Origin of the sequence: Pseudomonas sp. A-RE-22 (assembly GCF_019956035.1) — a bacterium.
In the GTDB taxonomy this organism is placed as follows: Bacteria; Pseudomonadota; Gammaproteobacteria; order Pseudomonadales; family Pseudomonadaceae; genus Aquipseudomonas; species Aquipseudomonas brassicacearum.
Map to the genome: position 1 here is coordinate 56,702 of NZ_JAHBCZ010000008.1, position 57,671 is coordinate 114,372.

47 protein-coding genes (1 of these 47 cut by a window edge) are annotated in these 57,671 nt (G+C 62.3%); 33 read left to right on the top strand and 14 right to left on the bottom strand.

Annotation, left to right across the window (positions count from 1 at the left end; all coding sequences use genetic code 11):
• Window positions 1-99: 99 nt before the first annotated feature.
• The 7 genes from prmA (at window position 100) to KGA89_RS05015 (ending at window position 9,794) form a co-directional block, all read left to right on the top strand.
• On the top strand, window positions 100-978 hold the full coding sequence (gene prmA, locus KGA89_RS04985; protein WP_223470798.1) for a 50S ribosomal protein L11 methyltransferase: 879 nt from the start codon (window positions 100-102) through the stop codon (window positions 976-978).
• A 30-nt stretch (window positions 979-1,008) separates the two neighbouring features.
• Complete coding sequence (locus tag KGA89_RS04990) at window positions 1,009-2,235, top strand: DUF3426 domain-containing protein (protein WP_223470799.1); 1,227 nt, start codon at window positions 1,009-1,011, stop codon at window positions 2,233-2,235.
• 185 nt (window positions 2,236-2,420) lie between these two features.
• On the top strand, window positions 2,421-3,428 hold the full coding sequence (gene dusB, locus KGA89_RS04995) for a tRNA dihydrouridine synthase DusB (RefSeq protein WP_223470800.1): 1,008 nt from the start codon (window positions 2,421-2,423) through the stop codon (window positions 3,426-3,428).
• A complete protein-coding gene (gene fis / locus KGA89_RS05000) occupies window positions 3,425-3,745 on the top strand; it encodes a DNA-binding transcriptional regulator Fis (protein WP_003186237.1) in 321 nt (106 codons plus the stop codon). The genes dusB and fis overlap by 4 nt, the downstream gene beginning before the upstream one ends.
• Before the next feature lie 83 nt (window positions 3,746-3,828).
• Window positions 3,829-5,436, top strand: a complete 1,608-nt coding sequence (gene purH / locus KGA89_RS05005; protein ID WP_013692160.1) for a bifunctional phosphoribosylaminoimidazolecarboxamide formyltransferase/IMP cyclohydrolase — start codon at window positions 3,829-3,831, stop codon at window positions 5,434-5,436.
• A 188-nt stretch (window positions 5,437-5,624) separates the two neighbouring features.
• Complete coding sequence (gene purD, locus KGA89_RS05010; protein WP_003197406.1) at window positions 5,625-6,920, top strand: phosphoribosylamine--glycine ligase; 1,296 nt, start codon at window positions 5,625-5,627, stop codon at window positions 6,918-6,920.
• 99 nt (window positions 6,921-7,019) lie between these two features.
• A complete protein-coding gene (locus tag KGA89_RS05015; RefSeq protein WP_223470801.1) occupies window positions 7,020-9,794 on the top strand; it encodes a hybrid sensor histidine kinase/response regulator in 2,775 nt (924 codons plus the stop codon).
• 29 nt (window positions 9,795-9,823) lie between these two features.
• On the opposite strand, the gene KGA89_RS05020 is transcribed toward KGA89_RS05015, so the two are convergent.
• Genes KGA89_RS05020 through KGA89_RS05030 form a run of 3 tightly spaced genes read right to left on the bottom strand, consistent with a single transcriptional unit; the run spans window position 9,824 to window position 12,018 of the window.
• Window positions 9,824-10,459, bottom strand: coding sequence for a hypothetical protein (locus KGA89_RS05020; RefSeq protein ID WP_013692159.1), 636 nt, complete (start codon window positions 10,457-10,459; stop codon window positions 9,824-9,826).
• Window positions 10,456-11,184 carry a hypothetical protein gene (locus tag KGA89_RS05025; RefSeq protein ID WP_038855989.1) on the bottom strand — a complete coding sequence of 243 codons (729 nt, stop codon included), beginning with the start codon at window positions 11,182-11,184 and terminating at the stop codon, window positions 10,456-10,458. Before KGA89_RS05025 ends, KGA89_RS05020 begins: the two co-directional genes overlap by 4 nt.
• A 57-nt stretch (window positions 11,185-11,241) precedes the next feature.
• Window positions 11,242-12,018 carry a hypothetical protein gene (locus KGA89_RS05030; protein ID WP_223470802.1) on the bottom strand — a complete coding sequence of 259 codons (777 nt, stop codon included), beginning with the start codon at window positions 12,016-12,018 and terminating at the stop codon, window positions 11,242-11,244.
• Between the two features lie 247 nt (window positions 12,019-12,265).
• On the opposite strand from KGA89_RS05030, the gene KGA89_RS05035 reads away from it, so the two are divergent.
• Entirely contained in the window at window positions 12,266-12,862 is a 597-nt protein-coding gene (locus KGA89_RS05035) for a MarC family protein (protein WP_003186248.1), read from the top strand.
• On the opposite strand, the gene KGA89_RS05040 is transcribed toward KGA89_RS05035, so the two are convergent.
• The 5 genes from KGA89_RS05040 to cobG all read right to left on the bottom strand — a co-directional run bounded on the left by KGA89_RS05040 (window position 12,847) and on the right by cobG (window position 24,666).
• Window positions 12,847-19,929, bottom strand: coding sequence for a TcdA/TcdB catalytic glycosyltransferase domain-containing protein (locus KGA89_RS05040; RefSeq protein WP_223470803.1), 7,083 nt, complete (start codon window positions 19,927-19,929; stop codon window positions 12,847-12,849). The genes KGA89_RS05035 and KGA89_RS05040 overlap by 16 nt on opposite strands.
• Window positions 19,930-20,296: 367 nt before the next feature.
• Complete coding sequence (gene cobJ / locus KGA89_RS05045) at window positions 20,297-21,997, bottom strand: precorrin-3B C(17)-methyltransferase (protein ID WP_223470804.1); 1,701 nt, start codon at window positions 21,995-21,997, stop codon at window positions 20,297-20,299.
• Window positions 21,997-22,728: a precorrin-2 C(20)-methyltransferase gene (locus KGA89_RS05050; protein ID WP_041475699.1), complete on the bottom strand. Its 732-nt coding sequence runs from the start codon at window positions 22,726-22,728 to the stop codon at window positions 21,997-21,999. Before KGA89_RS05050 ends, cobJ begins: the two co-directional genes overlap by 1 nt.
• Entirely contained in the window at window positions 22,728-23,354 is a 627-nt protein-coding gene (locus KGA89_RS05055; protein WP_223470805.1) for a precorrin-8X methylmutase, read from the bottom strand. Before KGA89_RS05055 ends, KGA89_RS05050 begins: the two co-directional genes overlap by 1 nt.
• Entirely contained in the window at window positions 23,347-24,666 is a 1,320-nt protein-coding gene (gene cobG / locus KGA89_RS05060; protein WP_411740635.1) for a precorrin-3B synthase, read from the bottom strand. The genes KGA89_RS05055 and cobG overlap by 8 nt, the downstream gene beginning before the upstream one ends.
• Window positions 24,667-24,948: 282 nt before the next feature.
• Here cobG and KGA89_RS05065 point away from each other — a divergent pair, with 282 nt between their 5' ends.
• From KGA89_RS05065 to ureC, 24 genes are all read left to right on the top strand, one after another.
• Complete coding sequence (locus KGA89_RS05065; RefSeq protein ID WP_069971195.1) at window positions 24,949-26,160, top strand: bifunctional cobalt-precorrin-7 (C(5))-methyltransferase/cobalt-precorrin-6B (C(15))-methyltransferase; 1,212 nt, start codon at window positions 24,949-24,951, stop codon at window positions 26,158-26,160.
• Window positions 26,153-27,250: a cobalt-precorrin-5B (C(1))-methyltransferase gene (locus KGA89_RS05070; RefSeq protein WP_013692152.1), complete on the top strand. Its 1,098-nt coding sequence runs from the start codon at window positions 26,153-26,155 to the stop codon at window positions 27,248-27,250. The genes KGA89_RS05065 and KGA89_RS05070 overlap by 8 nt, the downstream gene beginning before the upstream one ends.
• A gap of 11 nt (window positions 27,251-27,261) precedes the next feature.
• Complete coding sequence (locus KGA89_RS05075) at window positions 27,262-27,990, top strand: cobalt-precorrin-6A reductase (protein ID WP_223470818.1); 729 nt, start codon at window positions 27,262-27,264, stop codon at window positions 27,988-27,990.
• A 192-nt stretch (window positions 27,991-28,182) separates the two neighbouring features.
• Window positions 28,183-28,485, top strand: a complete 303-nt coding sequence (locus KGA89_RS05080; protein WP_024617343.1) for a type II toxin-antitoxin system RelE/ParE family toxin — start codon at window positions 28,183-28,185, stop codon at window positions 28,483-28,485.
• Window positions 28,486-28,488: 3 nt separating this feature from the next.
• On the top strand, window positions 28,489-28,779 hold the full coding sequence (locus tag KGA89_RS05085; RefSeq protein ID WP_024617344.1) for an addiction module antidote protein: 291 nt from the start codon (window positions 28,489-28,491) through the stop codon (window positions 28,777-28,779).
• Between the two features lie 220 nt (window positions 28,780-28,999).
• Complete coding sequence (locus KGA89_RS05090) at window positions 29,000-29,410, top strand: DUF2946 domain-containing protein (RefSeq protein WP_223470807.1); 411 nt, start codon at window positions 29,000-29,002, stop codon at window positions 29,408-29,410.
• Between the two features lie 46 nt (window positions 29,411-29,456).
• Complete coding sequence (locus KGA89_RS05095; protein ID WP_223470808.1) at window positions 29,457-29,936, top strand: copper chaperone PCu(A)C; 480 nt, start codon at window positions 29,457-29,459, stop codon at window positions 29,934-29,936.
• A gap of 57 nt (window positions 29,937-29,993) precedes the next feature.
• Window positions 29,994-30,389: a DUF2946 domain-containing protein gene (locus tag KGA89_RS05100; protein ID WP_223470820.1), complete on the top strand. Its 396-nt coding sequence runs from the start codon at window positions 29,994-29,996 to the stop codon at window positions 30,387-30,389.
• Between the two features lie 84 nt (window positions 30,390-30,473).
• Window positions 30,474-32,600 carry a TonB-dependent copper receptor gene (locus tag KGA89_RS05105; protein ID WP_223470809.1) on the top strand — a complete coding sequence of 709 codons (2,127 nt, stop codon included), beginning with the start codon at window positions 30,474-30,476 and terminating at the stop codon, window positions 32,598-32,600.
• Between the two features lie 96 nt (window positions 32,601-32,696).
• A complete protein-coding gene (locus tag KGA89_RS05110; protein ID WP_223470811.1) occupies window positions 32,697-34,076 on the top strand; it encodes a PepSY-associated TM helix domain-containing protein in 1,380 nt (459 codons plus the stop codon).
• Between the two features lie 201 nt (window positions 34,077-34,277).
• Window positions 34,278-35,066: an ABC transporter ATP-binding protein gene (locus KGA89_RS05115; RefSeq protein WP_223470812.1), complete on the top strand. Its 789-nt coding sequence runs from the start codon at window positions 34,278-34,280 to the stop codon at window positions 35,064-35,066.
• Window positions 35,063-36,010: an ABC transporter substrate-binding protein gene (locus tag KGA89_RS05120; RefSeq protein ID WP_053161800.1), complete on the top strand. Its 948-nt coding sequence runs from the start codon at window positions 35,063-35,065 to the stop codon at window positions 36,008-36,010. The genes KGA89_RS05115 and KGA89_RS05120 overlap by 4 nt, the downstream gene beginning before the upstream one ends.
• Window positions 36,007-37,017: a FecCD family ABC transporter permease gene (locus tag KGA89_RS05125; protein ID WP_053161797.1), complete on the top strand. Its 1,011-nt coding sequence runs from the start codon at window positions 36,007-36,009 to the stop codon at window positions 37,015-37,017. The genes KGA89_RS05120 and KGA89_RS05125 overlap by 4 nt, the downstream gene beginning before the upstream one ends.
• Before the next feature lie 329 nt (window positions 37,018-37,346).
• Entirely contained in the window at window positions 37,347-38,612 is a 1,266-nt protein-coding gene (gene urtA, locus KGA89_RS05130; RefSeq protein WP_003197362.1) for an urea ABC transporter substrate-binding protein, read from the top strand.
• A 126-nt stretch (window positions 38,613-38,738) separates the two neighbouring features.
• Window positions 38,739-40,235, top strand: a complete 1,497-nt coding sequence (urtB, locus tag KGA89_RS05135) for an urea ABC transporter permease subunit UrtB (protein ID WP_003197360.1) — start codon at window positions 38,739-38,741, stop codon at window positions 40,233-40,235.
• Complete coding sequence (gene urtC, locus KGA89_RS05140) at window positions 40,235-41,314, top strand: urea ABC transporter permease subunit UrtC (protein WP_003197358.1); 1,080 nt, start codon at window positions 40,235-40,237, stop codon at window positions 41,312-41,314. Before urtB ends, urtC begins: the two co-directional genes overlap by 1 nt.
• The gene (gene urtD / locus KGA89_RS05145) at window positions 41,311-42,180 is read left to right on the top strand and encodes an urea ABC transporter ATP-binding protein UrtD (RefSeq protein WP_079301678.1); all 870 of its coding nucleotides are present in this window, start codon (window positions 41,311-41,313) and stop codon (window positions 42,178-42,180) included. Before urtC ends, urtD begins: the two co-directional genes overlap by 4 nt.
• A 68-nt stretch (window positions 42,181-42,248) precedes the next feature.
• Entirely contained in the window at window positions 42,249-42,947 is a 699-nt protein-coding gene (urtE, locus tag KGA89_RS05150; RefSeq protein WP_003197354.1) for an urea ABC transporter ATP-binding subunit UrtE, read from the top strand.
• 30 nt (window positions 42,948-42,977) lie between these two features.
• Window positions 42,978-43,829, top strand: a complete 852-nt coding sequence (locus KGA89_RS05155; protein WP_053161793.1) for an urease accessory protein UreD — start codon at window positions 42,978-42,980, stop codon at window positions 43,827-43,829.
• A gap of 212 nt (window positions 43,830-44,041) precedes the next feature.
• Complete coding sequence (gene ureA / locus KGA89_RS05160) at window positions 44,042-44,344, top strand: urease subunit gamma (RefSeq protein ID WP_003197350.1); 303 nt, start codon at window positions 44,042-44,044, stop codon at window positions 44,342-44,344.
• A gap of 9 nt (window positions 44,345-44,353) precedes the next feature.
• Complete coding sequence (locus KGA89_RS05165; protein ID WP_003197348.1) at window positions 44,354-44,887, top strand: GNAT family N-acetyltransferase; 534 nt, start codon at window positions 44,354-44,356, stop codon at window positions 44,885-44,887.
• Between the two features lie 5 nt (window positions 44,888-44,892).
• Entirely contained in the window at window positions 44,893-45,426 is a 534-nt protein-coding gene (locus KGA89_RS05170) for a GNAT family N-acetyltransferase (RefSeq protein WP_003197345.1), read from the top strand.
• A complete protein-coding gene (locus KGA89_RS05175; protein WP_003197343.1) occupies window positions 45,423-45,728 on the top strand; it encodes an urease subunit beta in 306 nt (101 codons plus the stop codon). The genes KGA89_RS05170 and KGA89_RS05175 overlap by 4 nt, the downstream gene beginning before the upstream one ends.
• Before the next feature lie 138 nt (window positions 45,729-45,866).
• Entirely contained in the window at window positions 45,867-47,567 is a 1,701-nt protein-coding gene (ureC, locus tag KGA89_RS05180; RefSeq protein WP_053161789.1) for an urease subunit alpha, read from the top strand.
• 109 nt (window positions 47,568-47,676) lie between these two features.
• Here the strand turns inward: ureC and KGA89_RS05185 are convergent, their stop codons facing one another.
• From KGA89_RS05185 to KGA89_RS05195, 3 genes are all read right to left on the bottom strand, one after another.
• On the bottom strand, window positions 47,677-52,707 hold the full coding sequence (locus tag KGA89_RS05185) for an NEL-type E3 ubiquitin ligase domain-containing protein (RefSeq protein ID WP_223470813.1): 5,031 nt from the start codon (window positions 52,705-52,707) through the stop codon (window positions 47,677-47,679).
• A gap of 118 nt (window positions 52,708-52,825) precedes the next feature.
• Window positions 52,826-53,125, bottom strand: coding sequence for a chaperone modulator CbpM (locus KGA89_RS05190; protein WP_003197337.1), 300 nt, complete (start codon window positions 53,123-53,125; stop codon window positions 52,826-52,828).
• 161 nt (window positions 53,126-53,286) lie between these two features.
• Window positions 53,287-54,225: a DnaJ C-terminal domain-containing protein gene (locus KGA89_RS05195; protein WP_003197335.1), complete on the bottom strand. Its 939-nt coding sequence runs from the start codon at window positions 54,223-54,225 to the stop codon at window positions 53,287-53,289.
• A gap of 295 nt (window positions 54,226-54,520) precedes the next feature.
• On the opposite strand from KGA89_RS05195, the gene KGA89_RS05200 reads away from it, so the two are divergent.
• Complete coding sequence (locus tag KGA89_RS05200) at window positions 54,521-55,795, top strand: Hsp70 family protein (RefSeq protein WP_003197332.1); 1,275 nt, start codon at window positions 54,521-54,523, stop codon at window positions 55,793-55,795.
• Window positions 55,796-55,863: 68 nt separating this feature from the next.
• Here the strand turns inward: KGA89_RS05200 and KGA89_RS05205 are convergent, their stop codons facing one another.
• The 3 genes from KGA89_RS05205 to KGA89_RS05215 all read right to left on the bottom strand — a co-directional run.
• Window positions 55,864-56,877 carry an AI-2E family transporter gene (locus tag KGA89_RS05205; protein WP_003197331.1) on the bottom strand — a complete coding sequence of 338 codons (1,014 nt, stop codon included), beginning with the start codon at window positions 56,875-56,877 and terminating at the stop codon, window positions 55,864-55,866.
• 159 nt (window positions 56,878-57,036) lie between these two features.
• Window positions 57,037-57,324 (bottom strand): PsiF family protein, encoded by a 288-nt coding sequence (locus KGA89_RS05210; protein ID WP_003197329.1) that lies wholly within the window; start codon window positions 57,322-57,324, stop codon window positions 57,037-57,039.
• Between the two features lie 196 nt (window positions 57,325-57,520).
• Window positions 57,521-57,671, bottom strand: partial view of an esterase/lipase family protein gene (locus KGA89_RS05215; protein ID WP_223470814.1) — the 3' portion only. Its footprint extends 740 nt past the window's final position; 151 of the gene's 891 nt are visible here — the last part of the coding sequence; its start codon lies off the right edge, out of view — the gene reads right to left on this strand; it ends in the stop codon at window positions 57,521-57,523.

Below are 57,671 nucleotides of genomic sequence, written 5' to 3' on the forward strand. Positions count from 1 at the left end.
CGAGACTCGCTTATCCACTTTGCCCGCGACCTGGCGTACACTGCGCGCCTTTGCAGCCCTGCGCTGCCCCCTGTAGATTTTTTTCCAAAGGTGCCCGCCATGCCTTGGCTGCAAGTACGTCTGGCCATCAGCCCGGAACAAGCCGAAACCTACGAAGACGCGTTTCTTGAAGTAGGCGCCGTATCGGTAACCTTCATGGACGCCGAAGACCAGCCGATCTTCGAGCCGGAGCTCAACACCACCCCGCTGTGGTCCCATACCCACCTGCTGGCCCTGTTCGAAGGCGGCACCGAGGCGGCCAGCGTACTGGCCCATCTCGAGCTGCTGACCGGCAGCCCGCTGCCCGAGCATCACAGCGAAGTGATCGAGGACCAGGACTGGGAACGCAGCTGGATGGACAATTTCCAGCCGATGCGTTTCGGCCAGCGCCTGTGGATTGTCCCGAGCTGGCACGCCGCGCCAGAGCCGGACGCGGTCAACCTGCTGCTGGACCCGGGCCTGGCGTTCGGCACCGGCACCCACCCGACCACCGCACTGTGCCTGGAATGGCTCGACGGCCAGGACCTGAAGGGCTACAACGTACTCGACTTCGGCTGCGGCTCGGGGATCCTGGCGATTGCCGCGCTCCTGCTGGGTGCCCGGGAAGCCGTCGGCACCGACATCGACGTCCAGGCCCTGGAAGCTTCCCGCGACAACGCCGGGCGCAACAACATTGCCGAAGCCCTGTTCCCACTGTACTTGCCGCAGGACTTGCCACAGGTCCAGGCCGACGTGCTGGTGGCCAACATCCTCGCCGGCCCGCTGGTGTCCCTGGCGCCGCAACTGTCGAGCCTGGTCAAGCCGGGCGGACGCCTGGCGCTGTCGGGCATCTTGGCTGAACAGGGTGAGGAAGTCGCCGCCGCTTATGCCGCAGACTTTGACCTGGACCCGATCGCCAATCGCGATGGCTGGGTGCGCATCACCGGACGTCGGCGCTAGAATGAGCGCCTGTATCCACCGGATTGCCGCATGACTGACAGCTTCGTCACCCAGTGCCCGCATTGCCATACCCGTTTTCGCGTCAGCCATGCTCAATTGAGCGTGGCCCGCGGGGTGGTTCGTTGCGGCTCGTGCCTGCAAGTGTTCAATGCCGCACGACAGTTGCTGGAACAACGCACTGCCAAGCAACCGGCGCCTGCCGTCGCGCCGACTGCCAAACCTGCGGTCGAAGCCCCACCCCGGGCGATCAGCCAGAAACAATGGAGCGCCGCCGAGCTGGATCTGGATGACCTGGACAAGGAGCTGGCGCGCCTGGAGCGGCGCGACAATCGCGCGCCAGGCAATACCGGCCGGCGCCGGGAAGACAACCTCAGCGCGCAACGCGACTCGCTCTCCAGCGAACAGCAAGCCTGGCCCGACAGCCTGTACAGCGAATCTTCCAGCGAGCGCGCCGAAGCCGTCCTCCAGGACCCCATCGAACCGTTCGAACCCCATGAACCGGCCCGGCCACCGCGCACCGAGCCGTCCCTGTCCCTGGCCCTTGAACCACTGGAATCGGACGACGAACCGGTCGCACCGCTCCACCTGGCGCCGGACGACGAGCCCGACGAACACCTCGAGCGCCTGTCTGCCACCGACGACCACGACGACGAACCCGAGCAACTGGCGCCATTGCGCAAGTCACGGGAGCGCCAGGAGCCGGGGATACGCGCCGAAGCCCTCCACGACCTGGACGACGACCCGCTGCAACTGGACTGGCGCAAACGCCGCTCGCCCTGGGGCCGACGCTTGTTGTGGGGCCTGTTGATACTGCTCGCCAGCGCGGCCCTGGGCGGCCAGTACATCGCCTACCATTTCGAAGAACTGGCCCGCCAGGACCAGTACCGGCCGTGGTTCCTGCAAATCTGTCCGACCATCGGCTGCGAAGTACCGTCCAAGGTCGACATCGCCAAGATCAAGAGCAGCAACCTGGTGGTTCGCAGCCATCCGGAGTTCAGCGGAGCCCTGGTGGTGGACGCGATCATCTACAACCGTGCGCCCTTCTCCCAACCTTTTCCGTTGCTGGAGCTGCGTTTTGCCGACCTCAACGGACACCTGATCGCCAGCCGTCGCTTCAAGCCCGGCGAGTACCTGGGTGGCGACCTCGAGGACCGCGGCGAAATGCCGCCCCAGACGCCCATTCACATCGCGCTGGATATCCTGGACCCTGGCCCCAAAGCGGTGAACTACAGTCTGAGCTTCCATTCCCCTGAATGAAGCCGACCAGGGTCGGCCAATTGACGGCAGCTTTCTGACTGACCCCACCCAGACCAAACCGCTGGCGATAACAAAATAGCTGTTCAGATTTTATCCAATTCGATCTTTATCCAGTCATCGAGAGCGGGTATCATGCCAACCCTTTTTCGAAGTCTCATGATCCGGCCCCACTTCAGGGAAGTCCTATGTCGGCGGTACGCATCGGCCCATATACATTGCAGAACGGCCTGATTCTCGCCCCTATGGCGGGGGTCACCGACCAGCCCTTTCGTCAGCTGTGCAAACGACTGGGCGCTGGTCTGGTGGTTTCGGAAATGGTCACCAGCGACATGAGTTTGTGGAACACCCGCAAATCGCGTCTGCGCATGATCCACGAAGGTGATCCCGAGCCCCGCTCGGTACAGATCGCCGGTGGCGATGCACAGATGCTGGCGGAGGCGGCCCGGGCGAACGTCGAGCTGGGGGCGCAGATCATCGACATCAACATGGGCTGCCCGGCGAAGAAGGTCTGCAACAAGGCCGCAGGCTCGGCACTGTTGAAAGATGAAGCGCTGGTCACCGAGATCCTGCACGCGGTCGTCGCCGCAGTGGATGTGCCGGTGACCCTGAAGATACGCACCGGCTGGGACCGGGAGAACAAGAATGGCCTGGTGGTGGCGAAGATCGCCGAACAGGCGGGCATCACGGCGCTGGCGGTCCATGGACGCACCCGTGCCGACCTGTACACCGGCGAAGCCGAGTACGACACCATCGCCGCGATCAAGCAGGCGGTGTCGATTCCGGTGTTTGCCAATGGCGACGTCGATTCGCCCGAGAAGGCCCGGTACGTGCTGGACGCGACCGGTGCCGATGGCCTGTTGATCGGCCGGGCCGCCCAGGGGCGGCCATGGATTTTTCGTGAGATCGAACACTTCCTGCGCACGGGCGAAAAGCTCGCGGCGCCGCAGTTGTCCGAGGTGGAACGTATTCTGCTAGAGCATCTGGCCGCGCTACATGCCTTCTACGGAGAAGTCATGGGTGTACGCATTGCTCGCAAGCATGTGGGCTGGTATCTCGCAACCCTGCCGGGCGCCAGGGAGTTTCGCGCCCGTTTCAATCGTTTGGATGGTACGCAAGCACAATGCGCCGACGTTCAGGCGTTCTTCGCTGAGCGTTACAAGAGCCTGACAGGGGACGAAGGGGTGGCCGCATGACGATGATGACCGAGACTTTAGTGAGTGGAACAACACCCGTGAGCGACAACGTGAATTTGAAACAGCACCTCAATACGCCCAGCGAAGAAGGCCAGACCCTTCGCGGGAGTGTCGAGAAGGCGCTGCACAATTATTTCGCCCACCTTGAGGGCGCTGCCGTCACGGATGTGTACAACCTGGTGCTTTCCGAAGTCGAGGCGCCTCTGCTCGAAAGCGTGATGAACTACGTCAAGGGCAACCAGACCAAAGCCAGTGAGCTGCTGGGCCTGAACCGCGGCACCCTGCGCAAGAAACTCAAGCAGTACGATCTGCTGTAAGCATTCAATCAAACCAGAAAGGCGCCCGCGTAAAAAACGGTCGCCTTTTTTGCTGACTTCCCTTGCTTTTGATGGAAATTGAAATGACCGACCAGACCACCCGCCTGCCGATCCGCCGCGCCTTGATCAGCGTCTCCGACAAGACCGGGATCCTCGAATTCGCCCGCGAGCTGCAACAGCTGGGCGTCGAGATTCTCTCCACCGGCGGGACCTTCAAGCTGCTGCAGGACAACGGCGTCGCCGCAGTGGAAGTCGCGGACTACACCGGTTTTGCAGAAATGATGGACGGTCGGGTCAAGACCCTGCACCCGAAAATCCACGGCGGGATCCTGGGCCGTCGCGGCATCGACGACGCCATCATGAACGAACACGGCATCAAGCCGATCGACCTGGTAGCGGTCAACCTCTACCCGTTCGAAGCCACCATCAACAAGCCCGGCTGCGACCTGCCGACCGCCATCGAGAACATCGACATCGGCGGCCCGACCATGGTCCGCTCGGCGGCCAAGAATCACAAGGACGTGGCCATCGTGGTCAACGCCAGCGACTACGCCAGCGTATTGGAAAACCTCAAGGCCGGTGGCCTGACCTACGCCCAGCGTTTCGACCTGATGCTCAAGGCCTTCGAACACACCGCCGCCTACGACGGCATGATCGCCAACTACATGGGCACCGTGAACCAGGCCGCTGAAACCCTGTCGACCGAAGGCCGCAGCGAATTCCCGCGCACCTTCAACACCCAGTTCGTCAAGGCCCAGGAAATGCGCTACGGCGAGAACCCGCACCAGAGCGCGGCGTTCTACGTGGAAGCCAAGCCCGCCGAAGTCGGCATTGCCACCGCCACCCAGCTGCAAGGCAAGGAACTGTCGTTCAACAACGTGGCCGACACCGACGCCGCGCTGGAATGCGTGAAGAGCTTCGTCAAGCCCGCCTGCGTGATCGTCAAGCACGCCAACCCGTGCGGCGTGGCCGTAAGCCCGGACGCCGAGGGCGGTATCCGCCAGGCCTACGAACTGGCCTACGCCACCGATACCGAATCGGCTTTCGGCGGCATCATCGCCTTCAACCGTGAACTGGACGCCGCGACCGCCAAGGCCATCGTCGAGCGTCAGTTCGTCGAAGTGATCATCGCCCCTTCGGTCACCGAAGAAGCCCGCGCCATCGTTGCCGCCAAGGCCAACGTCCGCCTGCTGGCCTGCGGCCAATGGTCGGCCGACCGTGCGCCGGCCTGGGACTACAAGCGCGTCAATGGCGGCCTGCTGGTCCAGAGCCGCGACATTGGCATGATCGGCAGCGAAGACCTGAAAGTGGTGACCAAGCGCGCCCCGAGCGAGCAGGAAATCAACGACCTGATCTTCGCCTGGAAAGTCGCCAAGTACGTAAAATCCAACGCCATCGTCTACGCCAAGAACCGCCAGACCATCGGTGTCGGCGCAGGCCAGATGAGCCGTGTGAACTCGGCCCGCATCGCCGCCATCAAGGCTGAACACGCCGGCTTGCAGGTACAGGGCGCGGTCATGGCCTCCGATGCGTTCTTCCCGTTCCGCGACGGCATCGACAACGCGGCGAAGGTCGGCATCACCGCCGTGATCCAGCCGGGTGGTTCGATGCGTGACAATGAAGTGATTGCTGCCGCTGACGAGGCCGGCATCGCAATGGTCTTTACGGGCATGCGTCACTTCCGTCACTGATACACCGACCCACTGTGGGAGCTGGGTTGGTGTGGGAGCAAGGCTTGCCCGCGATGCAGGCAACTCGGTCCATCAGGCAAACCGAGGTGATGCTATCGCGGGCAAGCCTTGCTCCCACACAAGCTCGCTCCTACAGAAAGGCAGCTTTAGCGCTGCATCCAGAATCAGCGTCATCCGAGGTTTTTGAAATGAATGTTTTGATCATTGGCAGCGGTGGCCGCGAACACGCCCTGGCCTGGAAAGTAGCCCAGGATCCACGTGTGCAGAAGGTTTTCGTGGCGCCGGGCAATGCCGGCACCGCCATCGAAGCCAAATGCGAAAACGTCGCCATCGACGTGCTGGCCCTGGAGCAACTGGCCGACTTCGCCGAGAAGAACGTCTCGCTGACCATCGTCGGCCCGGAAGTGCCGCTGGTCGCCGGCGTGGTCGATCTGTTCCGCGCCCGTGGCCTGGACTGCTTCGGCCCGACTGCCGGTGCCGCGCAGTTGGAAGGCTCGAAAGCGTTCACCAAGGATTTCCTGGCGCGTCACAAGATCCCGACCGCCGACTACCAGAACTTCACCGAAATCGAACCGGCCCTGGCGTACCTGCGCGAGAAAGGCGCACCGATCGTGATCAAGGCCGACGGCCTCGCGGCCGGTAAAGGCGTGATCGTTGCCATGACCCTGGCCGAAGCCGAAGACGCCGTGCGCGACATGCTCGCCGGCAATGCCTTCGGTGACGCCGGTTCCCGCGTGGTGATCGAAGAGTTCCTCGACGGCGAGGAAGCCAGCTTCATCGTCATGGTCGATGGCAAGAACGTCCTGCCAATGGCCACCAGCCAGGACCACAAGCGTGTCGGCGACGGCGACAGCGGCCCGAACACCGGCGGCATGGGCGCCTACTCCCCGGCCCCGGTGGTGACTGCCCAAGTGCACCAGCGCGTCATGGACCTGGTGATCTGGCCGACCGTGCGTGGCATGGCCGAAGAAGGCAACGTCTACACCGGTTTCCTCTATGCCGGCCTGATGATCGACAAGGCTGGTAACCCAAAAGTCATCGAATTCAACTGCCGTTTCGGCGATCCTGAGACTCAGCCGGTAATGCTGCGCCTGCAATCGAGCCTGGTCCTGCTGGTCGAGGCCGCACTGGCCCAGGCACTGGACAAGGTCGAAGCCCAGTGGGATCCGCGCCCAAGCGTCGGTGTCGTATTGGCGGCTGGCGGTTACCCAGGCGACTACGCCAAAGGTAGCGCGATCCAGGGCCTGGACGCCGCGGCCCGCCTGGAAGGCAAGGTCTTCCATGCAGGCACGGCGTTGAAGGATGGGCAAGTGGTCACCGCCGGTGGTCGTGTGCTGTGCGCCACCGCCATGGGCGCCAGTGTCGACGAAGCTCAGCAGCAGGCCTACAAGCTTGCCGCCGAGATCGACTGGGAAGGTTGCTTCTACCGCAAGGACATTGGCTACCGCGCCATTGCCCGCGAGCGTGGCGAAAATCTGGAATAACCCAGCCATTCAGCCAGGCAAGGGTCTACGGCCCTTGCCTGACTGTTCCGGCGCCGCGCATAGTTATAATCTGGCATCAACCTACGAAGGGATTTCGCCGTGCGCTGGCTCAGGATTGCCATAGGCCTTACCGTCACCCTGCTGACGATGCTCTGCATGCTCCCGGCCCAGGCCGCGCCAGGCAGTGGCTGGGCGGTATTGCTCGACGAACAGGGCGACCTCACACTGAGCGACATCCGTTCTGCCCGCTACACCAATCAATTCAGCCCCATCGACCTGGACCGCCTCAAGGCCGCCGAGCCCGGCGGGGCATTGTGGTTGCGTTTCCGCCTGGCCCCCGACCGGCATGAACAGATCCTGCGCATCTTCGCCCCCGACCTGTCACGCCTGAACCTCTATGTGCTGGACGGCGATGCCCTGGTTGACCAACAAATCAGCGGCAATGCCACGCCGCATACCGAACCGGTGGTACCCAGCAGCGATTTCATGCTGCCCCTTCCACGCAGCGACAAATCGCTGGACGTCTACCTGCGACTGTCCTCGCGCCATGAACTGCGCCCCTACATCACCTTGCAATCGGCAGTCGTGGCTGCGGCCGATCAGAACCAGACGCTGATCTACGGGTTGCTGTTCGGCTGCATCGCCATGCTGGTCCTGCACAACCTCACCCGCTATGCCTACACCCGCTCACGCAGTTGCCTGTGGCTGGCAGCCTGTGAAGGACTGCTGATGCTCAGCCTGGTGCTGTTGCTGAACCTGGCCGGGCCCTGGCTGCCCGACTGGCCAGCCGTCCAGACGCCCGGGGCCTACCTGGCCTTGTTGCTGACGGCGCCCTGCGGCCTGATGTTCGCCTACCGTTTCTTTGCGCCCCTGGGGCCGCACCCGTTGAATCGGCTGCTACTGGGGGACATCGTGCTCGTCATGCTGTGCAGCCTGTTGCTGTTGTTCGTCAACACGCTGCCGCTCAATATCATGACCTACGCCCTCGTGGCCCTGGCCGGCCTGAGCATGCTGCTCGTCAGCGCCTGGCATTGGCAAAAGGGCTACCGCCCGGCCCGGCTGTTCGTCGCGGCCATGCTGGTCTTCAACCTGGGCACGCTGATCATCCTCCCGGCACTGCAAGGGCTCACGGAGGTTCCTCCCCAAGGCCTGATCATCACCCTGCTGATCTTCATCTGCATCAGCGGCCTGTTGATGAGTGTCGCCCTGGGCGAGCGCCAGCGCTCGATCAACGAAAGCCGGTTCAGCATCAGCCGCGACCTGGCGGCGAGCAATGCCGAGATCAATGCCAAGGCCGAGTTCCTGGCCAAGATCAGCCACGAGATCCGCACCCCGATGAACGGCGTGCTGGGCATGACCGAGCTGCTGCTGGGTACGCCGCTGTCGGTCAAGCAACGCGACTATGTGCAGACGATCCACAGCGCCGGCAATGAGCTGCTGACCCTGATCAACGAGATCCTCGACATCTCCCGGCTCGAATCCGGGCAGATCGAACTGGACGACGTGCAGTTCGACCTCAATGCCCTGATCGAGGATTGCCTGAGTATCTTCCGTGCCAAGGCCGAACAGCAGAATGTCGAGCTGATCAGCTTCATCCAGCCCCAGGTGCCGCGCGTGATCAGCGGTGACCCTACGCGGCTGCGCCAGGCGCTGCTGAGCCTGCTGGAAAACGCCCTGAAGAAAACCGACGAGGGCGAAGTGCTGATCGTCGTCGCCCTCGACGAGCGCAGCAATCAGCCGCGCCTGCGCATCGCCGTGCAGGACAGCGGGACGCCGATGGACGCAGAAGAGCGCGACACGCTGATGCACGCCGAACTGCACAGCAAGAATTTCCTGTCGGCCACGCGCTTGGGGGGCAACCTGGGCCTCGTCATCGCCCGTCAGTTGATCATCCTGATGCACGGAGAATTCGGTATCAAAAGCGGTAGCAACCAGGGCAGTACCTTGTGGCTGACCTTGCCGCTGGACCCGGATCGCCTCGAACATCCAACTTCCGACCTCGATGGCCCGCTGCAAGGGGCGCGGGTATTGATCGTCGACGACAACGACACCTGCCGCAAAGTACTGGTGCAACAGTGCAGCGCCTGGGGCCTGAACGTCAGTGCGGTGCCATCGGGCAAGGAAGCCCTGGCGCTGCTGCGCACCAAGGCGCACCTGCGCGATTATTTCGACGTGGTGTTGCTGGACCAGAACATGCCGGGCATGACCGGCATGCAACTGGCGGCCAAGATCAAGGAAGACCCGAGCCTGAACCACGACATCCTGTTGATCATGCTCACCGGTATCAGCAACGCGCCGAGCAAGATCGTGGCGCGCAACAGCGGGGTCAAGCGCATCCTCGCCAAACCGGTGGCCGGTTATACCCTCAAGACCACCCTGGCGGACGAGCTGAACCAGCGCAACCGGGGCCAGGCAACGAATGTGCAGGTAAACGCCGGCCCTCCCATTCCGGTGAAGGTGCCGAGCGATTTCCGCATCCTGGTGGCCGAGGACAACAGCATCTCCACCAAGGTCATCCGCGGCATGCTCGGCAAGCTCAACCTGCAACCCGACACCGCCAGCAACGGCGAAGAAGCCCTCAAGGCCATGAAGGAGCAGCGTTACGACCTGGTCCTGATGGACTGCGAAATGCCGATCCTCGATGGGTTTTCCGCCACCCAGCAATTGCGTGCCTGGGAAATGGGTAACCAGCGCACCCGCACCCCCGTGGTGGCGCTCACCGCGCACATCCTGGCCGAGCACAAGGAACGCGCCCGCCAGGCCGGGATGGACGGTCACATGGCCAAGCCGGTGGAGCTGTCGCAGCTGCGTGAGCTGATCGAGCACTGGGTGGCCCAGCGCGATCAGCAAAAACCGACTGCATCGACTTATTGAACCGATCCAAGCCTGCGAGCAAACACGCTTCAGAGTTCCAGGGCACTGAGGTAGGTGGACGCTTGGGACAGCACTGAACGTTTTACCTTTTCCCTGAAGGTGGCGTAGTACAGCGTATTGAAGTTGATGACGGTCATTTGCTCGACGCTGTTGCGCACCCAGTCGCCTCGCTCGATGAACAAGAATCGAGACGCCTGTCGACGCAGCTGGAACTGGCAGTGATAAACGCCCATTTCAATTCGATGGGTGCCGTTCGGCACACAGGGCATCATCTGGAAAATGCCTGTGTCGCGCGACAGGCTGGTTGATTCGAACAGCTCCAGCGCTTTGGGATTGCTCTCCAATGCCACCAACGCACCACTGGCCGGGGCGTGAAAAGCTTCGCCAAGACGAGCCTCGATATGTTGTGTCGCTCCCACCCCCATCGGACCTTCAATGGTCGACAGCGTCTGCGGGCGCGGTACGTCCCAGCCCAGGAATCTGAGCTGGCTGCAAAAATAGTCGAACCAGTGACCGGACAACCCGTCGCGATAGGCTGACCAGGTGGCCCGTTGCGCATACATCGTGCTCAAGTACACATCTTCCCGATGGGACGCAGGTAGACCGGCGGCGAACGAAACGACACTGCCGCCAACGACTGCGGCAGATGGAATCGGCCCCCTCATCTGCAGACCTCTTCGGCAGGAAGAACACCTGAATCATCGATAGCCTTGGTGATATCGACAATGTTGTCACCCACGGCAGCCGCGACCTTACGGGCGATAACCTCACGGGCAGGCGCGAACAATGTTTCGCTCAGTTGCGTGCGGAAATAACGTGCCGTCACACAACCGTCGATGTCTTTGCCATCAAAGCACTGCCTCCAAGGATTGGCCTCGATCACTTTCGCTGTGTTGAATTGCAAATAGACACCAGCCATCGAAACAGGGCTTTGCGCCACGATCACCAGCAAGCGCACGGGGCTGGAAGATGACGGGCTCTGTGCCGCGTCAGGCTCGTATTGTTTTTGCACATGCTTGCGCACAATCCCCATCGCAGGCAGCGAGCCGGGTAACGCTGCGATACGCTCCATCACCGCCATGATCCGCTGTTGCTGATCCACCTGATCATCCAAGGGGATGGCCGCCACCCACTCCAATGGCGAATGGGTATCTTCTTTTTGCGGCTGCAGATCCTTTCGCCTTTTGGCAGCTGATATCCAGGCGACACTCAAGACCTCCAAATAAGTGGCGTACCAATCAACCGCAGGTGCACGCTGCAGACTCTTATCAGCAACCAGTTGTGCGAGCAAGACCGAATTCATCAGGTCGTCAACTTCCGTGCGCCGTAGTGCGCAGGGCGCTAAAACAATCGCCGCAGCGTTAACAAAAACCGAATATTCCTTATCCATACCTGACTCCTTCTAAAAAAAGGCAACCGATAGTCGATTGCCTCATTGAAACAGAACTTAGATTTCGTACTCTTCGATCTTGCTTACGGCATGATTACCCAGCCGCCCAATAATGATGTCTCGAGTTCGCTCGACAATACTTGGAACTTTTCGAAAAACCGACTCGCCTTTATACAACTTCACTTCGCGACTGCTCCAATCCGCAAACAAGACCTGGGTTGCGCTGTTGCGCCGGATAAAGCGCACGGTGCCAAGCATCATGCTGACTTCACCGTCAATTTCGACACAGGTACCCGCTGCCATTCCGCCCACCCCATGTTCCAACAGGTTTCGCTCAAAAAGGGTCAGGGTCTCTTCCTTCTTCTGCAAGGCAGTGATTGCACTGTCGGCGACCTTCAACAGCAACGCCGAAGTCGCGCTTCCAAGGGCAATACCCGACACTACGGAGGCGAGGATGTCCAACACCAGCTTGTCCATCCGCACGGTGTTACCGCCGACGCTCAGGTCATCATAGAAGCCCTGCGTAGCGACCCAACCGGCGTTCGTCATGACTTCAACAAACTTGTAGTACCACTCTCGTCCTTGGGATTCGAGAGGGCATTGCCTGTTGGCGACCAAGGAAGCAAAGAGAAAAGCATGCTGCGCATCCTCTTGATGCTGGGGAGAAAGACCACCGGCGAACGCCAGGATGCCTTCACCGACAACCGATCCCTTCGCCGGTGGCTCAACATCGCCCACATACAACGAACGAGGACTGACATCAGGGTAAATATCATAACTTTCCAACCGCGCCACACAGGCGGCTACAGTGCTATCACACATTTCAAAACTCATCACTTATTCCTTAAATTATTAAGCAAGCCACTCCATGACTTGCAGCCCCACATTAATCAACCGAACCAGACCCAACAACTCTCTACTTGTAACTTCAAAATAAAACCGCCCATTAACAGCCATCAAATAAAGTCAAAAAAAAACGCTCGAATAAAACACCACTCCTTCCACTTCAACCAATCAAATGCCGACAGTCGATTCAGAGGCTGATAGACTCCGGCGATGTCTTTCGCAATGAGTCTGAACCATGCTCCACGTGCTATTCAGCGTGTACCTCAAGATGCTGGTGCTCTATAGCCCCTTCTTCGTGCTGTCGTGTTTTATCGGGCTGACTCGCGGCTATTCGCGCAAGGAACAACGCCGCCTGGCCTGGAAGGTCGCGACCGCGACGCTGGTCTCCAGCGTGTTGCTCTATTTGTTCGGGCGGGTGATTTTCAGCGTGTTCGGCATCACCGTGGACGCCTTCCGTATCGGCGCCGGCAGCGTGCTGTTCATTTCGGCACTGGGCATGGCCCAGGGCAAGTCGGCCGTACAGACCGACAACGTGCAGCAGGACGTGACCATCGTCCCGCTGACCATTCCATTGACCGTCGGCCCCGGCACCATCGGTGCCCTGCTGGTGATGGGCGTGAGCCAGCCGCACTGGGACGACAAACTCATGGCCATCATCAGCATCGCCCTGGCGAGCTTCACCGTCGGCGTCGTGCTCTACCTGTCCAGCCGTATCGAACGGATCCTGGGCGACCAGGGCTTGCAGATCGTCAGCCGCCTGATGGGGTTGTTTGTCTGCGCCTTGGCGGCGCAGATCATTTTTACCGGGGTGAAGGGCTACCTGGTGCCCTGAAGGGGGACCACCTGGCCTTCGACCGGCGCCGGCGCCAGCAGCTCTTTCAGGGTTGCACTGCCAACCCCACCCAGGTCCCGTAGCCGTGCCACGAATGTCGACACCGGGCGGGCATGCGCAGCGTTGAAGCCCAGGCATATTTCACCGCGCAAGAGCGGGTCGGCGGAACACACATCACGCAGGATCAGGCAGTGTTCACTGTCCGGATCGACAATGACCAGATGCGCCTGGACGATCTCGAACACGAGTTTTCCAGGCTCATCGAATGCCCAGATCAATGTGCTTGCCATGGCGGGTGGTTCATCCAGGGCATGTCGACAGTCGACAATGACCGAGTCCAGTTTCAGCCACTCCTTCTTCGTCAAATGACACGTCACCGCGCCCTGGCCCAAGCGCAGAATCAACGTATTGACCTCATCGGGGATCAGCGGCAGGAGATCGCGGCCGACCTTCGCCCCTTCGACGACCAGCACCTGGGCGTTGCGCTGGACATAATCGAACGGCCCGATGCTGCGCTTGTCGGGATAGATGAGCACCCGCCCATCCTGATGCTTGTGCAGCAGCACGTTGACCTGAGCCTGAGTGCCGAGCAGGGTAAAGTTCCTGGGCAGGTTCTTGCCGGTCACCCGCAGCAGCCGGGCACTTTGCACGTCATACCATTGCAGGCTCCCAGGCTCGGATTCCACCGACACGAACTCGGCATGCTGCGCTTGCTCCAGCAACCGCTGGAGAGCTTCGATCAGGTGTTCGCCCTGGGCGCTCACCCAGTCGTGATTGACCCCAGTGATGGTCCCCGCTTCCTGATGACGCAGCGCCAGCGACAGGCCGTCCACGCTTATCCCGCGCAAGCCGCTGCCTTCGAGCGTGACATCGGCGAAGCGCCAGTTCGCCCACTCCCGCTGATACGCCGGCAGGCTGTCGCCCGCCAGCAATTGCGAGCCGGCGCCGAAAGCCTGGTCAAGCCGCTGCGGGTCGAAGAATGCCTGGCTCAATACTTCACCACTCGACCGATCGAACAGCCAGACCGACTGATTATCGGGCGTCATGCCGAGCAAGCGAACTTCCTTGTCGAGTCCCGGATCGCACAACAGCAAGCGGTTATTCACGTACCAGGCACACAGGTTGCCGTCACCAGCGACATTGCGCAGACCGGCAATGGCAAAATCCCTGCCCGGGTAGCGCTTGGCCAACGGCTCAAGCGCCTGCCACCACCGACTACGCCCCTTGAGCCACTGTTCGCTCACGCCGGCAAACTGCAACGTTTCTTGCGCGCCCAGGTTGAAAAACAGCCCGTTTTCATCGAGCGCCACATACCCCCCGTCGACGGCCAGGATCTGCTTGAGCCCCTCCGGCTGCACCCATAGCTGGGTCCATTGCGCCTTGCCGTCGTTCACGCTGCGTTGCAGTCGGCAGAGCGTCTGGTTGGCGGTGACTCGCTGGTAAACGAAGAACACCTCGCTGTCGTCGGCCATGGGCAATAGCATCAGCCCGTCCAGGTTCTTGATCGAGTTATCCCAGCCACGGAAATGATGCCTGGCGGGTGGCGCCAGGATCAGACGTCGATCGCTGCGGCGTACCCATGCCAGGTCTCGGGAATCGGGCGCAATCGTCCAGCAGATCGAAACGTACGAAGCCGGCTGCCAATCGACGGTCGTCGCCCCGTTATGCGAAGGCCCGAGGGGCAGCCGCAGAAAGTCGCCCAGCACGGACGACCACCCGGCCAGGGTATCGCTGGTCAACAGCAGCGCCTGCAGTTGCGGCGCCGTGTCGTAGGTGACGGAACTCAATAGCAATTGCCCGTCATGAATCAGGTAGCGATATTGCCGGACGGTTTGGTTGTCGAGGACGTATTCCTGCACGACATGAATCACCCCTTGCGCATCCGCTTCCAGCCTGCGAATCGTGCCTTGCCCCTCTTGAAGCAGCAAAAGGTAGCGACACTTGAGCAAACCCGTGGCGCAATCCGTCTGCCAGATCTGGAACCCGTCGGGATCGTAGAAATAGGCAGACGCCCCCAGGACGAGCGACAGCTGCGGCTCGCCGAGCACCTCCATGTCGTCACGAATGTAGAGGAAGCGGTCTGCGCCCGCGTCATACCAGCCCGTGGTGTAGCGCGGTTGCCGGGGATCTTCGAACGGGATCAGATAGTGATGGACCGGCGTATACGGCAGCGCCAATCGATGCTCGCGCGCCAGGCTCTTGTGGTGGTCAAGCAGCGCCTGCTCATCGAGCCCTTCCGGCGCCGTCTGTTCGAGGATGTCCAGCTGGCGTTTACCCTGGGGGACTCTGAACAGCTGGTCGGCCGTGCGAATCAGCACCTCCTGCTGGCCGACACGGCTCACATGAACGGTGCCGATGTACAGCTCGCCGGAAGGCTCGATCCGGATATCCTGGTCATTGGCCCAGGTGGCCTGCAACACCCAGCGGCAATACATGAGGTTCGGTGAAACAAGGCTGATATCGACCCCGGGATTGAGCGTCACGGTACAACGCGAGTCGGCCCCTCGGAGCCAATAGGACAACTTTCCTTGCCAGGCTTCTGGCATCACGGGAACCACCAGTGTCCGCTCTACCGCATCCAGGTACACCCGGATGACCGTTTCGCCGTACACCGGACTCAGGCGATTGAGAATGTAGTCGGACGGAAACGAATAGAACGAGAACAAAAACAGCCAGGTCCCGTCCGCTTGCCTTTTCTCCAGCCGCCGGGCCGTGTCGAAGCCGCGATCATGGCGCCAGCGGGCGAAGGGCAGCGCCTTGTATTCATAGCCGTAAGTGGTTTGCGGCGTGCAGGGCAGCACGATGGGTTGTCCTGCCGGCGGGACGAATCCGATCCGTCCGGGCAGCCCCAGTTCCCGACGGATGTCGATCGCCCGAGCCTCATCGGGATCGAAGCCCGGCACACCGAAATGATCATGCAGGGGATACAGCTTTGGACTGTCGAGCTGCAACGTCCCCTCCTCCAGGTCCATGCTTCTGACGATCAGTGAAGGCCGTGCCACCCACGCGGCCAGCGTGTGATCGTGGTGGTAGCCGTCACCACGATAGGCCTGCTCCAGCTCATCGAAAAACTGACCGACGTCCCGCGCCTGCCGCGCGATGCTGGCGAACCCCTGGGCCAGGGCGGCCACCCCGACCGCCACCCCACCAAGAATCACACCCGCACCGCCGAGCACCGCCGCGGCGGTCGACGCCCCGGCCAACCCCGCGCCAACGCCGCCCGCCGTCAAGGCCAGGCTGGCAGAGTCGAATGTCAGCTGGGTACCGAATTGCGCTTTCTCGATGCCGGTTCGCGCCGTCTTCAGTTGATAGATATCAAAGCCGACATTGGCCAGCCCCAACACCGCGCCGACGCCCTCGTTAGCCGCATGCCCCAGCGCCTGGCCAACGACCGGCGCACACGTGCGGGCAATGAGCCGTTCTTCCGCCAGGGCGGTACGGGCCAACTGTACCAACCCCGTCACGTCCATGACATTGCCGTGCACCAACTGCGCATAGTTGACGTAGGCATGCAGGCGCACGGCGGTGGTCAACGTTCGGTCATCCCCTTCGCGCCCGCGCAAGGCGTTCATCAAGGCCTGGATGGTGAAGCCAGCGTTTAGGGTATGGACGCTGCCGGCCTCGGTCGGATCCACGACACCACCGCTCTGCACAGGTTGGCGCGCCAGGGTCGAAAACTGTTCCGACAGCCAGTTCTTGATCCGTAACAGGCGATGATCGTCACTGAGCACGCGGACCTGCCGTTGCGGTTGCGCGGGATCGATCAGGCTCACTCGGTATTGGCCTTCGGGCGTGATCTCCAGCGTATCGAACAAGGGCACCAGCGGCTTCGGCGAGTCATGCAGCGCCTGCAAATCGACCGTTGCCTGGGCGATCTGCTGACCCCACCAATGGCTGTCCAACGCCAGCAAGCTACTGCCCAGGTGCGAATTGTCGACCAGGGACCTTCCGTAGGCACGGTTCAGGCGCTGGCGAATCGCAAGCTCCGGTTTTCCTGGCAAAGGATCGGGCTTGAGCAGGTGCTCCACTGTGAATCCGTCAGAAAGCTCCAAGGCCGAGATCTTGGCGCTGTGCAGGTCGACCAGATCGAATTGCGGTCGAGCTTCAGAACCATAGGCTGCGTAATAGCGGGCCATGCCCTCGGTCTGGAAAAAGTGCTCCAGCGCACGTTGCAGCCCGTCCGGATGGTCGAATTTGCACAGGCCAAAGTTCGGGTCGAAAAAATGATAGGTGGCGCGTTCCCCGCTGACGGTCTTGGCCACCAGCATCGAATGGTTGTCCGAGTTGAGCATCAGCGTACGGGGGGCGGCGTGTCTTTCGAGTGCGGCCGTGACCTGACCCAGGTCGGCCTGGCCAAGCCGCGTGCCAACGTCACCCAGCGACACGTCCCGCAGGGCTTCCAGGGTTTGCAGAAAGGTCAGGGAGTCGGCTTGCCCGGGTTCGAGCACCGTCAGGAAGAAACGCTCGCGCAACTGCCCGGAGGCTACATCGCCCTGGGCCAGCGCCGCGCTCATCGCCAACGCCAAGGGATAGCAACGCCCACCAATCGTCTCGCCATCACTGCTGAGCAGCAAATCCTGGGGCACCATCTGGACGCCGTTGTGACCGAAGCCATCCAGCACCTGCGCGGAGCGTTCAACGATCTGGACACGATGTTCAAGGGTCGCCGCTTTCTGGATCCGTGCAACATGGCGGCCCCACTGGAACAGCGTTCGCGCCTCTTTCAAGGCCGCTTTCTTCAGGTCCAGCGTGCTGTCGGCCGGCATCGGCGCATACGCCGGATCGCTCGACAGACCGTTCATGAATCCGGCCGCCTTGCGCTTGAACAATTGCCGCTCGATGACTGCATAACGGCCGGACACGCCCTGCTCGGCAACGCTGTTGGCCAGGTTCTCCAGCTCACTGGTGGCCGCGTTGAAACGCTGGTTATCCAGCGCATCCAAGCCTAGCAACAGGCCCAGCGAAACCCTTTGCAAAGGGCTGGCTTCGATGAGACGGCGGGCGCCACTGGCGATATCGCTCAGCACTTCATCGATCCCCAGGCTTTGCATCCTTGCATCGCTCAGGAACACCGGAACCAGCGCATCGGCAGCCTGATGCCGGATACGCTGGCGATCATCGAAACTCAGCGGCAGTGGTTTCTCGAAGCGGATTTCACCGTCATGCCCCTGACTCATCGCCTCGATGAACGGCTCGCCGAGCCTCTCGGCCAATTGCTCCAACACATCGGTCAGCAGCACCGCTCGCCCTTCGATCAGCGGCCAGCCCTGTTGGAACTCGATGGTCGAGTGCTTGAGCAACTGCGCCATATCACCGCTGTAGCGCGTGGAGTACTGCCCCTCACGCCAACTCGTCTGTTCGTTGCTGACCCATTTCTCGTGATCGGTTTCATTTTCTTTCCAGGAGTGATCCTGCTCCTCTTCGGTGGCACCGTTCACCGTCCCATTGGGCGCAATGGCCGCCTCTTTGCTCAGGCTCTCGGCAATGGCGGCGCTCAAGTGCGCTTTCGCATAGTCGACCATGCCATCGCGCATGGCGCCGGGGCCCGTCAGGTAAATGGTGCCCTCGCTTTCGAACCGAATACCATCGCCAAAGTGGGTCGCAATGGCCGCAATCAGCGCTATCGCTCTCGGCACGTCTTCCATCGACAGTCCAGTCAGCGGTCCATTGGCTTTTTCGAACACTTCCTCCACCAGCCTCAACATGCCAGCAACATCACTCAACGCAATATCGCGCTGAGCGGCCAACCGGGTCGAAGCATCGATCAACGCGTAGTTGGCGCGCAAACGCTCGATCACACTGTTGAGGACCGCACAGCCCGGATGGGCCATCAGAAACGCATTGGATAACGATTGCTGCATGGCCAAGGCCCGCAGCGCGAAGGGACGCGCAAGCCGATCCGCCGGTTGCGCGAAGACCTCGCTCAGGCTTGGCCAGCTTTGCGCGAAGGCTTGCAGCGCTGGAAAATGCTCGGTGCCAATGTGTGTGTAATGGCTGGAAGAGGCCTGGCGCCCCGGCATCCATTCGGGGTTGTTGTTCAGCAGCAGTTGCAGGACTCCAAGGCGGGCATTACGGTCAAAACCGCTGATATCAACAGCGCCGAGGGTTTGCGACAACGGCGGAAGGTGGTCGACATCGGTATAGCTACCGCCTTCGGCATACAGGACCTCGGCGCGCACAACATCAGAGGCCGCCGCCATATTGCCGCGCAAACACATCTCCCGCTCATAGACATCCTGCAACTGCAACGAAACGTCCCCTGCCGCGATATCACGCAACTTGAAACCGTCCATATCCAAGACACTGCGACGATTGTCTTCCAACTGTTTGCGCAGTACTTGCACATCCTGGCCGTAGGCGCGGGACAATAAATCCATTCGGGCCTCGTCGGCTGACCCTCCGCCCGCCACTGCCGCACTGATATGTGCATGCATCTGTTGTTTCAGAACAATGGTCCGCTCGTTGTATAAGCCGCCCAATTCAACTTCGGAGATACGCTCATCAACCCCTTGTAGAAAAACATCGGCCTTGGCGGCTTCGACAATCAACCTGTTGGTTTGCCAGGCCAGTAGTGCATCGCTGTCATACCAGAGATTCAGGCTATAACCCTGCCTGGCCAACACTTCTTTCCACACATTTAGATAGTCGCGCTGAATGTTGCCAAGTCCGCCGCCGAGCCAGACAAAGTGCAACGTCTTGGGCACCTCCGTTGGCACTCGCTTCATCTGTTCGGTGCTGAACTGAAGGCGTGCTTCATGACGTTCGACTTTGTCATAGATTCGCGGCAAATCCATCGCTGTCTCGCCAGGGCCGGACATACGCCCCTCCAGGCTGCGCTTCACCCTGCGGTTGCCCAGGACCTGGGCGAGCGTCTGTTTCAAGAGCCCCAGCGGCTCGAGCAGCCTGTGGGAGTCCGGCATACCGATACAGGCAAAGTAATAACGGATGACCGCGTCATATTGTTCATTGTTTTTGTAGGGCAACAGTGCCCTTTCGAGGTCGGCCAGTTTGAAAAGGCTGATGAATCCGAGCGCACCATCACGCGTCTGGACGTTTGCTTCCTGCATAAAAAAGACACTCCCGGCCTGTCCGCTAGAAAAAGAACAGGCATATAAAAGCATTGTCGCCAGAAGGTGCTCTGGCGAACGTTAATTCCATTGATATTTTTTAACTTGGCGACAACTGAAGCCTATACCAAGCACTGACAAGCGCACACCGGAAACTTATCAGGCACGCAAACTAACGCTTAAAATCCGGCAATTCAAACGGGAAGGCTTTCAATGCATTTCAAAGGAGGATCAAGATAACTGCTTGCTCTTTTATTTATACGAACGACAAACAAAAAAAGACTCCCGTTCACTTCAAGTCTGCATGGTTTTTGTGGCGAGGGGATTTATCCCCTCGCCACAAAAACCATGCCCTCAATGTCGCGGTTCAGGCAGGTTTGGCCCCATACCAGCGTGGCGTATACACCCAGTTTCCACCCGATGCGCGCGGGAACACACAGGTCGCGGAGGAGCCGATCAGGACCATGGTGCGCATATCCACCTGCTCGGCCGTGAGTTGCCCCAACGTGGTGACACGCAGGGTCTGGCCCGGACGACCGATGTCACGCCCCAACACCACCGGCGTCTCCGGCGTGCGGTGCTGGCCGACGATCTCCAGCGCACGCCCCAATTGCCACGGCCGCGCACGGGAAATCGGGTTGTAGAAAGCCAACGCCAGGTCGGCTTCGGCCGCCAGATCCAGGCGCTTCTCGATGATCGACCATGGCTTGAGATTGTCCGACAGCGACATCACGCAGAAGTCATGCCCCAACGGCGCACCGGCCTGGGCGGCGGTGGCGAGGGAGGCGGACACACCGGGCAGGATCTCCAGGTCAACCTGATGCCAGGCCGGATCGCTGGACTCGTGCAACGCTTCAAGCACCGCCGCCGCCATGGCGAATACACCCGGGTCGCCGGACGACACCACGATCACCGAACGGCCTTGCGCAGCCAATTCAAAGGCGTGTCGCGCACGCTGCATTTCTTCGCGGTTGTCGGTGCAGTGCAGCACTTGATCGTCGCGAAACGGGCCGGCCATGCGCACATAGGTTTCGTAGCCGAGCACATCGGTGGCCCGCGCCAGTTCGGCTTTCACCGCCGGCACCATCAGTTCGGCCGCGCCCGGCCCCAGGCCGATCACCGCCAGGCGTCCGCGCGGGCGACCGATTTGGGCCACCTCCAAGGGTTGCGCGGCAACGGCGATGGCCAGGTTGTCAGTCACCGAAAGGATGTTCACCGCCGGCACCGAACTGCGCGCCAAGGTGGCGGCATCGCCGGTCATCACCACAAAGCGCAGCGCCACCCCGAGTTCCAGCGCCGCTTCACGCAAGGCCACACTGGCCATCAGCGTATCCGCCGCCACCAGGCACGCCAGGCTCTGAAGCGCTACTTTCGCTTGCTGCAAAGCGGCACGAATGGCACCCGGCAGATCAGCCACCTCGGCGCTCACCACCACCGCGACACTGCGCGGATAAATCAACAGTTCGTGAGTGCTCGCGTCACGCTCCGCATGGCCGACGTGGATCGTGCGCCGCGCCTGCGGGTCTTGCGGCAACTGCGCCTGATCCAGCCATGGCGCCGCGCCTTCGATGCGCACCGGTTCACCGGCCAACAGGTCGGAGACGAAGCGCTTGCCCTGCTCCAGGTCGCCGAGGCTGTAGCCGCTTGGCGGATTGAGCAGGCAGGTGCCGAAACGCAATTCGCCGCTGGTGGTGATCGCCGGCGCCACTTGCAGCGTTGCCGCGATGTCCCGGGCCATGACGTTGACCCCGCCCAGACCGCCCAGCAGCGGCACCACGGCGCTGCCATCCTCGGCCACCGCCAGTACCGGCGGCTCGGCGCCTTTTTCCAGCAACAGCGGCGCCAGGGTGCGGATGACGATGCCGGCCGCGCACAGGGCGATGATCGGTGTGTTCAGTTGGTAGAGCTCGCGCAACGTCGCGCCGAACTCGAGGTATTGGCGATCCACGCCCTCGACCCTTGCGGCCAGGCCGTGGATCAAGGCATCGGGATAGCGTTGCTGGATCCGCCGGGCCGTGGCGAGGCTGCCCGGGCCGAGGATGACGATGGCAGGCGCGGTAGAAGTCATCAACCCTGCCACCGTTCGCCCGGGACGATGATCAGCGAAAAGTACGGCGAAGACATCGGCTCGACTTCATCCAATGGCACGATTTTCTGGTTGGCCATGGTCGCCCGCTCGACATACAGCGCCCGTCCGTCCATGCCCAATTCCTGAAGCACTTGGCGAACCTTGGGGAAATTGCGCCCCAGCTTCATGATCACCGCCGCATCGGCGTCGGCCAGGCGACGCTTGAGATCGTCGTGGGGCAAGACGCCGGAGAGCACCGACAGGCTCTGGTTGCGATAGACCAGCGGCGCACCGAGCACCGAGGCCCCGCCCAGCATCGAGCACACACCGGGAATGACCTCGGCCTCATAGCGCTCGGCCAGGCGATCGTGCAGGTACATGTAGGAGCCGTAGAAGAACGGATCGCCCTCGCAGATCACCGCCACATCACGACCGGCATCCAGGTGCACGGCCAACTGTTCGGCGGCGGTGTCGTAGAAGTCGGCGATCACCTGTTCATAGGAAAGCGGCGCCGGCAGCGCTTCGGTGGTGACCGGGTAGACCAGCGGCAGCAAGGTTTGCGCGTCCTGCAAATGGGCCTCGATGATGCCGAAGGCGTTGCCCTTCTTGCCCTTGGCGACGAAGTACGCCACCACGGGCGATTCGCGCAGCAGGCGCAGGGCCTTGACCGTAATCAGTTCCGGGTCACCGGGGCCCACGCCGAGGCCGATCAGACGTCCAGGCTGCTGCATCATTCAATCTCCGTAGCGAGGGCGTTGACGGCGGCGGCGGCCATGGCGCTACCGCCCAGGCGGCCTTGCATGATCACGAACGGCACGCCGCGGCTGTTGGCCGCCAGCATCGCCTTGGACTCGGCGGCGCCGACGAAGCCCACCGGGAAACCGAGGATCAGTGCCGGTTTCGGCGCGCCGGCATCGAGCATCTCCAGCAGGTAGAACAGCGCGGTCGGCGCGTTGCCGATGACCACGACGCTGCCTTCCAGGTGCGGGCGCCACAGCTCCAGCGCCGCCGCCGAACGGGTGTTGCCCAGCTCCCGGGCCAATGTCGGCACGCTTTCGTCGCGCAAGGTGCAAATCACCGGATTGTTGGCCGGCAGGCGAGCCCGGGTCACGCCTTCGGAGACCATCCGCGCATCGCACAGGATCGGCGCCCCGGCGGCCAGCGCCTGGCGCCCGGCCGTGCCCGCGCCCTCGGAAAACTGCAAGCCATCGATGGCCTCGACCATGCCGCAGGCGTGGATCACCCGCACCGCGAGTTTTTCCAGGTCGGCCGGAATGCGCGCCAGGTTGGCTTCGGCGCGGATGATCGCGAAGGAGTTGCGATAGATCTCCTGACCGTCGCGGATGTAATCAAGCATCAAGGGGGCTCCGGGGGCGAGCGTCGAGCCAGTGGCCGAGCGCTTCAATAGTCAGATTGTGTGCCTGCAGCGCGCCGAAACCCGGCAGCGTGGCATCGCGGAAATACAGGTCGTAACGACCGGGGGCGACCGCCAGCAGGGTGGCGGGCGCGATATGGGCTGCCGCGCAGGAACGCGGGCAGCCCGACAGATGGACTTTCAGGGTCTGGCCCTGGCGTTGCAGCAGCTCGGCCAGTTGGTGGGCGTCGGCCTTGGTGTCGGCCAGGGCTTTACCGCAGCCACTGGAGCCGGTGCAGGCAATGAGTTGTGCCAGGGGCTGATCGACCGAGCACAACAGGCCCACCCCCTCAAGCCGCGCCAGCACTTCGTCGGCGTCCTCGCTGCGCACGTTGGGCAGCAGCAGGCTTTGCCAAGGGGTGAAACGAAGGCTTGCGTCGCCCTTCTCCCGCGCCAATTGCGCCGCCCCCCGCAGCATGCGGGCGTCGAGTCGACCAAGAGGCGCCGCCGCGCCGACGTAGACGCGGTCGTCGTGCTGGGGATGAACGCCAATGTGCAGTCCGTCGATGGAGCCGTCCCGCTGCCAATCCAGGCAAGCTTGCAGCGGCACGCGGCGGGCCAATCGGCTCATGAATTCATCGGTGGGAATTTCAGCCAGCAAGTGGCGCATGCGGATCTGGTCCGGGCGAGCCAGGTCGAGGAACAGCTCCAGCACCGCCATCACCAAGGCATGCCCCTGGGCCAGGGGCACCCTGCCCGCCGGTTTATCCAATGGGGAACCGGCCAAGCCGAAGGCCAGCCAAGGCTCGCCATCACGGACCAGGGCCGACAGCCACAGGTCGTGGTGATGTTCGAGCATCGCCAACGCTTCGCCACCGTCCAGTTGCACGGCGAACTTGGCCGACAACTCAGGGAAGCGTTCGTGGGTTTGCAGGGTGAAGAGGATCTGCGCCGCCAACGGCCGGGTGTCGAACAGCATCTGCCGATCGATCCCGGCCGCGGGGCTGAGCATCAGGTTGCGCACGTCATCGCCGGCCGCCTTGCGAGGGCCAAGCCCGGCGGCCAGCAATGGTTGGATCAGCGCGTCGTGCCCGGGACCGATCCCACGGATTTGCAGGTTGGCCCGGTTGGTCGCCTCGATCACGCCCCCGGCGAACCGCTCGGCCACCGACGCCACGACTTCGGCCTGATCCGCCTGGATGGAACCGCCATCGAGCTTGATCCGACAGATCCCACCGTCCAGCGCCTGGACGACACGCAGCAACCCCGGGCAACCGGAGGGGCGTACGACGCTGGAGGATGGACGTTCGTTCAAGGGAAAACCGACAAATAAGAAACGCCACATCGGCGAAGGACCGCCATTATGCCTGCTTTGCCGGGGGTCATGAAAAGCTTGCCGGTCGGATTGCTGACGGCGGACACACAATTTCCGAACGCCCCCATTCCAAACTGTGGGAGCGAGCTTGCTCGCGATAGCGGTCTGGCTGTGAAGATGATGTTGCGCCAGGCGCCTGATCCGCCGGGGCACGGTATGATGGCGACCCGGTTCGCGGGGAAACAGGCCCGCCGATCAAACAGATCTATTCGAGGAACAGAGATGACACCCTGGCTGACCGTAGTGGGCATCGGCGAAGAGGGCTTCAAGGGCCTGGGCAAGGTTGCTCGCCGCGCGCTGCTCGGTGCCTCGCGGATCGTTGGCGCGCAGCGTCAGTTGGATCTGCTGCCGCTGTGCATCCGCGGCCAACGGGAGCTGTGGCCCAGCCCGTTCTCCCTGGAACCGCTGCTTGCTCGGCAGGGTGAGCCGGTGTGCGTGCTGGCCAGCGGCGATCCGATGTTCTACGGCGTGGGTGCCAGCCTGGCGAAACAGGTGCCGAGTGATCAGATGCTGGTCATCCCCGCGCCCTCCTCCTGTTCGCTGGCGGCGGCACGCATGGGCTGGCCGTTGCAAGATGTGGTCACGCTGTCGTTGGTGGCCCGGCCCCTGGCGGCGCTCAATGTCCACCTATCCACCGGTGTCAGGCTGTTGCTGCTGAGCAACGATCGCCACAGTCCCGCCGCCGTGGCGACGTTATTGCGCGAGCGGGGATTCGGCCCGAGCACCATGACCGTGCTGGAGCATTTGGGCGGTGCGGCAGAACGTCGGATCGACGGTTGCGCCGCGCAATGGTCCGATGACACCGTCGCCGACCTGAACCTGATCGCCATCGAATGCCGGGCCGAACCGTCGACACCGCGCTTGTCACGCCTGGCCGGTTTGCCGGACACCGCTTTCGAGCATGACGGCCAGTTGACCAAACGCGACGTGCGCGCCATCACCCTCGCACGCCTCGCCCCGATGCCCGGCGAACTGCTCTGGGATGTCGGCGCCGGCAGCGGCTCCATCGGCATCGAATGGATGCGCGCCCACCCCAGTTGCCGGGCCCTGGCCATCGAAGCCGACGAAGGCCGCCAAGGCTTGATCGAGCGCAACCGCGACACCCTCGGCGTGCCCGGCCTGCAACTGATTCGCGGCAAAGCCCCCCAGGCGCTGGAGAACCTGGAGCGGCCGGACGCGGTGTTCATCGGCGGCGGCGTCACCCGCGAAGGCGTGCTCGAGGCCTGCTGGGCCCAACTCAAGCCCGGCGGCCGGCTCGTCGCCAACGCCGTGACCCTGCAAAGCGAAACGACCCTGATGCACTGGCGCGAACGTCACGGCGGTGAGCTGACCCGCATCCACATCGCCCAGGCCCAGCCCTTGGGCGAGTTCGACACCTGGCGCCAGGCCTTGCCGATCACCTTGCTCGACCTGGTCAAGCCTCTCGATGCGTGACGAAACCGCCGAACAACCCGCCCCCCTGCGCAGCGGCCTGACCACCGGCAGTTGCGCCACGGCCACCAGCCTGGCGGCCGCTCGATTACTGCTGCGCGGCACCGAAGCCGATGCCGTGGAAATCGTACTGCCCAAGGGCAAGCAAGTGCAGATGCGCCTGGAGTTCTGCCGGCTGACCGAACAAGGCGCCGAAGCCGGGACAATCAAGGACGCGGGCGATGACCCGGACGTAACCCACGGTGCCCTGTTGTTTTCCCAGGTGCGCTTGATCGCCGAGCCCGGTGTACGTTTCGTCGCGGGTCGCGGCGTCGGCACGGTGACGCGACCGGGGTTGGTGCTGAACGTCGGTGAACCGGCGATCAACCCGGTGCCGCGCAAAATGATCAACGACCACCTGGGTCGGCTGGCCGAGGAAAGCAGTTACGCCGGTGGTTTCGAAGTCACGGTCAACGTCGAGGGCGGCGAAGCCCTGGCGCTGAAAACCATGAATCCACGCCTGGGAATTCTTGGCGGCCTGTCGATCCTCGGCACCAGCGGTATCGTCCGGCCGTTCTCCTGCGCGGCCTACATTGCCTCGATCCACCAGGGTATCGACGTGGCAAAAACCAACGGTTACCTGCATATCGCCGCCTGCACCGGCAACGCCAGTGAAGACACCATGCGCCGGGTCTACAACCTGCCGGAAATCGCCCTGATCGAAATGGGCGACTTCGTCGGCGCCGTGCTCAAACATGTGCGCAAGGTCCCCGTGGAAAAGCTCAGCCTTTGCGGCGGCTTTGGCAAAATCAGCAAACTCGCCGCCGGCCACATGGACCTGCACAGCCGTCACTCGAGCATCGACCTGCCACAACTGGCCGAGTGGGCCGCCGCCATCGGTGCCGATGAGGCGTTGCAGCAAGGCATCCGCGCGGCCAACACCAGCCAGCAAGCCCTGGCAATGGCCAGCGCCGCCGGCATCGCCCTCGGCGACGCGGTGTGCGAGCACGCGTTGGCCTTCGCCCGCAGCGTGGTGCCGGCCCAGGTCCAGGTCGAAGTCTTCGCCATCGACCGCCAAGGCGGGATTGTCGGCCACGCGGGAGCCTTGTCATGAAGAGCCTTGAAATGAAACGCATCCTGCTGCTCGGCGGCGTCACCGAAGCCCTGGCCATCGCCCGCACCCTCGGGCCCCAGCACATCTACAGCCTGGCCGGCATCGGTCGCATTCCCACCGACCTGACCTGCCAGGTGCGCGTCGGCGGCTACGGCGGCGCCGAAGGGTTGGCGCAATTCATCCGCGCCGAGGGCATCGACCTGCTGCTGGACGCCACCCACCCCTACGCAGCACAGATCAGCCACAACGCCGCCCAGGCAGCCCGCGCCTGCGCTATCCCCTGCTGGGCCCTGCGCCGCCCGGCATGGCAGCCCCAGGCCGGCGATGACTGGCGCGAAGTGGCCGACTGGGCCGAACTGATCCAGGCCCTGAAACCCTTCCACCGCCCCCTCTTCACCCTAGGTCGCGAACCCCTGCAACATCTGCATGAAATTCCGCCCGAGCAATTCTGGACCTTGCGTGCCCTGGACGCTTACCCCGGTAATGAGCGCTGCGAAGTCATTGGAGCTCGTGGGCCGTTTCACATCGAGGGCGAGCGCGAGCTGTTCGAACGGCGACAGATCGATGTGCTGGTGAGCAAGAACAGCGGCAGCACGGCCACCGAGCCGAAGCTGGACGTGGCGCGGGAGCGGGGGGTGCCGGTGTTGGTGTTGAAGCGGCCGGTGTTGGCGGGGGTGGATCGGGAGTTTGGAGCGATCAATGAAATGCTGGACGCTTTATCCGTACAAAACGGGTTCTGAATTCAGCACATTCGCGCGACATTTCTGACAAGTTTTCAAGACGAAGCCGGCTTTTTCGTCCAAGACGTTCGATTCTATAGTTCCGCTCCTTAATACCCACCGCAGCACCTGGCAGTCATTAAGCATGAGCGACCCGTCTCGTGCCGAGGAAAGTGCTGCTTGCCAATGTGTATCCCAAGGAATACGATCCGAATGATCGAATTTGAACAGTCCCGAGTATTCTCAAGCTGGCTTAACGGGCTGAAGGACATTGCTGGGAAAGCTCGCATCATTGCTAGGCTCCGATCGGCAGAGCATGGAAATTTTGGTGATTGCGAACCGGTGGGTAACGCAGTGTATGAGATGCGTATTCACTCGGGTCCGGGCTACAGAGTGTACTTCTCCCGTCAAGGCTCCGTGCTTTATTTGCTGCTTGTGGGAGGTGACAAATCGACTCAGAAACGGGATATCGCACGCGCTGTTCAAATGGCGCAAACCATGGGTAATGAGGAGTGAATCATGACTGAAGAATTCACACGTTTCGATGCAGCCACTTACCTCAAGACGCCTGAGGAAATGGCCGCTTATCTGGATGCCTGTTTTGAAGAGGATGCGGGTGACGGCGTACTGGTTCGAGCAGCTCTTAACGATATTGCCAGGGCAAAGGGCATGACGCAGATTGCTCGTGATGCAGGCCTGGGGCGAGAGAGTCTTTACAAAGCACTGGGGAGTACGGGCAATCCAGAGTTCACAACTATCATGAAAGTCATGAAAGCTTTGGGCTTGAGGTTACATGCGACGGCCATTTGACAGAGGTTCCCTTCCCTCCTGTATTGGAGTGATTGAATACCGATTGATCAAAAACACACGACGAGGGAACTTGCTCCCTCGCCACAAAAGCACTCACTTGAAGATCTGTTGCTACTGTTAACACCAGCCCTGCGACCCTATACCGCACGTGGCCTTTTTACTTCTCAACCCCGATCAGGCTAAATACCGCCACCTGATCGCCCATCGAGCGGATTGCCCCATGTCCCGACAACGGCTTGCATTTGCCTGGATCGCCTGCTTCGCAGTGCTGTTCAACATGCTTGCCATGCCACTTTCCGGCAGCGGTGGCACGATGGCGAATGCGCAGGCCCAGTCGCCAGCCGAGCAACTGCTGTGGGGCAGTTTCTGCTCCTCCAGCGGCACGAAGATGCTGGCGATTTCCCTGGGCAAACTCGAACAAAGCACGCAACAGAAAGACGATCACTCAACGATGCAGCATTGCTGGTGCTGCTCAGGCTCAGCGCCTTTGGTGGCGCTCGCCGGGCATGTTCCGCAGTTGTATCTGGATGCACAGCTGGCCCATCGCAGTGCAGTCCATTCGAAGCTCGACAGCCCCACGCCACGCCAGCAGTGGCCCAGCCTCAATCCCCGCGCCTCGCCTCTGGTCTGATTCTTCCCGCATAAAACTGCGCCCTGAATCGTTCCGGAGAATTGCCATGTTGAACAGACTTATCCTGCTGGCTGCCCTATTGCTTCCCGTCGGCTTCGCCCACGCTCACCAGTACAAGGTGGGCGAGCTTGAGATCGCCCATCCGTGGTCCCAGGAGTTGCCGCCCAACGCACCGACCGTGGCCGCGTATTTCGTGATCCACAACGGCGGCACGACCGCCGACAAGCTGCTCAGCGTCGACTCGCCGATTGCCGGCAAGGCCGAGCTCCATGAGCATGTGATGCAAAACGACCTGATGAAGATGCAACCGGTGCCCGTCGTGGATATCGCCCCCGGTGCGACCGTCACCTTCGCGCCGATGGCGTATCACGTGATGCTGCTGGACCTGAAGGACCGCAGCCTGCTCAGCGATGGCAAACGCTTTGCCATGACCCTGCATTTCGAAAAAGCCGGGAATGTCACGGTCGACGTTGCGGTGCAGAAAAAAGCCCCCGACGGCACCAAGACACACATGCACGCCCAGTAGACGTAGCCGCCCGTGCAACCACTTCGCGCCAGGCCGTCCATGCCCCGCCGTCAGCCCATGAGCCTGACCCGCGGCAGTTGGATCAGCCTGTTCGCCATGCTGATGATCTTTATCGGCCCGCTGATTTCCCAGTCGATGCCGATGGGTCAGGGCATGTCCATGCCTGTGTCCATGGACATGAACATGAACATGGAGATGAGCATGGACATGTCGGCGCACGAAGCGCCGGCAGCCGAACACTGCCCGCCCCAGAGCGAGCACCATGCGTTGTGGGAAAAATGCGGCTATTGCAGCCTGCTGTTCAATTGCCCCGCACTGCCTGGCGGTCACACCTTCGCGGTCTTCGACACACCCCACACCAACACCTACACCAGCCTTTCCCCACGCCTGGCCCATGCCCGGCCAGCGTTCTTCCCGGGTGCCCGCACCCGCGCACCGCCCCTCGACGCGTAAACCCGACACTTACCTCACCCCGGTCGTACAAGACAGCTTCATGCTGCCCGACCGTGTCGTCTACGTCTGTTCGATGGAATCATCATGTCCAGGTTTTCTGCTGACATCGCTTTGGGCGCTGCCCAGGTTCGCTGCTCCCTGAACGAACCACGGGTTCGTTTACGCCAGACCATCGCCGCCCTGTGCGGCCTGCTGCTCACTCCACTCGTACTCGCCGATGAGCACGAGCATCACGACAATCAGGTCGAAGAACTGAGCCCGACGGTCATCACCGCCATCGCCCCCAGTTCACCCCTGACCGTCGTCACCAACCCCAAGGACCCGCGCCAACCGGTGCCGGCCAGTGACGGCGGCGACTACCTCAAGACCATTCCGGGCTTCGCCCTGGTACGCAACGGCGGCACCAATGGCGACCCGGTGTTGCGCGGCATGTTCGGCTCGCGGCTGAACATCCTCACCAACGGCAGCATGCTGTTGGGTGCTTGCCCGGGTCGGATGGACGCACCGACGTCCTACATATCGCCAGAAACCTACGACAAGCTCACCGTCATCAAAGGCCCACAAACCGTGCTCTGGGGCCCCGGCGCATCGGCCGGGACCGTGCTGTTCGAGCGCGAGCCGGAACAGTTCGGCGAACTCGGCACCCGGGTCAACGCCAGTGTGCTGGCCGGCTCCAACGGCCGTTTCGACAAAGTGGTGGATGCCGCCGCCGGTGGGCCGCAGGGGTATGTACGGGTGATCGGCAACACCGCGCATTCGGACGATTACCGCGACGGCAATAACGACACTGTGCCGTCGCGCTATGACAAGTGGAATGGCGACGTCACCCTCGGCTGGACGCCGGACGCCGATACCCTGCTGGAGCTGACCGCCGGCAAGGGCGACGGTGAAGCACGCTACGCCGGGCGCGGCATGGACGGCTCGCAGTTCAAGCGTGAAAGCCTCGGGCTGCGTTTCGAGCGTTCGAACATCGGCGAGGTGCTGGACAAGGTCGAGGCCCAGGTCTACTACAACTACGCCGACCACGTGATGGACAACTACACGCTGCGCACGCCGTCCGGCACCGGGATGATGGCCGGGCCCATGGCCTCCAACGTCGACCGCCGCACCCTCGGCGCCCGCATCAAGGCCACCTGGCGCTGGGCCGATGTGCAGTTGATCAGCGGCCTGGACGCGCAGACCAACGAGCATCGCCAACGCAGCAGCATGGGCGTGGATACCTACAAGGACCTGCCGTACAGCAAGGACGCCGATTTCCACAATTACGGGGTGTTCGGCGAACTGACCTGGTACGCCGCCGACCGCGACAGGGTGATCACCGGCGCCCGGCTCGACCGTGCCTCGGCCAAGGACTACCGCCAGAGCATCGGTTCCGGCATGTCGGCCCGGCCCAACCCCACCGCCGATGACACCCGTGCCGACACGCTGCCCAGCGGTTTCGTCCGCTACGAACACGACCTGGACGACAGCCCCACCACCCTCTATGCAGGCGTGGGTCACGCACAACGCTTCCCGGACTACTGGGAGCTGTTCTCGGCGAACGTCGGCCCCAGCGGTTCACTGAATGCCTTCGACGCGATCAAGCCGGAGAAAACCACCCAGCTCGACTTCGGCCTGCAGTACAAGACCGAAACCCTCGAAGCCTGGGCATCGGGTTATGTCGGGCAGGTGCGCGACTACATCCTGTTCGATTACACCCCTGGGATGATGGGCACCACCTCGCGGGCCGAGAACATCGATGCACGGATCATGGGTGGTGAATTGGGTGCGGCCTACAAGCTGAGCGAGCGCTGGAAAGCCGACGCCACCCTGGCCTATGCCTGGGGCAAGAACAGCAGCGACGGCAGCGCCCTGGCGCAAATGCCGCCGCTGGACGCACGCCTGGGCCTGACCTACAGCGAAGATCGCTGGAGCGCCGGCGCCCTGTGGCGGGTGGTGGCGGCGCAGCACCGGGTCGACGAGAACAAGGGCAACGTGGTCGGCAAGGACTACGGCAAAAGCTCCGGCTTCGGCGTGTTCTCGCTCAACGGTGCCTACCGCATCAACAAGCACTGGAAGGTCAGCAGCGGCGTCGACAACCTGTTCGGCAAAGCCTACGCCGAGCACTTGAACCTGGCCGGCAACGCCGGGTTCGGCTATCCGGCGAGCGACCCGCAAGCCATCAACGAACCGGGGCGCACGCTCTGGACCAAGGTGGATATGAGTTTCTAACAACTGACTTGATTGATCGTTCCCATGCAGGAGCGCGGGAACGATCAAAAACGCCAAAAACATAACAACCCAATTTGCCCTGCGGAGCGCTTTCCGATGAGCCAACCGAAACCCAATTTCTACAACCTGGCCTGGCGCTGGCATTTTTATGCCGGGCTGTTCGTGGCGCCGTTCATGGTGATGCTGGCCCTGACCGGGATCATTTACCTGTTCAAGCCGCAACTCGATCCACTGATGTATGGCAGCCTGCTGAATGTGCCGGCCGGGCATCACACCCTGGCGGCGGACGACCTGCTCAAGCAGGTCCGCCAGGCCTACCCCCAAGGCCAGGTCAAACAGTACCTGCCACCGGTCAATGCCGAACGCAGCGCGCAATTCGTGGTGATCGACCAGGGCCTGGAACTGAATGTGTTCATCGACCCATACCACGGCGATGTCCTCGGCGAGCAGGATGCAAAGAACAACCTGCAAGCCATGGCCCGGGCCATTCACGGCGAACTGCTGATCGGCACCGTTGGTGACCGGTTGGTGGAAATGGCCGCTGGTTGGGGCGTGGTGTTGGTGGTGTCCGGGCTGTACCTGTGGTGGCCGCGCGGGCAATCATCAGCCGGAGTGCTGTGGCCGCGCTGGAGCGCGCGCGGGCGGCTGTTCTGGCGTGACCTGCACGTGGTCGTCGGTTTCTGGGGCGCTGCATTGCTGCTGGTGATGCTGCTCAGCGGCATGACCTGGACCGGCTTCTGGGGCAAACAATACGCCAACCTCTGGAACCGCTTCCCGGCGGCGATGTGGAATGACGTGCCCAAGTCCGACGTCGAGGCCGGCAGCCTCAACAACGCCCATCGTCAAACCGTGCCCTGGGCCGTGGAAAATACCCCGATGCCGATGTCCGGCGACCATGCCGAGCACATGGGCCACGGCGGCATGCACGAAGGCCCCGCCGCCCCGACCGTCAGCCTGCAAGCGGTGCAGGATATCGCCACCGAACGCCAGGTCACGCCCGGCTACAGCATCACCCTGCCGACCACGTCCACCGGCGTGTTCACCGTCGCCGTGTTTGCCGACGACCCGCGCAACGACGCCACCCTGCACGTGGACCAATACACCGGCAAGGTCCTGGCCGATGTGCGCTGGGAGCACTACGGCGTCGTGGCCCGCGCCACCGAAACCGGGGTAATGCTGCACGAAGGCAAGATGTTCGGCCCGCTGAACCAGATCATCGTGCTGCTGATTTGCCTGATGATCCTGCTCAGCGCCGTGAGTGGCATGGTGATCTGGTGGAAGCGCCGGCCAGCGGGCAAGTTCGGCGTACCGCCGCTGCGTCACGACCTGCCGACCTGGAAGGCCGGGGTGTTCATCATGCTGGCCCTGGCGGTGGTGTTTCCGTTGGTGGCGGCGTCGCTGGTGGTGGTGTGGTTGCTGGATCGCCTCGTCACCCGCTTCAATCGCCAGCCTGAGATTGCTTCATCTTCAAGCTGAAGACAGTGCGTTAACGGAAGGCGGCGCGAAACCTCTACAATCACGCCCGCTTTCCAAAATGTGAACACCATCCCTTGTGGGAGCGAGCTTGCTCGCGATTGTAGTCGGTCAGTCACATCTCTATCGGCTGACACACCGCTATCGCGAGCAAGCTCGCTCCCACAAGGGATTGGGGGTCCGATCCAAAACTTGAGTGAATGCATGACCTCCCTAACCCTCTCCCACCTCGCCTGGACGCCCCTGGGCCATGGCCATTGTCATCACCAGTTCCAGCTGCGTGACGTGACGTTGCAGGTGGCGGCCGGGGAGTTTGTCGGGTTGATCGGGCCCAACGGCAGTGGCAAGACCAGCCTGTTGCGCTGCGCCTATCGCTTCAGCCGGCCGGAACATGGCGAGGTGAAACTCGAGCATCACAACGTCTGGAAACAGTCCTCGCGCTGGTGCGCCCAACGCATCGCCGTGGTCCTGCAGGAGTTTCCCGACGCCTTCGGCCTGACGGTCGAGGAAGTGGTCGCCATGGGCCGCACGCCCCACAAAGGTCTGTTCGACGGCGACAATCACGACGACCGCCGGCTGGTGCGCCAGGCACTGGAATCGGCCGGGCTCGCAGGCTTTGGCGACCATGCATTCGCCACCCTCTCGGGCGGTGAGAAGCAACGGGTGATCCTCGCCCGGGCCCTGGCCCAGCAACCGCAGTTACTGATCCTCGACGAGCCGACCAATCACCTCGACCCCCACTATCAATTGCAATTGCTGCAACTGATCAAGGGCCTGGGCATCGGCACCCTCGCCAGCCTCCACGACCTGAACCTGGCCGCCGCCTTCTGCGACCGCCTGTACGTGATCGAACACGGGCGCATCGTCGCCAGCGGTACGCCCAAGGACGTCCTCAGCGTCAAGCTGTTGCGCGAGGTGTTCGGCATCGAAGCCCTGGTGGATGAACACCCGCTGTCCGGCTACCCACGAATCACCTGGATAACCCAACCATGACCTTGCGTTCCCTGCTGTTGCTGCCCCTGCTGCTGGGCAGTGCCCACGCCTTGGCCGAAGCCACCCACTACCCGTTGACGATCCAGAGCTGCAATCGTCAGGTGGTGTTCAACGAGGCACCTCGGCACGCTGTCAGCCATGACATCAACATGACCCAGATGATGCTCGCCCTGGGCCTCAAGCCGCACATGGTCGGCTACAGCGGCATCAGCGGCTGGAAATCGGTGACGCCCGAGATGGCGAAGATCCTCGATGGCCTGCCGGAACTGGCCGCCAAATACCCTTCGGTGGAAAACCTGCTCAATGCCAACGTCGATTTCTTCTTCGCCGGTTGGGACTACGGCATGCGGGTGGGCGGCGACCTGACCCCGCAGACTCTGGAACCGCTGGGCATCAATGTCTACGAACTGACCGAATCCTGCGCGTTCGTGATGAAGCGTCCGGCGGCCTCGCTGGAGGACACCTACAACGACCTGCGCAACCTCGGGAAGATCTTCGACGTGCAGGATCGCGCCAACGCGCTGATCGCCACGATGCAGGCCCAGGTGGCCGAAGTGCGCAAGCACCTGCCCACCCAGCAACCGCGGGTGTTCCTGTACGACAGCGGCGAAGACCGCGCCATGACCTCCGGGCGCCTGGGCATGCCCCAGGCCCTGATCGACGCAGCCGGTGGGCGCAATATCCTCGATGACGTGGAAACCAGTTGGACCCGGGTGAACTGGGAGAACGTGGTCGAGCGCAACCCGCAGGTCATCGTGATCGTCGACTACGGCGAAGTCAGCGCCGAGCAGAAACAGCAATTCCTGTTGAATAACCCGGCCCTGCAATCGGTAGAGGCGATCCAGCAACGGCGCTTCATCGTGATCCCTTACGTGCAGGCCACGCCGGGCATCGATAACGTGCTGGCGGTGCAAACCCTGGCGCGGGGTTTTCACAGCCAATGAACGGTCGTCGCTACGGCGCCCTGCTGATGGTCCTCGGCGCACTGCTGTTGGTGTCGTGCGTGGTGTCCCTGGGCTTCGGGCCGGCGCGGGTGCCGGTGGCCGTGGTCTGGGACATCCTGCTGAACAAGGCCTTCGGGGTGGGTGACGTCCATTGGACGCCCGGCCAGGAGCATATCGTCTGGCTGATCCGCGTCCCGCGGCTGCTGCTCGGTGCCTTGGTCGGCGCCGGGTTGGCGTTGATCGGTGCGGTGCTGCAAGCGGTCACGCGCAACCCGCTGGCCGATCCGCACCTGCTGGGCGTCACGTCCGGCGCGACGCTGGGAGCGGTCATCGTGGTGCTGCATGTCGGCGAGATTGTCGGCCTGCTGACCCTGCCGCTGGCGGCGTTCATCGGTGCGCTGCTTAGCATGCTGCTGGTGCTGACCATTGCTGCCCGGCAGGGCCGCCTGGAAAGTGATCGGCTGTTGTTGTGCGGCGTGGCGGTGTCCTTCGTGATGATGGCGGCGGCCAATCTGTTGTTGTTCCTCGGTGACCATCGCGCCAGTTCGGCAGTGATGTTCTGGATGCTCGGCGGCCTGGGCCTGGCCCGCTGGGAACTGCTGGCGGTGCCGGCGGCCAGTGTGGTGCTGGGACTGGTGTTGCTGCTGGGCATGGCCCGGCCGCTGAACGCGCTGATGGCCGGCGAACAGACCGCCGTGACCCTGGGCCTGAACGCGGCGAAGGTGCGGTTGTGGATCTTCTTGATCGCCTCGCTGATGACCGGCGTGCTGGTGTCCATCAGCGGCTCGATTGGTTTTGTCGGGCTGATGGTCCCGCACATTGCCCGGCGCCTGGTGGGCGCCGAGCATCGTCGGTTGCTGCCGGCCTGCGTGTTGCTCGGCAGCCTGTTCCTGGTGTGGGTGGACGTGGCGGCGCGGACGTTGATCGCGCCGGAAGACTTGCCGATTGGGGTCGCGACAGCCGCTATCGGCGGATTGTTTTTCATCGGACTCATGCGGCGTCGCTGAGCGGCGTCTTTTCCTGATCACAAAAATCACCTGTGGGAGCGAGCTTGCTCGCGATGGCGATGGATCAGTCAAATTAGCGGTGACTGACACTCCCCTATCGCGAGCAAGCTCGCTCCCACAGGGGCATCGCAATTCTCTCGCCCCAATGTGGCGCACCTCTTCGCACCAGCACCCATGACGCGTTCGCTCATGGTGCATCGCTCTCCTTTCCAGCCGCCCTACCCCCGCATTTCAAAGCCTTCCCCCGACCGGGCACACCCCTTGCAAAAGCGCTTTCAGCGTTTGCATCTGCCCTCAAAAAAAATTCATAAGTCCATGGAGATCGCACAATGAAGCGTCGTAGCTTGATCAAGGTTTTTACACTCTCGGCAAGCATTGCCGCGATGGGCATGGCCTGGACCGTCCAGGCCGCCGAGACCATCAAGGTCGGCATCCTGCATTCGCTGTCCGGCACCATGGCGATCTCCGAGACGTCCCTCAAGGACATGGCGCTGATGACCATTGATGAGATCAACGCCAAGGGTGGTGTGAACGGCAAGAAGCTTGAAGCGGTGGTCGTGGACCCGGCGTCGAACTGGCCGCTGTTCGCCGAAAAGGGTCGGCAGTTGCTGACCCAGGACAAGGTCGCCGTGGTGTTCGGCTGCTGGACGTCGGTGTCGCGTAAATCCGTGCTGCCGGTGTTCGAAGAGCTCAATGGGCTGCTGTTCTACCCGGTGCAGTACGAAGGCGAAGAGATGTCGCCAAACGTGTTCTACACCGGCGCAGCGCCGAACCAGCAGGCGATTCCGGCGGTGGAATACCTGATGAGCGAAGAAGGCGGCAGTGCCAAGCGTTATTTCCTGCTGGGCACCGACTACGTCTACCCGCGCACCACCAACAAGATCCTGCGCTCGTTCCTGCATTCCAAAGGTGTGGCGGACAAGGACATCGAAGAGGTCTACACCCCGTTCGGCCACAGCGATTACCAGACCATCGTGGCCAACATCAAGAAGTTCTCGGCCGGTGGCAAGACCGCAGTCATTTCCACGGTCAACGGCGACTCCAACGTGCCGTTCTATAAAGAACTGGCGAACCAGGGCCTGAAAGCCACCGACGTACCGGTCGTGGCGTTCTCGGTGGGCGAAGAGGAACTGCGCGGCATCGACACCAAGCCACTGGTAGGCAACCTGGCGGCGTGGAACTACTTCGAATCCGTGGATAACCCGGCGAACAAGAAATTCGTTGATTCATGGAAAGCCTACGCCAAGGCCAAGAACCTGCCAGGCGCCGACAAAGCAGTGACCAACGACCCGATGGAAGCCACCTACGTCGGCATCCACATGTGGGCGCAAGCCGTGGAAAAAGCCAAGTCCACCGACGTCGACAAAGTCCGCGAAGCCCTGGCCGGCCAGACCTTCGCCGCACCGTCGGGCTACACCCTGACCATGGACAAGACCAACCATCACCTGCACAAGCCAGTGATGATCGGCGAGATCCAGGCCGACGGTCAGTTCAACGTGGTCTGGCAGACCGAAGGCCCGATCCGCGCGCAACCGTGGAGCCCGTTCATCGCCGGCAACGACAAGAAGCCTGACTATGCGGTGAAGAGCAACTGAGCCTGGGAACAAGCCCCTAACTCTGTGGGAGCAAAGCTTGCTCGCGATCGCGGTCATCCAGACACACCGCGATCGCGAGCAAGCTTTGCTCCCACAGGGTCCGTCGTCGCCTTACAGGACGTAGCTATGTCCCTTTATCGTTTGTTCCTCCTAGCATGTTTGCTGCTACCAATGGCCGCCCACGCCGGGGAAGCCGAAGACTTCGTCGCCGCCAACCCGACCCAGCAGGCCAAACTCCTGGAAAGCTGGGCCGCGCAGCCGGAGCCTGAGCGCGTCGAACTGATCAATGCCCTGCAACAGGGCCAGTTGACCGTCGACGGCCAACCCAAGACCCTGCGCCTGAACAACCGCTTGCGCGGGCTGATCGAAACCGCCCTCGCCAGTCATCAACTGCTCGCCGTCGATGCCCGCGTACGCCTGGGCGCGGCGCAGCAACTGCAAAAAAGCGCGCGCCCGGCGCAACTGGCGTTTCTCGATCGGCAACTGGCCGGCGAGCAGGACGAAGATGTGCATGCTGCTCTGAGTCTGGCCCTGGCGAACCTGCAACTGGTGGATGCCAACCCGAGTGTGCGCCTGGCCGCCGTCCGGCTGCTGGGGGAAACCGGCGATCCGCTGGCCCGCACGCGCCTGGAAGGTTTGCTCGAACCCGGCGTCGAAACCGATGCCGCTGTGCGCACCGCGGCTGAAACCAGCCTCAGCCAGGTCAAACGCAAACTCCTGGTGGGCGAATTGCTGGGCCAAGCCTTCAGCGGCATGTCCCTGGGCTCGATCCTGCTGCTCGCCGCCCTCGGCCTGGCCATCACCTTCGGCCTGCTGGGGGTGATCAACATGGCCCACGGCGAGATGCTGATGCTGGGTGCCTACTCCACTTATGTGGTGCAGATGCTGTTCCAGCGCTTCGCCCCGAACGCCATCGAGTTCTATCCGCTGATCGCCCTGCCGGTGGCATTTTTCATTACCGCCGCCATCGGCATGGCCCTGGAGCGCACGGTGATTCGCCACCTCTACGGGCGGCCGCTGGAAACCCTGCTCGCCACCTGGGGCATCAGCCTGATGCTGATCCAACTGGTGCGCCTGGTGTTCGGCGCGCAGAACGTCGAAGTTGCCAACCCGGCCTGGCTCTCTGGCGGAATTCAGGTATTGCCGAACCTGGTGCTGCCGTACAACCGCATCGTGATCATCGCCTTCGCACTGTTCGTGGTGGTGCTGACCTGGCTGCTGCTGAACAAGACACGCCTGGGCCTGAACGTGCGCGCGGTGACCCAGAACCGCAACATGGCCGCCTGCTGTGGCGTGCCCACCGGGCGGGTGGACATGCTCGCCTTCGGCCTCGGCTCGGGCATCGCCGGGCTCGGTGGCGTGGCCCTGAGCCAGATCGGCAACGTCGGTCCGGACCTGGGCCAGAGCTACATCATCGACTCGTTCCTGGTGGTGGTGCTCGGCGGCGTCGGCCAGTTGGCCGGTAGCGTGTTCGCTGCGTTCGGCCTCGGCATCGCCAACAAGATCCTCGAACCGCAGATCGGCGCCGTGCTCGGCAAGATCCTGATCCTCGCGCTGATCATTCTGTTCATCCAGAAGCGTCCGCAAGGCCTCTTCGCGCTCAAAGGACGGGTAATCGACTGATGAACCAGCCCCTGATGCTCACGGCCACGCAAAAGGCCGGTCCCAAAGTCACCCTCGTCGTCGGCATGCTGATCCTGGCCGTGCTGCTGAGCCTGCCGCTACTGTCGCTGCTGGCGGCTGACAATCCGCTGCACGTCTCGGCGTATACCCTGACCCTGGTGGGCAAGATTCTCTGCTACGCCATCGTCGCCCTGGCCCTGGACCTGGTCTGGGGCTACGCCGGCTTGCTCTCCCTGGGCCACGGCCTGTTCTTCGCCCTGGGCGGCTACGCCATGGGCATGTACCTGATGCGCCAGGCCGCCGGCGATGGTTTGCCGGCGTTCATGACCTTCTTGTCGTGGACCGAGTTGCCCTGGTACTGGGCCGGCACCGACAGTTTCCTCTGGGCGATGTGCCTGGTGGTACTGGCGCCGGGTTTGCTGGCGCTGGTGTTCGGCTTTTTTGCCTTCCGTTCGCGGATCAAGGGCGTGTATTTCTCGATCATGACCCAGGCCCTGACCTTCGCCGGGATGCTGCTGTTTTTCCGCAACGAAACCGGGTTTGGCGGCAACAACGGCTTCACCAATTTCCGCTCGATCCTGGGCTTTGGCATCACCGAGCCGGGCACCCGGGCGGTGCTGTTTTTCGCCACGGTGTTGTTGCTGGTGGCGAGCCTGTTCATCGGCTGGCGCCTGGCCCGCAGCAAGTTCGGCCGGGTGCTGACCGCCCTGCGCGACGCGGAAAACCGCCTGATGTTCTGCGGCTACGATCCCCGTGGCTTCAAGCTGTTCGTCTGGGTGTTGAGCGCGGTGTTGTGCGGCTTGGCCGGGGCGTTGTACGTGCCGCAGGTGGGCATCATCAACCCCAGCGAAATGTCGCCGACCAACTCCATCGAGGCCGCCGTGTGGGTCGCCCTCGGCGGGCGTGGCACGCTGATCGGGCCGCTGCTGGGCGCCGGTGTGGTCAACGGCATGAAGAGCTGGTTCACCGTGGCGTTTCCTGAGTACTGGCTGTTTTTCCTCGGTGCGCTGTTCATCGTCGTGACCCTGTATCTGCCCAAGGGCGTGATCGGTCTGCTGAAGAAAAGAGGTGAACAATGAGAATCACAGCGAGTGCCGAATTCATGCTCGAACCCGCCTTCTTTCCACCGCAACCCAGCCAGGACGCCGGCAGCAGCCGCGACGCCATCGGCCTCGGCCAAGCGGCTGGCGTGGGCCTGAACACCCGCCACGGCACCATCCTGACCCTGGAAGACATCAGCGTCAGTTTCGACGGCTTCAAGGCCTTGAACGATTTGAACCTGTACATCGGCGTCGGCGAATTGCGCTGCATCATCGGCCCCAACGGCGCCGGCAAGACCACGCTGATGGACGTGATTACCGGCAAGACCCGCCCCAGCCATGGCAAGGCCTGGTTCGGCGAAACCCTGGACCTGACCAGCATGAGCGAAGTGGCGATCGCCCAGGCCGGCATCGGTCGCAAGTTCCAGAAGCCCACGGTGTTCGAAGCGTTGAGCGTGTTCGAGAACCTGGAGCTGGCACTCAAGACCGACAAATCGGTATGGGCCAGCCTGCGGGCAAAACTCACTGGCGAGCAGCACGACCGTATCAACGAAGTGCTCGAGACCATCCGCCTCACCACCTCGGTCAACCGCGCCGCCGGGCTGTTGTCCCACGGGCAGAAGCAGTTCCTGGAGATCGGCATGCTGCTGGTGCAAGACCCGCAATTGCTATTGCTCGACGAACCGGTGGCGGGCATGACCGACGCCGAGACCGAGTTCACCGCCGAGCTGTTCAAGTCCTTGGCGGGCAAGCATTCGCTGATGGTGGTGGAACACGACATGGGCTTCGTCGGCGCGATTGCCGACCACGTCACCGTGCTGCACCAGGGCAGTGTGCTGGCCGAAGGGTCGCTGGAACAGGTGCAGGAAAATGAGCGGGTGATCGAGGTGTATCTCGGTCGGTAGACCTGCAAACACTGTTCTCTGTGGGAGCAAGCTTTGCTCCCACAGAGGACTTGAGGGGAATTCAAGACATGCTGCAAGTCGACAAACTGCACCAGTACTACGGCGGTAGCCACATCCTGCGCGGCCTGTCGTTCGACGCCAAGGTCGGCGAGGTGACTTGCCTGTTGGGGCGTAACGGCGTGGGCAAGACCACCCTGCTCAAATGCCTGATGGGCCTGTTGCCGGCCAAGGAAGGCGCGGTGAATTGGGAAGGCAAAGCCATCACCACGTTCAAGCCACACCAACGAGTGCATGCCGGCATCGCCTACGTGCCCCAGGGCCGGGAGATTTTCGGGCGGCTGACGGTGGAAGAAAACCTGCTGATGGGCCTGTCGCGCTTTCCCGGCTCCGAAGCCAAGGAAGTGCCGGCATTCATCTACGAATTGTTCCCGGTGCTGCTGCAGATGAAACAACGCCGTGGCGGTGATTTGTCCGGCGGCCAGCAACAGCAGCTCGCCATTGGCCGGGCCCTGGCCAGCCGTCCACGCCTGCTGATTCTCGACGAGCCCACCGAAGGCATCCAGCCCTCGGTGATCAAGGAGATCGGAGCGGTGATCAAGAAACTGGCGGCCCGGGGCGACATGGCGATTTTGCTGGTGGAGCAGTTCTACGACTTCGCCGCCGAGCTGGCCGATCAGTACCTGGTGATGTCCCGGGGCGAGATCGTGCAGCAGGGGCGCGGAGAAAATATGGAAGCCGAGGGTGTGCGCGGGCTGGTTACGATCTAGTCTGTAGCGTCCTGAAGATAATCAGAAATCATGAATCTACCTGTCTGTTCATTGGCGCCTTCGGCCATCTTCACCCCCAGCTGGCATGCCGAGCTGGAACTGGGTTACGCCCGATTCGGCGATTGCACGCGTCCGGTACAGCGCCGTCATAAAGGCCCGCTGCGGGTGCAGAAGCACTTGTATGCCGAAGGCCCTGAGGTGTGCCAGCACATCATTGTCCACCCGCCCGGCGGGATTGCCGGCGGTGACCGACTGGACATCTCGGCCCACGTCGGCCCGGGCGCCTGGGCGCAGTTGACCAGCCCCGGCGCGGCCAAGTGGTATCGCGCCGCGGGTCCTGCGTATCAGCAATTGACCCTGAGCGTGGCTCCCGGCGCGACCCTGGAATGGCTGCCCCAGGAGACCATCGTCTTCAGCGCGGCCCAGGCCGAACTCAGCACCTGCATCGACCTGCAGGGCGACGGGTGCCTGTTCTACTGGGACATGGTTGCCCTCGGCCGACCGGCCAGCGGCGAGCGGTTCGACCTGGGGCATTTCCAGTCACGGTTGGACATTCGCCGCGACGGCCAGTTGCTGTGGCACGAGCGCCAGCGCATTGTGGGCGGTGATGGGTTGCTCGACTCACCCATCGGGCTGGGCGGCGATCCAGTGTTTGCCACGTTATTGGTGACCGGCGAGATCGACAGCGAGCTGTTGGAGCAGTGCCGATCCCTGGGCCATGACGTACGTGGCGACCTGACCCAATTGCCCGGCCTGGTCGTGGCCCGCTGCCTGGCGAGCGAGGCGTTGCTGGCGCGCGGGTGGTTGATTGAGTTGTGGCGCTTGCTCAGGCCTGCATTGCTTGGAAGAGAGGCCGTGCCACCCCGGATCTGGAGCACATGAATCTGTTTTTCTGTGGGAGCAATGGAGTGGAAGCAATGAAACTCTGTGGGAGCAAAGCTTGCTCGCGATGAACGATAACGCGGTCCTTCTGATCGACCGAGGCGCTGCTATCGCGAGCAAGCTTTGCTCCCACAGATTTAGCTCCCACAGGCTCCTCCCACAGTGGAATGGGTTTACCGCGAAAATTTTTTATCTGCCTTTATGGATTGCACATGGACCTGACCCCACGCGAAAAAGACAAGCTGTTGATCTTCACCGCCGGCCTCGTCGCCGAACGACGGTTGGCCCGTGGCCTGAAGCTCAACTACCCGGAGGCCATGGCCTATATTTCCGCGGCCCTGCTCGAAGGCGCCCGTGACGGCCAGACCGTCGCCGAGCTGATGCACTACGGCACCACGCTGCTGAGTCGCGAACAGGTGATGGAAGGCATCCCGGAAATGATCCCCGAGATCCAGGTCGAGGCGACGTTTCCCGACGGCACCAAACTGGTCACCGTCCACCAGCCCATCGCCTGAGGCCACGCAATGACTCACCACGTTCGTGACGCCCAACACCCGGACCTGCCAGCGATCCGCGATATCTACAACGACGCGGTACTGAACACCACCGCGATCTGGAACGAACAGTCAGTGGACCTGGGCAATCGCCAGGCGTGGTTCAGTACACGACAATCCCAAGGCTATCCGGTGCTGGTGGTGGTCGACGCCGAGGAGAACGTGCTCGGCTACGCTTCATTCGGCGACTGGCGGCCTTTCGATGGTTTCCGGCACACCGTGGAGCATTCGGTCTACGTACGTAGCGACCAGCGCGGCAATGGCCTCGGCCCGTTGTTGATGAGCGCACTGATCGAGCGCGCCAGGGCCTGCGGCAAACACGTGATGGTCGCCGCCATCGAGAGCGGCAACGTCGCCTCGATTCGACTGCACGAGCGCGCCGGTTTCGTCACCACCGGGCAGATGCCCCAGGTGGGTACCAAGTTCGGCCGCTGGCTGGATCTGACTTTCATGCAGTTGGTCCTCAATCCCGGGGCGCAACCGCCCGTCTTCGACAAGGAGTGATGCCTATGAACCCCGCCCAGTTACGTCGAGTCCACGCTGAAAGCTTTGCGCATTATCGCCAGGGCCTGATCGATCTGTTGCTCGACGCCGTCGGGTACGGCGCCAGCGTGGGGTTCATGGCCGATCTCGATGCCGTCCAGGCCCGCGCCTATTTCGACGAGGTCCAGGCCAGCCTCAACCAGGGCCACCTGCTGCTGTGGGTGGTGGTCAAGGATGAACAGGTGCAGGCCAGCGTCCAGCTTGCCCTGTGCCAGAAGCCCAACGGACTCAATCGCGCCGAAGTGCAGAAGCTGCTGGTCCGCGGCGAGGCCCGCCGTCGTGGCCTGGGCCAGCAATTGATGAGTGCCCTGGAACTCGGCGCCCGTCAGCACAAGCGCGGCCTGCTGTACCTCGACACCGAGGCCGGCTCCGAGGCCGAGGCGTTCTACCGGGCCATGGGCTACACCCGCGTCGGCGAACTGCCCGACTACTGCCAGAGCCCGGACGGGACCTACACACCGACCGCCATTTACTACAAGACTTTGGGGCAACCGCAATGATTCCAGGGCAATACCAGGTCCAGCCTGGCGACATCGAACTCAACGTCGGCCGCCGCACGCTCACGCTGAACGTCGCCAACAGCGGCGACCGGCCGATCCAGGTCGGTTCGCACTATCACTTTTTCGAAACCAACGACGCCCTGACCTTCGACCGCGCCGCCAGCCGTGGCATGCGCCTGAACATCCCGGCCGGCACCGCGGTGCGCTTCGAACCGGGCCAGAGCCGCGAGGTGGAACTGGTGGACCTGGCCGGGCATCGCCGGGTGTTCGGGTTTGCCGGGCGGGTCATGGGCAACCTTTAGGTCACGGCATTTGCGTTGGCCCCTTCGCGAGCAGGCTCGCTCCCACAGGGGAATGCGGTCAACTGTGGGAGCGAGCCTGCTCGCGAAAAGTGAGCGCAGCGAACGGCCTTACTATCAATTGAGTTTCAAGGCGAGCACATGAAGATTTCGAGACAAGCCTACGCCGACATGTTCGGCCCCACCGTCGGTGACAAGGTCCGCCTGGCCGACACCGAGTTGTGGATCGAAGTGGAAAAAGACTTCACCACCTACGGCGAAGAAGTGAAATTCGGCGGCGGCAAGGTGATTCGCGACGGCATGGGCCAAAGCCAGCTGCTGGCCGCCGAGGTCGTCGACACCTTGATCACCAACGCGCTGATCATCGACCACTGGGGCATCGTCAAGGCCGATGTCGGCCTCAAGGACGGACGCATCGCGGCCGTCGGCAAGGCCGGCAACCCGGACATCCAGCCCGACGTGACCATCGCCATCGGCGCCAGCACCGAAGTGATCGCCGGCGAAGGCATGATCCTCACTGCCGGCGGCATCGACACCCACATCCATTTCATCTGTCCCCAGCAGATCGAAGAAGCGCTGATGAGCGGCGTCACCACCATGATCGGCGGCGGCACCGGTCCCGCCACCGGGACCAACGCCACCACCTGCACCTCCGGCCCATGGCACCTGGCGCGCATGCTCCAGGCCGCCGACGCCTTCCCGATGAACATCGGCTTCACCGGCAAGGGCAACGCCAGCCTGCCGGAGCCGTTGATCGAGCAGGTCAAGGCCGGCGCCATCGGCCTGAAGCTGCACGAAGACTGGGGCACCACACCAGCAGCCATCGACAACTGCTTGAGCGTGGCCGACCAGTACGACGTGCAGGTGGCGATCCACACCGACACCCTCAACGAATCGGGCTTCGTCGAAACCACCCTCGCCGCCTTCAAGGGCCGCACCATCCACACCTACCACACCGAAGGCGCCGGTGGTGGTCACGCGCCGGACATCATCAAGGCCTGTGGCTTCGCCAACGTGCTGCCCAGTTCCACCAACCCGACCCGGCCGTTCACCCGCAACACCATCGACGAACACCTGGACATGCTGATGGTCTGCCATCACCTGGACCCGAGCATTGCCGAAGACGTGGCCTTCGCCGAAAGCCGCATCCGCCGCGAGACCATCGCCGCCGAAGACATTCTCCACGACCTCGGCGCGTTCTCGATGATCAGCTCCGACAGCCAGGCCATGGGCCGCGTCGGCGAAGTCATCACGCGCACCTGGCAGACCGCCGACAAGATGAAGAAGCAACGCGGCGCCCTGCCCGGCGACGGCGAAGGCAACGACAACTTCCGCATCAAGCGCTACATCGCCAAGTACACCATCAACCCGGCGATCACCCACGGCATCAGCCATGAAGTGGGTTCCATCGAAGTGGGCAAGTGGGCCGACCTGGTGCTGTGGCGCCCGGCGTTCTTCGGCGTCAAGCCGACGTTGATCCTCAAGGGCGGGGCGATTGCCGCCAGCCTGATGGGTGACGCCAACGCCTCGATCCCGACGCCACAACCGGTGCACTACCGGCCGATGTTCGCAAGCTACGGCGGCTCACGGCATGCCACCAGCCTGACCTTCATCAGCCAGGCCGCCGCCGACGCCGGGTTGCCGGAACAGCTTGGGCTGAAGAAGAAAATCGCCGTGGTCAAAGGCTGCCGCGACGTGCAGAAGACCGACCTGATCCACAACGACTACCTGCCGAGCATCGACGTTGACCCACAGACCTACCAGGTCAAGGCCGACGGCGTGTTGCTGTGGTGCGAACCGGCTGAAGTGCTGCCGATGGCGCAGCGCTATTTCCTGTTTTGATCCTGTGGGAGCGAGCTTGCTCGCGATGGCGGCGGCACATTCAACACGTATGCAAACTGAACCACCGCTATCGCGAGCAAGCTCGCTCCCACATTTTTTCGGGGTCGTCTTACAGGTCCGTGCTTTCCACCAGGGCGTCCAGCTCCTCTTCGGTCAATAACTGGATAAGTTCCGCTTCCTTGACCTTGTGTTGCAAGCCCAGTGTCTCGGATTGGCTGACATAGTCAGGCTCCTCCAGGGTTCCGGCCGCTTTCGCCTCATCCAGCGCAAGCTGATTGGCGATGAGGCCATCATTCATCGCCTGGAAAAGGCTCGCGCGTTTTTGCTTCACGTAATCGATCCAGAAGTCCCGGCCAACCAGCGACTGCAATTGCTTCGGTGAATCATCCAGCGCCAGGATCTCGGCCGCCGCCGCATTGAGCATCTCTGCCGTAACGCCGGCCATCTGGATAAAGCGCCCACCCTTGGGCTGTCCCGGCAGTTCCAGTCGACTCTTGAGACCGACACGGTAGGCCAACCGCACCTCCACCTCTTCGATCTGCCTGATGAGCCGATTCTTTTGCGCGGCGGTGAGATCCTCACGAGCATTGATCGTGTCACGCCGCAGCTGGATATCCTGCAGGGCAATACGCTCCACCTCATCGAGGCGAAACAGCCCCTTGGCCAGCCGGATCAGCGCCACAGCCTCCTGTTCTCCCACCGTCAGGGCCTTGGCGTTGTGGATCATCAATTTGATTTCCAGGTAGCTGAAGGACAACGCGGCGCGATCCTCACACGCCGGCGCGCCAGCCAGGTCGAACAGCTCACGGCGCAAGTCGGTGGAGTCCCTGATCGCTTCAAGCATCTGCCAGACACGCGCCTGGAGGTCCGGATAATTTTCCACGTCCTGGTAAGAGCCGGCCAATCGGTTCAACAGCTGAAAAAACTCCCTGGACTGCGTTTCAGCCTCCAGGCTCCGCCACAGTGTATTTTTGTCCTGCTGTTGCTCCCTGGGCAGGTCTAGCAGCCATCGATCCACATCCGATAGCCTTCCCCCTGGGACATGTTCAAACGCGCCAGGCGAACGAAAGGTCACCCATTCGGGATGCGACGTTGCGAGGTTCGCCCAATAATCACGCAAGCGCTGCTGGGTCGCCTCGTTCAGTGGATTGTTCTGCACGAAGGTCACGCCATTGACCCGTGCCGTGGCGTGAGCACGCTCGGCCGGTGGATCCGTCAGTTCGGTCGGCACTTCGGTCAACTCGTTGTTGCGCAAATCGAGCTCTTCCAGCGGCAGGTCGCGCAGGCCAGTCGGCCAAGTGCTGATATCGGTACCGTTCAGATTCAGCCTGCGCAGGTCGGGCAACCGGCTGAAATCCGGTAATTGGCCCAGGGGGTTCCATTTCAGGTCGAGGATTTTCAGCTGGGTACGCCCTTCAAGAATCTGAATGCTGCGCGCGGACAGGGTGATTTCATTCATCGCCAAGTGCAGCCGGGTCAACCCCTCCATCAACTCCACCGAAGGGGGAAGATCGTTCAGGCGGTTGAACGACATGTCCAGCCAACGGAGCGCGGAGAAGCTCTTGAGGAACGTGTCGCAGGAGGGTTCCGCCAAGCGCATGCTACGCAGCTTCAGCGAGACCACATGGCTGAAGTCGGCCGACAGACCTGGCAGCGTCCCTAACGCCACCCCGCTCAGATTAAGCTCATAGCCAACCCTGCTGCCATCCGCCGCCGCAACGATCGGGCCTTGGCGCCGCCAGCACCATTGAATTCGATTAGCCACACCCCGCTTGATCGCGGGTAGCAGTTGCTCGAGACGATCATTACCCGCATCAAGCCATACGGGGGTGGTGGCCCAGCGGTCCAGATCGCGGATCAGCGTATCCAGCTCGACTTTGCGCCGCTTGAGTTCGGGAACGGCTTGATCCCCCAGGGACCGCAACAGGGCCTGGACTTGCTCACTCGTATAGTCCGGGTACAAATCCAGCACCCGACGCTCGGGGGACCGCCCCAGGCCCAACAACCCCCGCACGCCACTCATGGGGTAACCAACCTTGCCCGAGGCCAGGCGCATCGGTGATTTGAAGGATGACTTGCGCGGTTGCATCTGCAGGTGCTTCGCCAGCGAAGCTCGGCTCAATGGTGTTGCACCGACAGCCTTCTGCAAGAGGGCGCCGTGATGAACCGAAGGGCGGCCCATGGCCCGCCGCTCCGCATCGGGGAGCGCATGCTGCACGGCATCGTAGAGGCTATCCCAGTGGCTCAGTTCATTGCCGTTGTCGTCGAAGGCCTTGTAGCGCTCACCGTCCTTGACCACGACCTTGGTCTGCATTGCGTCCTGGGCGCCGACGCTGTCGATCAAGGCGCCTGAAAACACCTCGTCGCGCAGCTCGATGCGCACCGCGTCGTTCCATCCGGGCAAGCTCTTCAAGGTCGCCAACACCAGTCGGGGGGTGTCGGCCGTAACCAACGCCTCGCGATAGAGCCCTTCGTAGGCCCGGTTCAAACGCAGCGCTCGCTGGTAGTCCCGCAGCTCTTCGGCGATACGCAGTGGAATGGGTTTGGTCTGGGTCGTATCCGCGAAGTCCCAAGCGGCCATTTGCTGTTGCTCGGCCGGGTTGGCAAACGCCACCACCTGTTCGATGGCCGCCGCTGGAACCGAGGGAAACCGCGACTTGATCAGTGCTGCACGCGGCTCGCTCGACACGTCTTCCTTGGCGTAGTAATCGTTGAACACGTGCATTTTTTCCCGCACCACCACGGCGGCGAGTGTCTTGCGCAGCTGCTGGATCCGAGCGTCCATATTGGTTTTCGCAATTGCCGGGCTCGTGCCCGCCAACAGATCGCCCCCCGCAGCGTCCACCGTCTCGATCAGATTCTTCAACACCCAGGGTGTGCGGACTTTCCTCTCGCGGATGATGACGTCGCGAACCCGGTCCCCTTCTTCCGATGGGCGAACGTATTCCCAAAGCGTCCTGCCCCCGCCGTCGACCACTTTGAGCTTGAGCCCTTTTGGCCACGGACCGTAGCCCGTGAGTAGATGCAACTGGGTCATCGGATCGGCGTGTTCATACTGCAGCGGATCTTCGCTTTGCAGTTGCCCGATGAAATCGTCGACTTGCCGGCACAGGTCGAAGCGCTTGATCGTGTCGGCCAGCAAGGCCGGCATCGGTTCACCCTCGACATGCAGCCGCCGCAACACCTGCTCGCTGGTGCCACTGGCCGTACGGATCTGCTCCAGCTCTGCGTCGCTGAACCTCTTGACGCGATGGCCGAGCCGGCGCATCAGCGTAGCCCCTTCCCAGCTGCGCGGCCGTTCCAGTTCATGGCTCCAGGCACCGCTACCGTTGTCCGTCAGCCCAGGCTGATAGGCGTCCGGCCCGCGGGAAGGATGACGAATGCGATAGCGCTGGGTCGTCGGGTCCTGTTGCACCTGGTAATTCTGGTCGTCCAACGACACAACGTCTCGACCCTCGACCCGGTACAGCCCTTGAGTATCCGGGCCCAAGGTCGCCGGCGGCTCCAGCGTACTCCGGTAAGGCACCATGTCGGGGCGCCAGAGGCGTGAATCGCCATTGGCCAGTTGGACCGGTTCCAACTGCTCCACCGTGCTCGACCACTGAATGTGCGGCAGCACCGCCGCACCGGTGGCGACGAATGCCGTGTTGAGGGCCACGCTGGAGAAATGCGCCCACATTTCCCGGGTCTCGCCGCGCTCGAACGCTTCGATGCCCTCGAACGCTTCGTTGAACATCTGCACAGCGCCCACCGTCAGCATCAGCGGCCCAAGCCCTGGCACCACGAACGCTGCCAGGTTGAAGACATCGATCACGGCATCCAGGTAACTGTCCAGCCGCGCCAGACGGGTTTTTTTGTCTTCATCACCGGTGGGCACCGCCACCGCCCGGGCATCGGCCTGGATCTTCTGGATCTGCCTGCGACGCAGCGATTCCCACAAGGGGTCGGGCAGGGAGGACGTCTCCATGGGCAGTGCCGGCAATTTCGACTTGAGCGGGTAATCGGCCTGATCATCCGCTGGCGCGCCGGGTTGGTAGAGGCGGTTGAAGCGCTGGAAAAATCCGCCCAGTTGGCGCAACGGCACAAAGCGGCTGAAGAAGCGCCGGTAGGCGACGCGATGCAAACGCCGGCGCAGATCGACCATGAATTCGCCGCTGGACGCATATTCCTTGAGGGGTTGCTCAGGATCGCCCGGCAGGTAGACCACCACCCGTTCCACCCGCCGACTGCTCTCCCGGTCGGGCCCGATCAGTACCGGGCCAACCAAGCCGATGCCGAAAATGCTCAATGAGGTGAACGTCACCGCCCGCCCATCGAGCATGACCTCGCGCTGATCGCTGACCACCTGCTGCAACATTCGGTAAGCGGCCAGGCTGATGTCGCCCTTGGCCCAGGCGACCTCGACACAAAGCGCCAATCCCTCTTGGTGATGCGCGCGCAGTTGGCGATCCAACTGGTGGTCGATCGGCCGTACGATGGCGTTGATGTGTTCCTGATAGCGGCGCCCCAGGTCCAGCTTGCGGCACAGCCTGGCAAAAGCCTCGGGCGTGATCGGCAACGCCCCGGCGCGAAAGGCGTTGATGGCCGGAACAACCTCGCCCGTATAAAACGGCCGCACCGTAGTAATGAGGCTGCAGTCGTCACAGCCGGGCTTGCGCTCTTCGTCGGCGTCGAAATTGGCCAGCGCGGCCTCCAGCAACGAAGTGCCGTGGTATTCGTAGCGATCGAAATGGCTGCCCTCGCTGTCGAGCACCAACGCGCCAAAAAAATCACCGCGCGCCTGGCGCCCGTACTTGCGGACGAAATAAACCTGATTGACGTTCTGCGTGCGCTTGAACTCATCCTGGATCGCCTGGTTGAGCAACGGCTCGGCAAAGGCGCGAATGTCCTGGACATTGCCCAGCACATTGTCGATCTGGTTCAGGGTTTCGCGGTAGCGGGCGTGACTGCGCTTGAGGCGGGCCCTGGTTTCGTGGGAGGCCTTCACGTACCAATCTGGAAGGTCCAGCACATGGTCGCTCAGTTCCTGCTGGCGTTGCACGATAGCGCCGCTGTACCAGCCGGGAATTCGGGTCTTGAGCAGGTCCAAGTGCATGCCGCGGCTTTCCGGGCGCACAGGGCCAAGAATCGGTTCTGGCATATCGGGTCATCCTTGTTGTTGGAAAACCCGAGCCTACTCAGTGCCACAGCGCTGGATGCGGTAACTATTTATGGTTATCGCTATCTATCTATTTTCGACGGGATATGACCCGCCGCCGTTATCCCACCCAGCGTTTCAATTGCTGTCGCAGCCGGCGATTCTCGGTGCGCAACTGTTGGACCTCTTCCAGCAAATCCAGGGCCAGGGCGACGCCTTCCCACTCCAGGTCCAGGTCGTGATGCAGCTTGGCGGCACGCTTGGCCAGGAGCAGTTCGTAATCGGTGAAACGCCAGTCTGTCGGCACCGTGCCTTCGGGCTCGAGGATCCCATGCTCGACGATTTCGATGACATGGATGTCCGCCAACGAAGCGGCCTCGCAGAACTCCCTCAGGTTCAGTTCAATGATCGGGTTGCTCATGGTCTGCTTCTCCCAATGCTTTAACTGTCGAGTCTAGCCCCGTCTACCCTTGTGAACACCCAATCTGTGGGAGCAAAGCTTGCTCGCGACAGGGGCGCCTCAACTCCTGGAGATCGAGTTGCATTCATCGCGGGCAAGCCTTGCTCCCACATGCGATGTATTCAGAAGTTCTCCCGCGGATCGAACGCGGCTTTCTTCGCCAGTTCCGCCCACAACGCCTTGACCGCCTCATCGCCAGTCTTTGGCATCACGGCCTTGAGCTGCACGAACAGGTAGCCGCGCTCGCCGGCCTTGTTGCGCAGGCCGTGGCCCTTGGCGCGCATGCGCTGGCCGTTCTGGCTGCCGGCCGGGACCTTGAGGTTGATCTTGCCGGTGAGGGTCGGCACCGCCACTTCCGTGCCCAGCGCCAGTTCCCACGGCGCCAGGGGCAAGGTGATGATCAGGTCCTGGCCTTCGACGTCGAACTTGGGGTGCGGCGCGAAACGAATGGTCAGGTACAAATCGCCATTGGCACCGCCACCGATACCCGGCGCCCCCTGGCCCTTGAGGCGGATGCGTTCGCCGTCGGTCACCCCCAGCGGAATCTTCACGTTCAGGCTTTTACTGGTGTTGCTCACATGCTGGCCGGCCGCGTTGTACTGCGGCACCTGGAAGCTGACTTTTTTCGACTCGCTCGACAGGGTCTCTTCCAGGAAGATCGGTAATTCCATTTCCACGTCTTGTCCTCGACGGCCGGCACTGCGACCTGACTGCCCACCACCGAAACCCGGCCCGCGATTGCCGAAGATCGAACTGAAGAAGTCCGAGAAGTCCCCGGTGTCCTGGCCGCCAAAACCACCACGGCTCTGCCAGCCCGGTGGTCCCTGGAACGGCTGGCCGTGCTGGCCGTAGCGGCGCAGTTCGTCGTATTCGGCGCGCTTGTCGGCGCTTTTCAGCGCTTCATAAGCTTCGGAGACGTCCTTGAATTTGGTCTCGGCGTCCTTTTCCTTGCTCACATCCGGGTGGTACTTGCGCGCCAGTTTGCGATAGGCGGCCTTGATCGTGGCGTCGTCGGCCGTCGGCTCGACACCCAGGATCTTGTAATAGTCTTTGAAGTCCATTGAAGGATCACCATCCGTTATCGATATAGCACCGCCATGCACAGCATGCTCGTGGTACAAGCCCCGGAGTTTGACCAATCTCAAGGTTTGTGACCGGGCGGCGCGTCAGAAGTTTATCGGCAGCCGGTGGCGGTTCTTGTACCGCCGTGTGCTACCAGGCCCATGCCAGCAAGTTTGGGGGTATAAGCCAGTCTTTCAAGGCCGGTGTTTGCGAATTAGCAGATAACCGGCCTTCGAATCCGCGCCACACTGACATACACTGCGCGGCCGTTTTTTCAACTGGAACCCGAAAGACATGAAAAACGCATCCCCGGCCCGTGCCTGCGGCATCGACTTTGGCACGTCCAACTCCACTGTCGGCTGGCTGCGCCCCGGCATGGAAACGTTGATCGCGCTGGAGGACGACAAGATCACCCTGCCTTCGGTGGTCTTTTTCAATCTCGAGGAACGTCGCCCGGTGTATGGCCGCCTGGCCCTGCACGAATACCTGGAAGGCTACGAAGGCCGGCTGATGCGCTCGCTCAAGAGCCTGCTGGGCTCCAAGCTGATCAAGCACGACACCAGCGTGTTGGGCACGGCCATGCCGTTCAAGGATCTGCTGGGGCTGTTCATCGGCCAGTTGAAGAAACGCGCCGAAGCCACCGCCGGTCGGGAATTCGAAGAAGTGGTGCTGGGGCGCCCGGTGTTTTTCGTCGACGACGATGAAATGGCCGACCAGGAAGCGGAAAACACTTTGGTCGACGTCGCCCGCGCCATCGGTTTCAAGGAGGTTTCGTTCCAGTACGAACCTATCGCGGCGGCATTCGACTATGAATCGACCATCGAGAAGGAAGAGCTGGTGCTGATCGTCGACATCGGCGGCGGTACTTCGGACTTCTCCCTGGTGCGCCTGTCCCCCGAGCGCCGCACCCACGACAATCGCCACGACGACATCCTCGCCACCGGTGGCGTGCACATCGGCGGGACCGATTTCGACAAGCAGCTCTCGCTGGCCGGCCTGATGCCGCTGTTCGGCTACGGCAGCCGCATGAAGAGTGGCGCCTACATGCCCACCAGTCACCACATGAACCTGGCGACCTGGCACACCATCAACGCGGTGTACTCGCAAAAATCCACCCTCGCCCTGGGCAGCATGCGCTACGACATCGAAGACACTGGCGGCATCGACCGGCTGTTCAAACTGATCGAACAGCGCGCCGGGCACTGGCTGGCGATGGAAGTGGAAGAAACCAAGATCGAGCTGACCCACGCCGACCAGCGCCATTTGCTCCTGGACCGGATCGAGCCGGGACTGAGCGTGGACCTGAGCCGGGCACTGTTCGAATCGGCCATCGACGGCTTGCTGGAGCGGGTGCGCGGCAGCGTCACGCAGTTGCTCAACGATGCCAACGTGCGGGTCGATCAGGTGGACACGGTGTTCTTTACCGGCGGTTCCAGCGGCATCCCGGCGCTGCGCAACAGCGTCTCGGCGATGCTGCCCCAGGCGCAGCATGTGGAAGGCAATATCTTCGGCAGTATCGGCAGCGGGTTGGCGATCGAGGCGATGAAGCGGTACGGCACACAGGTCTGATCCAGTTCTGCGGCGCGTTCATCGCGAGCAGGCTCGCGATGACGTCAGAACAGGCGACGCCTACCGGATCAGACCATCCCCACCTGCTTCAACTCACTCTTGAGATACGCATAATAAATCGGCCCCGCCACCACCCCCGGCAGGCCGAATGCGGCTTCGAACACCAGCATCGCCATGAGCAATTCCCAGGACTTGGCGCTGATCTGCCCGCCGACGATGCGGGCGTTGAGGAAGTATTCGAGCTTGTGGATCACGATCAGGTAACCCAGCGCCGCCACCGCCACCCAGATCGACAGCGACAGGCCGACAATGGTGATCAGTGTGTTGGACATCAGGTTGCCGATGACCGGTAGCAGCCCCAGCAGGAAGGTCATCACGATCAGGGTCTTGGTCAGCGGTAGCTTGATGCCGAACAGCGGCAGCACCACCGCCAGGAAAATCCCGGTGAAGAAGGTGTTGAGCAGGGAAATCTTGATCTGGGCGAAGACGATGTTGCGAAACGCCTTGACCAGCAGGTTCAGGCGATCGAACAGCGCGGCGGCCAGGGGCTTGCGCTTGGTCAGGTCGGGGATGCGCTGCAGGGCAACGATAGCCCCCAGCACCATGCCGATCAGCAGCGTCACGAACATATGGGCCGCGTCCTTGCCCACCAGTTGCAGGTCGCTCAGGTGCTTGCTCACCCAATCACCGATCGCCACCCGGAACTCGGCAGCGCTGGCCGGCAGGTAAGCGTCGATGAACGGCGGCAATTGCCCACGGGCACGGTCGACCACGGTCATGAACTTGTCCAGGGACGCGCCCGGGTTTTCCGCTTCATGCAGCAGGAAACTGAAAGCGCCGGCGAAGATCAACGTCAGCACACTGACCACCAGCGTGCCCAGCAACGCTACCGCCAACCAGCGAGCGCGGCGGCCTTCGATCAGTCGCTGCAGCTGCGGGGTGAGCATGTTGACCAGTTCGAACACCAGCAGCCCGGCCAGCAGGCTCGGCAACAGGCGCAGCGGCAGCACCAGCAACAGCCCACCAAAAATGATCACCCAACTGATCACCAACAATACATGACGCTGAGAAAACGTTGGCATACAGCCTCAGGACAAAACGGCGTGAAAGGATCGGCAGTCTGCCAGCCTTCCACTAGCAGCACTAGGATTGTATCGGCCGACCTTGGTCGCAGTTCAGGGTTTTTTTTTCGGTGGCTGTGCCGACCCTATCGTCGGCACAGGCTTCAGAAAATCCTCTGCTTATTTTTTCTTCAGGCACTCACTCATGAACGCCTTGCGAGCATCGCCCTTCAACGCCTGGGTGGTGGCCGTGGCATTGCAGGTTTTCATACGCTCCTGCGGGGTGCTCGGTGCGGCGGTAGCCTTGAGACAGGTGCTCATGAAGGCCTTGCGCTCGTCGCCCTTGAGCGCCTTGGCGGTGGCGTCGGCGTTGCAGGTGGTCATCTTGGTCTGCTGCGCCGTCGCGGCGAAGCCCTGGGAACACAGTAGCAAACCGATCATCAACAAAGGGACACGCAGCATCTTCATGATGTTTCTCCTGGCTGCCACACGAGGGTGTGGCGATGAGGTGCAGTGTAGACAAAGCCTGTTACACCTTCACCAGGTTGCTCCTCTGTGCCTGAGCTACCGCCATCGCGAGCAAGCTCGCTCCCACAGGGGAGTGTGTACACCATCAATGTGGGAGCGAGCTTGCTCGCGATGAACGATAACGCGGTCCAGCGGGTTACACTCCGACAGCCTTCAACCGCTCGGCATGCTCGACAAACAACCGGATCGGCTCGGCCCCCTTGCCCACCAACCCCAGCGATTGGTTGACGATATCGAAGTGGTCCAGCGGATAGTCATCGCCGATGACGGTGCCCAGGTGCGAGCTG

Excerpts from the sequence above, each read along its gene's own strand:
- purH (WP_013692160.1), top strand. The coding sequence starts at position 3,829 with ATGACCGACCAGACCACCCGCCTGCCGATCCGCCGCGCCTTGATCAGC.
- KGA89_RS05110 (WP_223470811.1), top strand. The coding sequence starts at position 32,697 with ATGAGCCAACCGAAACCCAATTTCTACAACCTGGCCTGGCGCTGGCAT.
- urtA (WP_003197362.1), top strand. The coding sequence starts at position 37,347 with ATGAAGCGTCGTAGCTTGATCAAGGTTTTTACACTCTCGGCAAGCATT.
- ureC (WP_053161789.1), top strand. The coding sequence starts at position 45,867 with ATGAAGATTTCGAGACAAGCCTACGCCGACATGTTCGGCCCCACCGTC.
- KGA89_RS05185 (WP_223470813.1), bottom strand. The coding sequence starts at position 52,707 with ATGCCAGAACCGATTCTTGGCCCTGTGCGCCCGGAAAGCCGCGGCATG.
- KGA89_RS05100 (WP_223470820.1), top strand. The coding sequence starts at position 29,994 with ATGAGCCTGACCCGCGGCAGTTGGATCAGCCTGTTCGCCATGCTGATG.
- KGA89_RS05050 (WP_041475699.1), bottom strand. The coding sequence starts at position 22,728 with ATGCAGCAGCCTGGACGTCTGATCGGCCTCGGCGTGGGCCCCGGTGAC.
- urtE (WP_003197354.1), top strand. The coding sequence starts at position 42,249 with ATGCTGCAAGTCGACAAACTGCACCAGTACTACGGCGGTAGCCACATC.
- KGA89_RS05200 (WP_003197332.1), top strand. The coding sequence starts at position 54,521 with ATGAAAAACGCATCCCCGGCCCGTGCCTGCGGCATCGACTTTGGCACG.
- KGA89_RS05175 (WP_003197343.1), top strand. The coding sequence starts at position 45,423 with ATGATTCCAGGGCAATACCAGGTCCAGCCTGGCGACATCGAACTCAAC.
- KGA89_RS05085 (WP_024617344.1), top strand. The coding sequence starts at position 28,489 with ATGACTGAAGAATTCACACGTTTCGATGCAGCCACTTACCTCAAGACG.
- urtC (WP_003197358.1), top strand. The coding sequence starts at position 40,235 with ATGAACCAGCCCCTGATGCTCACGGCCACGCAAAAGGCCGGTCCCAAA.
- KGA89_RS05165 (WP_003197348.1), top strand. The coding sequence starts at position 44,354 with ATGACTCACCACGTTCGTGACGCCCAACACCCGGACCTGCCAGCGATC.
- KGA89_RS05070 (WP_013692152.1), top strand. The coding sequence starts at position 26,153 with ATGCGTGACGAAACCGCCGAACAACCCGCCCCCCTGCGCAGCGGCCTG.
- urtB (WP_003197360.1), top strand. The coding sequence starts at position 38,739 with ATGTCCCTTTATCGTTTGTTCCTCCTAGCATGTTTGCTGCTACCAATG.
- KGA89_RS05120 (WP_053161800.1), top strand. The coding sequence starts at position 35,063 with ATGACCTTGCGTTCCCTGCTGTTGCTGCCCCTGCTGCTGGGCAGTGCC.
- KGA89_RS05205 (WP_003197331.1), bottom strand. The coding sequence starts at position 56,877 with ATGCCAACGTTTTCTCAGCGTCATGTATTGTTGGTGATCAGTTGGGTG.
- KGA89_RS05170 (WP_003197345.1), top strand. The coding sequence starts at position 44,893 with ATGAACCCCGCCCAGTTACGTCGAGTCCACGCTGAAAGCTTTGCGCAT.
- prmA (WP_223470798.1), top strand. The coding sequence starts at position 100 with ATGCCTTGGCTGCAAGTACGTCTGGCCATCAGCCCGGAACAAGCCGAA.
- KGA89_RS05065 (WP_069971195.1), top strand. The coding sequence starts at position 24,949 with ATGACACCCTGGCTGACCGTAGTGGGCATCGGCGAAGAGGGCTTCAAG.
- KGA89_RS05030 (WP_223470802.1), bottom strand. The coding sequence starts at position 12,018 with ATGAGTTTTGAAATGTGTGATAGCACTGTAGCCGCCTGTGTGGCGCGG.
- KGA89_RS05090 (WP_223470807.1), top strand. The coding sequence starts at position 29,000 with ATGTCCCGACAACGGCTTGCATTTGCCTGGATCGCCTGCTTCGCAGTG.
- KGA89_RS05055 (WP_223470805.1), bottom strand. The coding sequence starts at position 23,354 with ATGCTTGATTACATCCGCGACGGTCAGGAGATCTATCGCAACTCCTTC.
- KGA89_RS05095 (WP_223470808.1), top strand. The coding sequence starts at position 29,457 with ATGTTGAACAGACTTATCCTGCTGGCTGCCCTATTGCTTCCCGTCGGC.
- KGA89_RS05210 (WP_003197329.1), bottom strand. The coding sequence starts at position 57,324 with ATGAAGATGCTGCGTGTCCCTTTGTTGATGATCGGTTTGCTACTGTGT.
- urtD (WP_079301678.1), top strand. The coding sequence starts at position 41,311 with ATGAGAATCACAGCGAGTGCCGAATTCATGCTCGAACCCGCCTTCTTT.
- KGA89_RS05155 (WP_053161793.1), top strand. The coding sequence starts at position 42,978 with ATGAATCTACCTGTCTGTTCATTGGCGCCTTCGGCCATCTTCACCCCC.
- KGA89_RS04990 (WP_223470799.1), top strand. The coding sequence starts at position 1,009 with ATGACTGACAGCTTCGTCACCCAGTGCCCGCATTGCCATACCCGTTTT.
- fis (WP_003186237.1), top strand. The coding sequence starts at position 3,425 with ATGACGATGATGACCGAGACTTTAGTGAGTGGAACAACACCCGTGAGC.
- KGA89_RS05105 (WP_223470809.1), top strand. The coding sequence starts at position 30,474 with ATGTCCAGGTTTTCTGCTGACATCGCTTTGGGCGCTGCCCAGGTTCGC.
- cobJ (WP_223470804.1), bottom strand. The coding sequence starts at position 21,997 with ATGACTTCTACCGCGCCTGCCATCGTCATCCTCGGCCCGGGCAGCCTC.
- KGA89_RS05125 (WP_053161797.1), top strand. The coding sequence starts at position 36,007 with ATGAACGGTCGTCGCTACGGCGCCCTGCTGATGGTCCTCGGCGCACTG.
- KGA89_RS05040 (WP_223470803.1), bottom strand. The coding sequence starts at position 19,929 with ATGCAGGAAGCAAACGTCCAGACGCGTGATGGTGCGCTCGGATTCATC.
- KGA89_RS05195 (WP_003197335.1), bottom strand. The coding sequence starts at position 54,225 with ATGGACTTCAAAGACTATTACAAGATCCTGGGTGTCGAGCCGACGGCC.
- KGA89_RS05115 (WP_223470812.1), top strand. The coding sequence starts at position 34,278 with ATGACCTCCCTAACCCTCTCCCACCTCGCCTGGACGCCCCTGGGCCAT.
- purD (WP_003197406.1), top strand. The coding sequence starts at position 5,625 with ATGAATGTTTTGATCATTGGCAGCGGTGGCCGCGAACACGCCCTGGCC.
- KGA89_RS05080 (WP_024617343.1), top strand. The coding sequence starts at position 28,183 with ATGATCGAATTTGAACAGTCCCGAGTATTCTCAAGCTGGCTTAACGGG.
- KGA89_RS05190 (WP_003197337.1), bottom strand. The coding sequence starts at position 53,125 with ATGAGCAACCCGATCATTGAACTGAACCTGAGGGAGTTCTGCGAGGCC.
- KGA89_RS05035 (WP_003186248.1), top strand. The coding sequence starts at position 12,266 with ATGCTCCACGTGCTATTCAGCGTGTACCTCAAGATGCTGGTGCTCTAT.
- dusB (WP_223470800.1), top strand. The coding sequence starts at position 2,421 with ATGTCGGCGGTACGCATCGGCCCATATACATTGCAGAACGGCCTGATT.
- KGA89_RS05020 (WP_013692159.1), bottom strand. The coding sequence starts at position 10,459 with ATGAGGGGGCCGATTCCATCTGCCGCAGTCGTTGGCGGCAGTGTCGTT.
- KGA89_RS05025 (WP_038855989.1), bottom strand. The coding sequence starts at position 11,184 with ATGGATAAGGAATATTCGGTTTTTGTTAACGCTGCGGCGATTGTTTTA.
- KGA89_RS05075 (WP_223470818.1), top strand. The coding sequence starts at position 27,262 with ATGAAACGCATCCTGCTGCTCGGCGGCGTCACCGAAGCCCTGGCCATC.
- ureA (WP_003197350.1), top strand. The coding sequence starts at position 44,042 with ATGGACCTGACCCCACGCGAAAAAGACAAGCTGTTGATCTTCACCGCC.